This window comes from Bradyrhizobium sp. 6(2017) (assembly GCF_011058295.2).
GTDB classification, from domain to species: domain Bacteria; phylum Pseudomonadota; class Alphaproteobacteria; order Rhizobiales; family Xanthobacteraceae; genus Bradyrhizobium; species Bradyrhizobium septentrionale.
The window spans coordinates 3,880,843-3,938,513 of the sequence record NZ_CP049289.2; the positions used below are offsets into that span (position 1 = coordinate 3,880,843).

At 64.5% G+C, this 57,671-nt stretch carries 42 protein-coding genes and 3 pseudogenes (2 of these 45 only partly in view); 26 read left to right on the forward strand and 19 right to left on the reverse strand.

Translation table 11 applies throughout. The features are described 5' to 3' along the window. Window positions 1–925, forward strand: the 3' portion of a protein-coding gene (locus tag G6P99_RS18015; RefSeq protein ID WP_029080607.1) for an amidase. Its footprint begins 479 nt before the window's first position; 925 of the gene's 1,404 nt are visible here — the last part of the coding sequence; its start codon lies off the left edge, out of view; it ends in the stop codon at window positions 923–925. Between the two features lie 7 nt (window positions 926–932). On the opposite strand, the gene G6P99_RS18020 is transcribed toward G6P99_RS18015, so the two are convergent. The 3 genes from G6P99_RS18020 to G6P99_RS18030 are packed head-to-tail and all read right to left on the reverse strand — an operon-like array spanning window position 933 to window position 3,744. Continuing rightward, on the reverse strand, window positions 933–2,375 hold the full coding sequence (locus G6P99_RS18020; RefSeq protein WP_246709563.1) for an ABC transporter substrate-binding protein: 1,443 nt from the start codon (window positions 2,373–2,375) through the stop codon (window positions 933–935). After that, window positions 2,372–2,518 carry a hypothetical protein gene (locus tag G6P99_RS18025; RefSeq protein WP_246709566.1) on the reverse strand — a complete coding sequence of 49 codons (147 nt, stop codon included), beginning with the start codon at window positions 2,516–2,518 and terminating at the stop codon, window positions 2,372–2,374. Before G6P99_RS18025 ends, G6P99_RS18020 begins: the two co-directional genes overlap by 4 nt. A gap of 23 nt (window positions 2,519–2,541) precedes the next feature. Continuing rightward, complete coding sequence (locus G6P99_RS18030; RefSeq protein WP_165128858.1) at window positions 2,542–3,744, reverse strand: serine hydrolase domain-containing protein; 1,203 nt, start codon at window positions 3,742–3,744, stop codon at window positions 2,542–2,544. A 233-nt stretch (window positions 3,745–3,977) separates the two neighbouring features. Here G6P99_RS18030 and G6P99_RS18035 point away from each other — a divergent pair, with 233 nt between their 5' ends. The 11 genes from G6P99_RS18035 (at window position 3,978) to G6P99_RS18085 (ending at window position 17,499) form a co-directional block, all read left to right on the forward strand. Next, complete coding sequence (locus tag G6P99_RS18035; protein WP_029080606.1) at window positions 3,978–4,652, forward strand: helix-turn-helix transcriptional regulator; 675 nt, start codon at window positions 3,978–3,980, stop codon at window positions 4,650–4,652. A gap of 1,084 nt (window positions 4,653–5,736) precedes the next feature. After that, complete coding sequence (locus tag G6P99_RS18040; RefSeq protein WP_029080605.1) at window positions 5,737–7,314, forward strand: gamma-glutamyltransferase family protein; 1,578 nt, start codon at window positions 5,737–5,739, stop codon at window positions 7,312–7,314. Window positions 7,315–7,638: 324 nt separating this feature from the next. Next, window positions 7,639–9,306 (forward strand): amidohydrolase, encoded by a 1,668-nt coding sequence (locus G6P99_RS18045; RefSeq protein WP_165128860.1) that lies wholly within the window; start codon window positions 7,639–7,641, stop codon window positions 9,304–9,306. Beyond that, on the forward strand, window positions 9,306–10,394 hold the full coding sequence (locus G6P99_RS18050; RefSeq protein ID WP_165129418.1) for a CobW family GTP-binding protein: 1,089 nt from the start codon (window positions 9,306–9,308) through the stop codon (window positions 10,392–10,394). Before G6P99_RS18045 ends, G6P99_RS18050 begins: the two co-directional genes overlap by 1 nt. A gap of 92 nt (window positions 10,395–10,486) precedes the next feature. Next, window positions 10,487–11,800: an ABC transporter substrate-binding protein gene (locus G6P99_RS18055; RefSeq protein WP_035976736.1), complete on the forward strand. Its 1,314-nt coding sequence runs from the start codon at window positions 10,487–10,489 to the stop codon at window positions 11,798–11,800. A gap of 1 nt (window position 11,801) precedes the next feature. Then, window positions 11,802–12,533 (forward strand): ABC transporter ATP-binding protein, encoded by a 732-nt coding sequence (locus G6P99_RS18060; protein WP_165128862.1) that lies wholly within the window; start codon window positions 11,802–11,804, stop codon window positions 12,531–12,533. Continuing rightward, on the forward strand, window positions 12,520–13,218 hold the full coding sequence (locus G6P99_RS18065; RefSeq protein ID WP_029080600.1) for an ABC transporter ATP-binding protein: 699 nt from the start codon (window positions 12,520–12,522) through the stop codon (window positions 13,216–13,218). Before G6P99_RS18060 ends, G6P99_RS18065 begins: the two co-directional genes overlap by 14 nt. Before the next feature lie 14 nt (window positions 13,219–13,232). Continuing rightward, window positions 13,233–14,099 (forward strand): branched-chain amino acid ABC transporter permease, encoded by an 867-nt coding sequence (locus G6P99_RS18070; RefSeq protein ID WP_029080599.1) that lies wholly within the window; start codon window positions 13,233–13,235, stop codon window positions 14,097–14,099. 5 nt (window positions 14,100–14,104) lie between these two features. After that, window positions 14,105–15,124, forward strand: coding sequence for a branched-chain amino acid ABC transporter permease (locus tag G6P99_RS18075; RefSeq protein WP_035976751.1), 1,020 nt, complete (start codon window positions 14,105–14,107; stop codon window positions 15,122–15,124). Window positions 15,125–15,184: 60 nt separating this feature from the next. Next, complete coding sequence (locus G6P99_RS18080; RefSeq protein ID WP_051346186.1) at window positions 15,185–17,197, forward strand: hypothetical protein; 2,013 nt, start codon at window positions 15,185–15,187, stop codon at window positions 17,195–17,197. Then, a complete protein-coding gene (locus G6P99_RS18085; protein ID WP_029080597.1) occupies window positions 17,194–17,499 on the forward strand; it encodes a hypothetical protein in 306 nt (101 codons plus the stop codon). Before G6P99_RS18080 ends, G6P99_RS18085 begins: the two co-directional genes overlap by 4 nt. Window positions 17,500–17,894: 395 nt before the next feature. Here G6P99_RS18085 and G6P99_RS18090 read toward each other — a convergent pair whose 3' ends face one another. From G6P99_RS18090 to G6P99_RS18110, 5 genes are all read right to left on the reverse strand, one after another. Further along, window positions 17,895–18,734 (reverse strand): class I SAM-dependent methyltransferase, encoded by an 840-nt coding sequence (locus G6P99_RS18090; RefSeq protein WP_029080596.1) that lies wholly within the window; start codon window positions 18,732–18,734, stop codon window positions 17,895–17,897. 254 nt (window positions 18,735–18,988) lie between these two features. Beyond that, complete coding sequence (locus G6P99_RS18095; protein ID WP_029080595.1) at window positions 18,989–19,288, reverse strand: hypothetical protein; 300 nt, start codon at window positions 19,286–19,288, stop codon at window positions 18,989–18,991. Window positions 19,289–19,532: 244 nt separating this feature from the next. After that, entirely contained in the window at window positions 19,533–20,885 is a 1,353-nt protein-coding gene (locus G6P99_RS18100; RefSeq protein WP_165128864.1) for an aminotransferase class III-fold pyridoxal phosphate-dependent enzyme, read from the reverse strand. Window positions 20,886–21,005: 120 nt separating this feature from the next. Further along, window positions 21,006–21,671 (reverse strand): HAD family hydrolase, encoded by a 666-nt coding sequence (locus tag G6P99_RS18105; protein WP_165128866.1) that lies wholly within the window; start codon window positions 21,669–21,671, stop codon window positions 21,006–21,008. Then, a complete protein-coding gene (locus G6P99_RS18110) occupies window positions 21,668–22,930 on the reverse strand; it encodes a Tm-1-like ATP-binding domain-containing protein (protein WP_029080592.1) in 1,263 nt (420 codons plus the stop codon). The genes G6P99_RS18105 and G6P99_RS18110 overlap by 4 nt, the downstream gene beginning before the upstream one ends. Before the next feature lie 214 nt (window positions 22,931–23,144). Between G6P99_RS18110 and G6P99_RS18115 the strand changes: the two genes are divergently transcribed. The 5 genes from G6P99_RS18115 to G6P99_RS18135 all read left to right on the forward strand — a co-directional run bounded on the left by G6P99_RS18115 (window position 23,145) and on the right by G6P99_RS18135 (window position 27,990). Beyond that, window positions 23,145–24,629 carry an aldehyde dehydrogenase gene (locus G6P99_RS18115; RefSeq protein WP_084518434.1) on the forward strand — a complete coding sequence of 495 codons (1,485 nt, stop codon included), beginning with the start codon at window positions 23,145–23,147 and terminating at the stop codon, window positions 24,627–24,629. Further along, window positions 24,626–26,014, forward strand: coding sequence for a transaminase (locus tag G6P99_RS18120; RefSeq protein WP_165128868.1), 1,389 nt, complete (start codon window positions 24,626–24,628; stop codon window positions 26,012–26,014). The genes G6P99_RS18115 and G6P99_RS18120 overlap by 4 nt, the downstream gene beginning before the upstream one ends. Next, the gene (locus G6P99_RS18125; protein WP_029080589.1) at window positions 26,014–26,811 is read left to right on the forward strand and encodes an SDR family oxidoreductase; all 798 of its coding nucleotides are present in this window, start codon (window positions 26,014–26,016) and stop codon (window positions 26,809–26,811) included. Before G6P99_RS18120 ends, G6P99_RS18125 begins: the two co-directional genes overlap by 1 nt. 53 nt (window positions 26,812–26,864) lie before the next feature. Further along, window positions 26,865–27,635, forward strand: a complete 771-nt coding sequence (locus G6P99_RS18130) for an SDR family NAD(P)-dependent oxidoreductase (RefSeq protein ID WP_029080588.1) — start codon at window positions 26,865–26,867, stop codon at window positions 27,633–27,635. A gap of 94 nt (window positions 27,636–27,729) precedes the next feature. Next, window positions 27,730–27,990 carry a hypothetical protein gene (locus G6P99_RS18135; protein ID WP_029080587.1) on the forward strand — a complete coding sequence of 87 codons (261 nt, stop codon included), beginning with the start codon at window positions 27,730–27,732 and terminating at the stop codon, window positions 27,988–27,990. A 65-nt stretch (window positions 27,991–28,055) separates the two neighbouring features. Here the strand turns inward: G6P99_RS18135 and G6P99_RS18140 are convergent, their stop codons facing one another. Then, window positions 28,056–28,829: a hypothetical protein gene (locus G6P99_RS18140; RefSeq protein WP_245284650.1), complete on the reverse strand. Its 774-nt coding sequence runs from the start codon at window positions 28,827–28,829 to the stop codon at window positions 28,056–28,058. On the opposite strand from G6P99_RS18140, the gene G6P99_RS18145 reads away from it, so the two are divergent. Together G6P99_RS18145 and G6P99_RS18150 are read left to right on the forward strand one after the other, a co-directional pair. Then, complete coding sequence (locus tag G6P99_RS18145; protein ID WP_051346184.1) at window positions 28,810–29,382, forward strand: DUF3617 domain-containing protein; 573 nt, start codon at window positions 28,810–28,812, stop codon at window positions 29,380–29,382. The genes G6P99_RS18140 and G6P99_RS18145 overlap by 20 nt on opposite strands. Before the next feature lie 267 nt (window positions 29,383–29,649). Next, window positions 29,650–30,204, forward strand: coding sequence for a DUF3617 domain-containing protein (locus G6P99_RS18150; protein ID WP_029080585.1), 555 nt, complete (start codon window positions 29,650–29,652; stop codon window positions 30,202–30,204). A 42-nt stretch (window positions 30,205–30,246) separates the two neighbouring features. Here G6P99_RS18150 and G6P99_RS18155 read toward each other — a convergent pair whose 3' ends face one another. Next, window positions 30,247–30,690 carry a hypothetical protein gene (locus G6P99_RS18155; protein WP_246709568.1) on the reverse strand — a complete coding sequence of 148 codons (444 nt, stop codon included), beginning with the start codon at window positions 30,688–30,690 and terminating at the stop codon, window positions 30,247–30,249. Between the two features lie 236 nt (window positions 30,691–30,926). On the opposite strand from G6P99_RS18155, the gene G6P99_RS18160 reads away from it, so the two are divergent. Beyond that, on the forward strand, window positions 30,927–38,240 hold the full coding sequence (locus G6P99_RS18160; protein ID WP_165128870.1) for a DUF5801 repeats-in-toxin domain-containing protein: 7,314 nt from the start codon (window positions 30,927–30,929) through the stop codon (window positions 38,238–38,240). A gap of 109 nt (window positions 38,241–38,349) precedes the next feature. Here G6P99_RS18160 and G6P99_RS18165 read toward each other — a convergent pair whose 3' ends face one another. The 5 genes from G6P99_RS18165 to G6P99_RS18185 form a co-directional block, all read right to left on the reverse strand. Continuing rightward, the gene (locus tag G6P99_RS18165; protein WP_165128872.1) at window positions 38,350–39,363 is read right to left on the reverse strand and encodes a transglutaminase-like cysteine peptidase; all 1,014 of its coding nucleotides are present in this window, start codon (window positions 39,361–39,363) and stop codon (window positions 38,350–38,352) included. Between the two features lie 219 nt (window positions 39,364–39,582). Beyond that, complete coding sequence (locus G6P99_RS18170; protein WP_029080582.1) at window positions 39,583–40,833, reverse strand: HlyD family type I secretion periplasmic adaptor subunit; 1,251 nt, start codon at window positions 40,831–40,833, stop codon at window positions 39,583–39,585. Between the two features lie 12 nt (window positions 40,834–40,845). Continuing rightward, window positions 40,846–42,972: a type I secretion system permease/ATPase gene (locus tag G6P99_RS18175; RefSeq protein ID WP_414645595.1), complete on the reverse strand. Its 2,127-nt coding sequence runs from the start codon at window positions 42,970–42,972 to the stop codon at window positions 40,846–40,848. 293 nt (window positions 42,973–43,265) lie between these two features. Further along, window positions 43,266–44,978, reverse strand: a complete 1,713-nt coding sequence (locus tag G6P99_RS18180) for a TolC family outer membrane protein (protein ID WP_165128876.1) — start codon at window positions 44,976–44,978, stop codon at window positions 43,266–43,268. Between the two features lie 491 nt (window positions 44,979–45,469). Further along, window positions 45,470–46,006 (reverse strand): NYN domain-containing protein, encoded by a 537-nt coding sequence (locus G6P99_RS18185; RefSeq protein ID WP_165128878.1) that lies wholly within the window; start codon window positions 46,004–46,006, stop codon window positions 45,470–45,472. Window positions 46,007–46,847: 841 nt separating this feature from the next. Here G6P99_RS18185 and G6P99_RS18190 point away from each other — a divergent pair. From G6P99_RS18190 to G6P99_RS47680, 3 genes and pseudogenes are all read left to right on the forward strand, one after another. Further along, a complete protein-coding gene (locus G6P99_RS18190) occupies window positions 46,848–47,342 on the forward strand; it encodes a hypothetical protein (protein ID WP_165128880.1) in 495 nt (164 codons plus the stop codon). 670 nt (window positions 47,343–48,012) lie between these two features. Continuing rightward, a complete protein-coding gene (locus G6P99_RS18195; RefSeq protein WP_165128882.1) occupies window positions 48,013–48,249 on the forward strand; it encodes a hypothetical protein in 237 nt (78 codons plus the stop codon). An 89-nt stretch (window positions 48,250–48,338) separates the two neighbouring features. Next, a pseudogene (locus G6P99_RS47680) lies at window positions 48,339–48,794 on the forward strand (DUF4347 domain-containing protein); the annotation flags it as partial. A 44-nt stretch (window positions 48,795–48,838) separates the two neighbouring features. On the opposite strand, the gene G6P99_RS18205 reads toward G6P99_RS47680, so the two are convergent. Further along, on the reverse strand, window positions 48,839–49,156 hold the full coding sequence (locus G6P99_RS18205) for a hypothetical protein (RefSeq protein WP_334262064.1): 318 nt from the start codon (window positions 49,154–49,156) through the stop codon (window positions 48,839–48,841). A gap of 73 nt (window positions 49,157–49,229) precedes the next feature. Here G6P99_RS18205 and G6P99_RS47685 point away from each other — a divergent pair. Further along, window positions 49,230–49,343 (forward strand): annotated as a pseudogene (locus G6P99_RS47685) (calcium-binding protein); the annotation flags it as partial. A 323-nt stretch (window positions 49,344–49,666) separates the two neighbouring features. Here G6P99_RS47685 and G6P99_RS18210 read toward each other — a convergent pair. The 3 genes from G6P99_RS18210 to G6P99_RS18220 form a co-directional block, all read right to left on the reverse strand. Beyond that, window positions 49,667–49,789, reverse strand: coding sequence for a hypothetical protein (locus G6P99_RS18210; protein WP_334262065.1), 123 nt, complete (start codon window positions 49,787–49,789; stop codon window positions 49,667–49,669). Window positions 49,790–49,957: 168 nt separating this feature from the next. After that, window positions 49,958–50,122: a hypothetical protein gene (locus G6P99_RS18215; RefSeq protein WP_334262066.1), complete on the reverse strand. Its 165-nt coding sequence runs from the start codon at window positions 50,120–50,122 to the stop codon at window positions 49,958–49,960. Window positions 50,123–50,152: 30 nt separating this feature from the next. Further along, window positions 50,153–50,332, reverse strand: coding sequence for a hypothetical protein (locus tag G6P99_RS18220; protein WP_334262067.1), 180 nt, complete (start codon window positions 50,330–50,332; stop codon window positions 50,153–50,155). Between G6P99_RS18220 and G6P99_RS47690 the strand changes: the two are divergent. Further along, window positions 50,265–52,358 (forward strand): annotated as a pseudogene (locus G6P99_RS47690) (cadherin domain-containing protein); the annotation flags it as partial. The gene G6P99_RS18220 and the pseudogene G6P99_RS47690 overlap by 68 nt on opposite strands. 80 nt (window positions 52,359–52,438) lie before the next feature. Next, window positions 52,439–57,671, forward strand: partial view of a cadherin domain-containing protein gene (locus G6P99_RS18250; RefSeq protein WP_334262070.1) — the 5' portion only. Its footprint extends 3,458 nt past the window's final position; only the first 5,233 of its 8,691 coding nucleotides appear in the window; it begins with the start codon at window positions 52,439–52,441; its stop codon lies beyond the right edge, outside the window.

A 57,671-nucleotide genomic window follows, 5' to 3' on the forward strand; every position in this document is an offset into this window, starting at 1 on the left:
TGTCGCGACGTCGGCGGGCCTCTGCTACGGCTCGATCGGCAGCGATACCGGCGGCTCGATCAGGTTTCCGTCGGCAACCTGCGGCCTGACCGGGATCAAGCCGACCTGGGGCCGCGTCAGCCGGCACGGCATCTTCCCCTTGGCTGACTCGCTCGATCACGTCGGACCGATGTGCCGCAGCGCTGCGGATGCCGGGGCGATGCTCGGCGTCATCGCGGGGGCAGATGCGAACGATCCGACCGCCTTGCGGGCGCCGGTGCCGAACTATCTGGCCGGCGCAGGCGACGGCATCCGGGGCTTGAGGATCGGCGTCGATCGCAGGTACACCCAGGAAGGCATCGATCGGCAGGTCGTGGTCGCGTTGCTGGAAGCCGAGCGCACGCTCGCCGCTCTCGGTGCCGACATCCGTGAGGTGCATTTCCCGCCTTATCAGAGGCTCGTCAGCCAGTGGATCCCGATGTGCTCGGTGGAGACGGCTGAGGCGCATCTGGACACCTACCCGTCGCGCAAGTCGGAATACGGACCGGATCTTGCGCAAGTGATCGAGCAGGGCAGGTCGGTGAGTGGGGTCGATATTGCCGCGATCCATCACGAGCGGCTCAAATTCAGCGGCAGCCTCGCTGCGATGTTCGAGGACATCGATCTGCTGCTGATCCCAACGATGCCGGTGCCGATCCCGACGCTCACCAAGATGAGCGAATACGGCGCCGACCCGACCGTGCTGCTGAGCATTCTGCGCTTCACGGCCGTGTTCGACTTTTCGGGCAGCCCGACCATCACGCTGCCGATGGGCATGGCGTCGGACAAGATGCCGCTCAGCATGCAGCTGGTCGGCCCGCATCTCTCCGAAGATTTGCTGGTCCGCGCCGGTTGCGCGTTCCAGTCGGTGACGGATTGGCATACCCGGCGGCCGCCTATCGAATAGAGCCTCGTCAACCGGTCTTGTCGACGTTCCAGAACAACGGCACCGGCGCGCGGACGATGTCCTTCAGCGCCTTCCGCGTCGCAGCCGGCTGATTGTACTGACCGGTCGGCACGTGGGTGACCACCTCATAGGCGCGCGCCTGGATATTGTCGGCCAGCGCCTTCTGGTCCGGCGGCGCCGCGGTGCGGGCAAAGCCGTCGCGCAGCCGCTCGAGCTCGGCATCCTCGACCCAGCCGAAGAAGCCGCCGTTCTTGCCCTTGCCGTTGACGCAGGCATTGCCGATCGGATTGATCAGATCGGCGCTGGCCCAGGTCGAGTGGTAGAGCGACCAGCCGCCCTCAGCCGGCATCGACTGCTTGGCGCGCCGCGCCACCACCGAACCCCAGTCCATCGCGAGCAGGTTGACGTTCATACCGATCGCGCGCAGCGCTTCGGCGGTGACCGTGCCGAGCGCGGTGATGATCGGCGCATCGGTGGCGTGCAGGATCGTGATCGGCTCGCCCTTGTAGCCGCCTTGCTTCAGCAGCTCCTTCGCCTTGGCCGTATCGGCTTTGGTCGACCAGCCGACCGCGCTTTCGAACGGCGTGCCGGCGATGAAGATTGCGGGCGTGATCTTGTAATAGTCGGGATTGCCGATCTGGGTGTCGAGCCAGTCCTTCTGGTTCACGGCGTGCAGCACCGCCTGGCGGATCTCCGGCCGGTCGAACGGCGGCACCAGCCAGTTCATTCGGCACATGCCTGAAAAACCAAGCGTGTTGTAATCGGTCAGCTCGACATTCGCGGCGCGCGCCAGCATCGCATGATGGTCGTGTGGCGGAACTTCGAAGTAATCGATCTCGTCGTTCATCAGCGCGTTGGTCGCGATCTGGAAGTCCGGCACGCTGATCCATTCGTAGCGGCCGATCTTCACGACCTTGCCGCCGGTCCCGTCAGATGGCTCGTCGCGCGAAATGTAGTCGGGATTCTTCTCGTAGGCGGCCTTGACGCCAGGCTGGAATTCCGCCGTCACGAAGCGGAATGGCCCGGAGCCGAGATGATCCGTGATGGCCTGGTCGGCGGGCGTTGCGGCAATCCGCGCCGGCACGATGAAGGGCACGTTGGCGGTTGGCTTGCCGAGCGCCGCCAGTACGAAGCCGCAGGGCTCCTTCAGCACCATGCGGAATGTCCGCTCGTCGGCGGCCTTCAGTTCGGCGATGAATTCGAACAGCTTTTGGCCCATCGTGTCGCGCCTCGCCCAGCGCTGCAGTGAGGGGATCACGTCGGCCGACGTCACGGCGCTGCCGTCATGGAATTTGAGGCCGGGGCGCAGACGGAACGTGTAGGTCAGATTGTCTGCCGAGACCTCCCAGGCCTCGACCATCTGCGGCTGGATCTCGAATTTCGAGTTGGTCGAGAACAGCGTGTCGTAGATCATGTAGCCGTGGTTGCGCGCCGTCCACGCGGTCGTCATGATCGGATCGGTGGCGCGCAGGGCGCGTGCATCACCGCAGTAATGGTCTTCGAGCTGGCCCGCGCGATGCGCGGCATCGCAATGCCGAGGCTCGCGCCGGCGCCGATCTGCAAGAGGGTGCGCCGGTTGATCGATGGTCCCATGATGTCCCCCTGTCGCAAACCTGTCAGGCCTGGCCGCTGAGCCTGGCTGCGATCGCGCGGTAGCCGCGCATCCACATGTGATCGAGATCGAGATCCATCGGCAGCGGCTGCGAGGAGACGCGCGCGATCACGGTTTCATTGACCGGATCGATGTAGATCCACTGGCCGTGGATGCCGACTGCGGCAAACGGGGCTTCGCGCCGGTCGAGCGTGTACCACTTGTTGCGGTAGTTGCCGTTTGGAAACACCTTTGTCAGGTCGCCGCGCGACCACGCCTCGGCATTGCCGTTGTGCCTGATGTCGTCGATCCACCAGCTAGGCACGACCTGTCGGCCGTTACTGATGCCGTGATTGCGCATCATCTCGCCGAAGCGCGCAAGATCGCGCAGAGTCGCGCAGACGCCGCCGGCGACGCGCGCCGCGCCGCGGGAATCGACCGTGATGTAGGCGTCGTGCTCGGCGCCCATCGGCTGCCACAGATAGTGCGAAAGGATTTTCGCATAGGACAGGCCGCAGGCGCGCTCATAGACCCAGCCGAGCACGTCGGTGTTGGTCGAGACGTAGTGGAAGGTCTGGCCGTGCGGCGTGCCGTTCGGCCGCAGCGTGCGCAGATAGTCGCGCAGGTTGCTCGGCGGAATGGCCGGATCCGGCGGCTCCCAGCCGGTCGAGCGGCGGTAATTGATGACGTCGCCGTCGCGCGCCATGTAGTCCTCGTCGAAGCGGATGCCGACGCTCATGTCGAGCAGATGCCGCACCGTGCAGCCGTCGCCATAGACCGATCCCTCCATCTCCGGGATGTAGCGCGTCACCGGCGAGTCGGGGTCGAGCTTGCCGCGGTCGGCCAGGATGCCGCCAAGTGTGCCGGCGACCGACTTGCTGACCGAAAAGATCAAATGCGGGGTGTCGGGCGTCAGGCCGTGGGCATACCATTCGAAGGCGATCTCGCCGCGATGCGACACCACGATGCCGTCGGTGTGGCTCGCGCGCAGCGCCTGGCCGACGCCGACCGTCTCGCCGCGCGGGTTTGCGAAGCTGACGTCGTCGAGATGGCGCGGCGCAAAGGAGAGCGGCGCCAGTGCGGAGGCGCGCGCGATGTTCGCGGTCGGCAAGAGCTCGCGCACGTTGCGGAACGCCCATTCGCTGTAGGGATGCTGACGCCAATTGGCCAGCGTGACTTGTTCGTCGGCCGCCGCGGGGAAGGCGGCCATGATGCGACGTGAATTCATTCTTGATCCAGCAATGCCATTGGAAGTTTCACGAAAGTTCCGCATGCGCCGCGCCGCTCGCAATCAACCGGATGGTGGAGGTGGCCGCCGGGTTACCCCGGTGTAACCGTTTCAAGGATGTGCGTGGCGCGGGCTTGGCCCGCAAATTGCTTGACTAAGCCCTGCGTCTGTCCCAGCGTGCCGAGCACGCGACGCGCAGACGTCCGCCATCGGGAAACATCGGGAGGTAGGTCATGATCGCGCTTCTGGGCCGACCGGATCCGGCGACCACGCAGGCCATTCAGTTCGCGCGCGGCATTCTCGAGGGGTCCGCGACCGCCTTCTACGAGGTCGACGGCAACCTGACCCTCAACCGCTTCGTGCTCAGCAGCAACGTACCGCCGAGCTTTCACGACCGGTACCTTGCCGGCATGAACCGGCTCGATCCGCTGCATCCGCGTTCCGCGAGCAATCGGCCGATTGCGCGGCTGAGCACAGCCCTCGACCAATGCGCCACCCAGGAGGCGGCGACCTACCGCGCCTTCGCCGGCCAATGCGGCGTCGCCGACATGATCGAATTCTTCTTCCGCCGCAACGACCGGATCGTGGCCGGAATGAGCGTGCTCTGGGCGCCGGGCTGCGCCATTCCGGACGGCAGCATGCACATCGCGGAGAAGATCCACGACTATCTCGAGTTCAACCTGACCAGCCGGCTGTCGTCGAATGCCGACGAGCCGCCGCGCTACGGACTGACCTCGCGCGAGATGGAGGTCGTCGAGCTGTTGTGTTGCGGCCGGACCAACCGCGAGATCGGCGAGTGCCTGAGCATTGGTCTTGCGACGGTGAAGACGCACCTGATCCACATCTTCGAGAAGCTCGGCGTCGAGACGCGCTCGGCCGTCGTCGCGCTGATGTCGCGGCCGCACTGAGGCGGGCTGTGACGGTCGCGGTCGCGTTTCGAATTGGGCGCGGAGTCCGGCATGTTCAGTATGGCGGGATGAAATTCGCATCGAGCTGTTCCAGAGCAACGCTGCCTGTCGTTGACATTTGGTGGCGCCCCGTCCGCCGTCGTCCCGGCGCAGGCCGGGACCCATACGCCGCAGCGGGTGTTGTGAACGGGTCTCGTCGTTCGAGCGGTGCATAACGATCGGCATTTGTGGTTATGGGTCCCGGCCTGCGCCGGGACGACGCTGAGTTCGTGGCGCCGCTTGTGAGACAAACTTCCGCATTCTCGCGACATGATTTGTCCGAGCTTTGCTCTTCGTTCCGCCCTCTCTTGAAGAGGGCGCAGGGAAAGCCGGGTGCCGATCGCACCCATGGGCCCCGAGCAAAAGGTAGAAAGCTCGGGGGTAGGACCACAGGTGTAACCGGAGCAATCCGGCTTTCCCTGCGCGATGGCTTACGGCTTATTTCGTGCTCTCCCCGGCGAGACTTGGCTTGTTTGTCACCGCCTTCGCAAGACGCAATTGCGTCTTACAAGGGGACACCGGCCACTAGGGCGTCAGGACCACACGACTTCACCGTCCGCTTCGCGTGCTCTCGTCAGCTCCACGCTCGGCGTCCACCGCATCTCACACCGCGTTCGTGACGATCGCGAAGCGCCCCTCGATCGGGTGAGACGGGCAAATCTATACACCGCGTTGGGTCTGCCGATAAACCGAAATATTTTCGAATGCGGTGATTGACCGGTTTTGCTGAGTTGCCCGTCGTGTCGAATTGGCAACACCGGTTGCCATCATGAAGCGCGTCGTAGAATGGGTAGAGCGCAGCGAAACCCATCATCTCACCGCGCCGATAAAAGGGATGGACAAGTCGCTCCGCCCATTCGATCAGCTGACTTGTCCGTCGCAAGCGGCAAGCATGCAACGGCGGGTCGGCCTCGTCCGCGTCACCCGATCCACCGTACGGTTGATTGCTGCACCCGCCCGCGCAGGCCGAAAGTTTCCGAAGGACCGGTGTCGTTTTCGACAATGTTGGCGAGCGGCTGCCGCTCGTAGCGTCAGAGGATTCGACATGCGTGATTTCATGGCCATCGGTCGCTCGGTGGCGGTTGCCGAGCGTGGCATGGCCGCAACCTCGCACCCGCAGGCGACGCTTGCCGCGGTCGAGATGCTGAAGGCCGGCGGCAACGCCGTCGATGCCGCGGTCGCTGCGGTGGCAGTGCAGGGCGTGGTCGAGCCGCAGATGACCGGCATCGGCGGCGATTGCTTTGCGCTGTATTCGCCTGGGGATGGCGAGCCGATCGCGCTGAACGGCTCGGGCCGCACGCCTGCTGGTACCGATGCAGAGAAATTTGCCACGGGCGGTGCGCGCGACATTCCGCCGACCGCGCCGGAGGCGGTGACGATACCTGGCGCGATCGATGCATGGTGCCGGCTGGTCGCCGACCACGGCAGCAGGTCACTGGAAGAAATCTTCCGGCCGGCGATCACAGCCGCCGAGCAGGGCTTTTGCGTGACGCCGCGCGTCGCCGAGGACTGGCGCCGCTTCCGGGCCCGGATCGAGATCGACGCCAATGCGGCGGCGCAGTTTCTTCCCGGCGGTAGGGCACCGGAGGTTGGCGACATCCGTACGCAACCGGCGCTCGGCCTTACCCTGCGCCGGATCGCGCAACACGGACGCGACGCCTTCTACGCGTGCGAGGCCGCCGACGAGATGGCCGGCATCTTGCGCAGGCTCGGCGGGGCGCACAGCACTGCGGATTTTGTTGCACAGACCTCGGACTATGTGCGCCCGATCTCGGCGCGCTATCACGATCACGACGTGGTCGAGTGTCCGCCGAACGGGCAGGGGCTCGCGGCGCTGATGATCCTGCGGACGCTCGCGGGCTTCGACGTCACAGCACTGGCGCAGGCCGATTGCATCCATCTGCTCGCTGAAGCCACCAAGGCCGCCTACCGGGCGCGCGACGCCTTCTTCTGCGACCCCGCCGTCAGCAACGTCGATCCGGCTGCATTTCTTGCTGAAGATTACATCGGGGCGATCCGCAGCAAGATCGACATGCGCCATGCCTCGGCGCCGGCCACCTGGGATGACATCGAGCACCGCGACACCGTCTATGTCACGGTGGTCGACCGCGATCTCAACGCCATCTCGCTGATCAACTCGCTGTTCTATCCATTCGGCAGCGGCATCTACGCGCCGAAGTCGGGCGTCCTGCTGCACAACCGCGGCTGGAGCTTTCGCGCCAAACCCGGACACCTCAATTCGCTCGCGCCGCGCAAGCGGCCGATGCACACGATCATCCCCGGCCTGCTCCGCAAGGACGGCAAGACCGTGATGTCGTTCGGCGTGATGGGCGGGCATTACCAGGCGGCGGGCCATGCCAATCTGCTGTTGAACATTTTTGACATGAAGATGGACATCCAGGCGGCGGCCGAGGCGCCGCGCTCCTTTGCCTTCGACGGCGTGCTGTCGCTCGAGACAACGATATCGCCTGCGATCCGCGACGAGCTGCGCGCCCGCGGCCACGATGCGCGTTTCTCCGAGGAGCCGATCGGCGGCTGCCAGGCGATCCGCATCGACCATGCCAGGGGCGTTCTGTTCGGTGCCTCCGACCACCGCAAGGACGGGCTGGCGCTGGGCTATTGAGAGGCTGTGAGGCTTTTCACAGCCGTCATTGCGAGGAGCGATAGCGACGAAGCAATCCATTTCTCCGCTTGCGGAGCGATGGATTGCTTCGCTTCGCTCGCAATGACGTGGATGGAACGATGCGTCCCATGACCGTCATCCTGCGCCGGGCCGCGTGCCCGCATTGCGGCAGGCGACGGAGCATCCACCGGACGGTGGATTGTTCCAGACGCCGACATGCCGAACCTTTGGCCATCATGCCGGCGTCGTGCGCGGTTCAGCCCTCTGCACCGCGCGGCGAAAGGCTGATCGCTCCAGGCTTTCCCAACCGAGAAGTTGATCCGTATGAGCAGGACATTCGCCGACACGGTCTTCCGCAACGGCCGGATTTACACGTCGAACCGCCAGCAGCCTTGGGCGACGTGCGCGGCGGTCAGGGCTGGCCGGTTCATTGCCGTGGGCGAGGAACGCGATGTCGCGGCGCTGGTCGGCGAGGGGACCGCGACGGTCGATCTCCGCGGCCGGATGGCGATGCCGGGAATCATCGACATCCACAATCACATCATGATGGGCGGGCACGCCGATCTCTACGAGCTGCGCTTCTCCTCCGCCGACAGCATTCCAAGGATCGCCGAGACCTTGCACAAGGCGGCGTCGGCGGCGGCGCCGGGCGCCTGGATCGTCGGCGGCCAGTTCGGCAACAATCTGCTGAACGAGATGAACACCGCGGAGTCCTGCGCGCTGCTGGATGCGGCATGCCTCGGGCATCCCGTCGTGCTGCGTGACGACAGCTATCACAATCGCTGGGCGAGCTCCGCGGCGCTGCGGCTTGCCGGCGTGCAGGCCGATTCCCCCAACCCGACCGACGGCGAGATCGGCCGTGACCTCAAGAGCGGGACGCTCACCGGGATCATGATCGAGGCCGCCTCGGGCCTGGTGGAGCGGGCGCTCGCCGCCTCCGGGCACTACACCGCCGAGATGGACCGCGCGGCGGTGGCGCGCTCGATCGGGGTTCTCAACACCTATGGCGTCACCGCCTTCATCGACGCCGCCAGCATGCAGCCGATCATGGCGGCGCTGAAGGGGCTCGACGACCGCGGCGAGCTCACCGCCTGGGCGGTCTGCGCGATGCCGGTGGTCGAGCCGGGCTTCATGTTCGGCAAGGCCGGCGAGGAGCTGTTTGCGCTGCGCGAACAATATCGCGGCGCGCATGTGAAGCCGGACTACGTGAAGGTGTTCCTCGACGGCGTGCCCGGTGCCAAGACTGCCGCCTTCCACGAGCCTTATGTGGCCGATCCTGTACGCGGCTGCTGCTTCCGTGGATCGACCATGCTGACGGTGCCGGACCTGATCCGCTGGCTCGGGCGCTGCGAGAAGCTGGGGCTCGCCGCAAAGATCCACTGCGCTGGCGATGCCGCGGTGACGCAGGCGCTCGATGCCACCGACGTCGTGCGCAGCTTCAACGGGGCGACCCATCTGGTGCACCAGATCGCGCATGCGAGCTACATCGCGCCCGACGACATCCCGCGCTTCGCCGAGCTCGGCGTCGCCGCCGATCTGTCGCCGATCATCTGGTATCCGACTATCTTCCTCGAGGCGCACAAGGCCGCGATGGGCGAGGAGCGTGCGCAGCGCTTCTGGCCGAACAAGGATTTGAAGCAGGCCGGGGCGCTGATGGCCGGCGGCTCGGACTGGCCGGTGATCCCGATCCCCGATCCCTGGCAGGGCATCGAAGGCATGGTGACCCGGCAGAATCCGACTGGGGATTTTCCCGGCAAGTCGCTGTGGGCCGAGCAGGCGCTCGATCTCGCCACCGTGATCGACATCTACACCATCGACGCCGCGCGCGCGGCCGGGCTCGGCCAGTCGATCGGCTCGATCGAGGTGGGCAAATCCGCCGACCTGATCGTGCTCGACCAGATGATCTTCGACATCCCGCCGGACCAGCTCGCCGATACGCGGGTCGAGATGACCGTCTTCGAGGGCCGCAAGGTCTATGAGCGGGGTGCGTGATGATTGCTGTGGATCAAATCCCGGTCACGGTGCTGACCGGCTTCCTCGGCAGCGGCAAGACCACGGTGCTGAACCATTTGCTGCGCCAGCCGGAGCTCAATGGCGTCGTCGCCATCATCAACGAGTTCGGCGAGGTGGCGCTCGATCATCTGCTGGTCGAGAGCAGCGAGGATCGCCTGGCGCTGCTCGACAATGGCTGCATCTGCTGTTCGGTGCGCGAGGATCTGATCGAGACGCTGGCCGATCTCGCTGCCCGCCGCGCCGCCGGCACCATCCCGTCGTTCCACCGCGTGCTGGTCGAGACCACCGGGCTCGCCGATCCCGTGCCCGTGTTGCACACGCTGATGACGGCGCCAGATGTCATTGGCCACTACCGGATCGACGGGGTGGTCGCGACCATCGATGCGGTCAATGGCGCGCACACGCTCGGGTCGCACAGCGAGGCCGTCAGGCAGATCGCGGTTGCCGACCGGCTGCTGGTCACCAAGACCGATCTCGCTGCCGATGATGCGCTGGCGCGGCTCGATGCGCTGATCGCGGCGATCAACCCGGTAGCGGCGCGCCATTGCGTCCGGAACGGGATGGTCGATCCGGCAAGAGTCCTCGATGCCGGGCTGTTCGATCCGTCGGCCCGGTCGGCCGATGTCGTGCGCTGGTTCGATCTGGCCTCGCAGGCGGCGAACGCGCCGCGCGACCATGCCGATCACCTTTGCGACGGCGATGAATGCGGCCACCATAGCCACCACGCGCACGATGCAGGCGTGTCGTCCTACAGCCTTGTTATCGACGAGCCGATCCAGCGCGACGCGTTCGCGCGCTGGCTCGATTACGTCGCGGCGCTCAAAGGCGAGGACCTGCTGCGCTTCAAGGCGATCGTGCATGTCGCCGAACAGCCCGATGCGCCTGTTGTGGTGCATGGCGTGCAGCACGTCTTCCATCCGCCGATCACGCTTGCTGGCTGGCCATCAACGGACCGGCGCTCGCGGCTGGTCTTCATCGTGCACGGCATCCCGCGCCAGATCATCGAAAACACATTGTGCAAATTCGCATCCGTGAGCCGCGCGGCGATCCAGCGATCGGCGGCCTAGAGCATGATCCGGAAAAGTGTGAAGCGGTTTTCCGAAAAGATCATGCTCAAAGAAAGCCCGCTTGCTTCAGAGTTTGTTTCAGGGAGAGGGACATGACCGAGAATTCAAAGACGAACTCGTCCGGCCGGCTCAACCGGCGGACACTGTTGAAGGCGGCCGGCGCCACCGGACTTGCCTCCGCCATGAACGTGCCGCTGGTCAACATCGCGCGCGCCGCGAGCAATACGATCAAGATCGGGTGGGTCGGATGCCTGTCCGGCGTCCGCGCGCCATTTGCAGAGCCCGACACCTGGATCCACGAGCGGATCAAGGCGCGCGTCAAGGACGGCCTGAAGATCGGCGGCAAGACCTACCAGATCGAATTCGTGTTCAAGGACAACCAGTCCGATCCGAACCGCTCGTCGGTGGTCGCGAGCGAGCTGGTGCTGCGCGAAAAATGCGACCTCATCCTGGTCGAGGACGGCGACGCCCAGGCGCCGGTGCAGGAGCTGTCGGACGCCCGGTCGATCCCGTCGATCTCGACCATGGTGCCGTGGCAGGGCTGGATGTTCCCGCGCAAGTCGACGCCGGACAAGGGCTTCCCCTACAGCTTCCATTTCTTCTGGGGCGCTGACGACGTCGTCAAGAATTTCCTCGGCATGTGGCAATCGGTCGACACCAACAAGAAGGTCGGCACGCTCTATATCGACAATCCGGCCGGACAGGCGTTCTCCGATCCGAAGGTCGGATTGCCCGGCGGCATCGCGCAGGCCGGCTATCAGGAATTCTCTGCCGGCAAATTCCAGATCGCGACCGACGACTTCACCAATCAGGTCTCGGCGTTCAAGAACAACGGCGTCGATATCGTCTCCGGCTTCACCTACGGCAATCACTGGGTGACGCTGTGGAATCAGGCGGCCCAGGCCGGCTTCAAGCCGCAGATCTGCACGGTGGCGGCGGCATTTTTGTTCCCGAGCGCGGTGAATGCGCTCGGCGATCGCGGCGACGGCATGTCGACCGAAGTGTGGTGGACGCCGGCCTATCCGTTCAAGTCGTCGCTGACCGGGCAGAGCGCCGGCGATCTCGCCGCGGAGTGGGAGAAGACCACCGGCAAGCAATGGACCCAGCCGATCGGTTACGCCCACGCGCTCTGGGAGGTCGCGCTGGCGGCGCTGCAGAACAGCGATCCCAAGGACAAGAACTCGCTGCGCGATGCGATCGCCGGCCTCGACATGGAAACCGTGGTCGGCCGGGTGAAGTTCAAGGACAGCCCGATCAAGAGCGTCGCGGTGACGTCGCTGTCGGGCGGGCAATGGCGCAAGACCAAGGGCGGCAAGTCGAAATACGAGCTCCTGATCGTGCACAACGGCACGGCGCCGTTCATCCCGAAGCAGGCCGATCTCGCGCTGCTCTCCAAGCTGGCCTGAGATGGCACCGCTTCTGCGCGTCAACGGGCTCTGCAAGCGCTTTGGCGAGATCGTGGTCGCCGACGGCGTCAGCTTCGAGTTGGCGCGCGGCGAATGCCTCGGCGTGATCGGCCCGAACGGCGCCGGCAAGAGCTCGCTGCTGAACCTGATCGTCGGCCTGCTTGCGGCCGACGGCGGCTCAATCATGCTCGACGGCGCTGACATCACCGGCCTGCCGCCGCACCAGAGGGCGCGGATGGGGCTCGGGCGGGCGTTCCAGATCCCGCAGCCGTTTCCGCATCTGTCGGTCTATGAGAACGCGCTGGTGGCTGCGTCCTATGGCGCCGGCCTCACCGGCGACGCAGCCTGCGACTGGACGATGCAGGTGTTGCAGCGGACCGGGCTCGACGCCAAGGCGGACAAGCTTGCGGGCGCGCTGCCGCTGATCGACCGCAAGCGGCTGGAATTTGCCAAGGCGCTGGCCTCGAAGCCGAAGCTGATCCTGCTCGACGAGATCGCGGCCGGGCTGACCGAGCCCGAGGTCGAGCGTCTTGTCGCGATCATCCAGTCGGTCAAAACAGATCATGCCATGATCTGGATCGAGCACATTCCGCACGCGTTGCGCGCGGTCTCAGATCGCATCCTGGTGCTTGATTTCGGCCGCAAGGTGCTGGAGGGACCGCCGGCTGACGTCATGGACAGCGCGGTGGTGCGCGAGATCTACATGGGATTGAAGGCCGATGGCGTTGCTTGACGTGAACGGCCTGCAGATCTTCTACGGCGATCTCCAGGCTGTGTTCGACATGAATTTCACCGTCGCCGACGGCGAGGCGGTGGCGCTGGTCGGCGCCAACGGCGCGGGCAAATCGACGTTCCTGAAAGCGCTGGTCGGGCTCAACGAAGAGCGCAAGGGCACGGTGCATTTCGACGGCGCCGATATCTCGCAGATGCCGGCCGAGGACGTCTCGCGGCTCGGGCTCATCATGGTGCCCGAGGGCCGGCTGCTGTTCGACTCGCTGACCATCGAGGAGAACCTCCTGATGGGCACGGTGAACCGGCGCAAGGGCAGCTGGACCTTGCGGCGGGTGTTCGACCTGTTCCCGATCCTCGAGGAGCGGCGGCGGATGTTTCCCGACCAGCTCTCCGGCGGCCAGCAGCAGATGGCCGCGATCGGCCGCGCGCTGATGTCGAACCCGCGGCTGCTGTTGTGCGACGAGATTTCGCTCGGGCTCGCGCCTGTGATGGTCGAGCAGATCTATCGTTCCTTTGCCGACATTCGCCGCGAGGGCACCGCCGTGGTGCTGGTCGAGCAGGACGTCAATCGCGCGCTGGCGGCGTCGGAACGGATCTATTGCCTGTTGAAGGGGCGGGTGTCGCTGACCGGCCCGGCGCAGGGGTTGCAGCCTGAGCAGCTGACGCATGCCTATTTCGGCAACTAGAAGATTGATGCGACATGATCTGGGTTGAGACATTGATCAATGGAGCCCTGTTGGGCGGGCTCTACGCGCTGCTCGGGATCGGCCTCGCGCTGGTGTTCGGCGTCATGCGCGTCGTCAACATCGCGCATGGCGAGTTCATGGTGCTGAGCGCGTTCTGCGCCGTGCTGCTGGCCAATCTGTTTCCGCAGGTCTCGCCGCTGTTGATGCTGATCCCGGTGATCGCGCTGTCGTTCGGCGTCGGATGGCTCTACCAGGCCGTCATCGTCAACCGGGTCGTGACCTCGCCCGATCCGCTCTCGCCGTTGCTGCTGACGTTCGGCGTGTCGGTGATCCTGCGCAATGTGATGGTCGAAATGTTCGGCGCCGACGTGCGCAGCCTCCAGGTCGGCGAACTCTCCCGCGCCAGCCTCGAGATTGCGGGCCTCAATATCGGCATCATGCCGCTGCTGACGCTGGTGCTGGCCGCATTGCTGTTCATGGCGTTGCAGCTCGTGCTGCGCCATACCGAGTTCGGGCGGATCGTGCGCGCGACCGCCGACCGCCGCGACATCGTCCGGCTGTCCGGCGTGAGGCCCGACCGGGTCTATAATTATGTGATGGGGCTGTCGCTGGCGCTCGGCGCGATCGGCGGCGTGCTGCTCGCGGTGCGCTCGAGTTTCACGCCGTTCTCGGGCGCCGAGCGGCTGTTGATCGCGTTCGAGGTCGTGGTGCTCGGCGGGCTCGGCTCGTTCTGGGGCGCGCTGCTTGGCGGCATCGCGCTCGGCATGGCGCAATTGATCGGGTTGAAGATCGATCCGAATGCGGGGCTGCTATACGCGCATTTGCTGTTCTTTATCATGCTGCTGATCCGGCCGTCGGGCCTGGTGTCGAGCAGGGTGTGACGCCGATGCCGACACGGACCATTCTGCTGGCCAGCGCCGTCGTTCTGATCGCGGTGATCGTGGGTGCGCCCTTCGTGCTGAACGAGGGTTTTCTGCGGCTCGCGACCGAGTGCCTGCTGCTGCTGACCATGGCGCAGATGTGGAACCTGCTGGCGGGCTATGCCGGGCTGGTGTCGCTCGGCCACCAGGTGTTCATCGCCTTCGGCGCCTATGCGCTGTTCCTGACCTCAGGCTGGCTCGGGGTCACGCCGGTCTGGGTCCTGCCGGTGGCGCCGCTGGTGGCCGCCGCCGTCGCCGCGGTCATCGCGTTTCCGCTGTTCCGGCTGCGCGACGCCTATTTCTCGATCGCGATGTGGGTGTTCGCGGAGATCATCGGCGCCTTTACGATGAAATCGCAGGCGGTCGGCGGCACCTCGGGGCTGCCGCTCGCCACCAGCAAGCTGATCGATTTCGACTGGTTCGAGCCGACCATGTTCTGGCTCGCGGGCGGCCTGACGCTTCTGACCATCGCGGCGCTGTACAAATTGATGACCTCGAGCTTCGGGCTCGGGCTGATGAGCGTGCGCGACAATGATCTCGCCGCGATGAGCGTCGGCGTCGACGTACGCCACAACCGCTTCGTCGCCTTCGTGCTGTCGGCGGCGGGATGCGGGCTCGCCGGCGCGCTCAGCTTCATGGGCAACCTGTACATCGCGCCGCTTGCGGCGTTCGACGTCAACTGGTCGGTCTACATGATGTTCATCGTGATCATCGGCGGTATCGGAACCCTGGAAGGCCCGATCCTGGGCGTCATCATCTTCTTCGGCCTGCGCGAACTGATGACCGGGCCGCTCGGCCTGTCCGGTGGCTGGTATCTGGTTGGGCTCGGCATCATCGCCGTTGTTGTGATGATGGTGGCCCCGCGCGGCATCTGGCCGGTCCTGCGCGACCGCTTCGGCATGCGGTTGCTGGACGTGCACCGCACCTCGCCGCGCCCCGCCGGGGCCGCGATCGAGCAGGGGCCGTCGGAGCAGGTGGCCGGATAAGGCTTCACGCCGTCGCCGTTGCTTGTATTCTGACGGCTCCAGTTTTGAGGAGAGGGCGCAATGGCGCTGATATCGCGGGTTGGCGGATGGGCATTGGCCGGTCTGGTTGCGGTGACGCTGGCGGCGCCGCCGCCGTCGCGGGCCGAGCGCCGGATGTGGCCGCAGGTCGCGGCCATGCACCCGATGGACGGTCTTACAACGGACGAGATCCGCTCGATCTCCGACATCCTCCGCGGTGCCGGCAAGTTCGACGAGACCGCGCGGGTCGTCTCGATGACGATCGACGAGGATCCCAAGGACGAGGTGCGGGCGTGGCGGCCCGGACAGCCGTTCGCGCGCCGCGCCGTCGCGACGCTGCTGAGCGGGGGGCATCTCTATGAAGCGCACATCGATCTCGCCGCGCGGAGCCTGGCCGGCTGGGACGAGATCAGGGATCATGAGGCCGCGCTGACGATCGACGAGCTGATGTCGGCCGGCGATCTGCCCAAGCAGGATCCGCGCTGGATCGCCGCGATGGCCAAGCGCGGCATCACCGATTTCCGCAACGTGCTGTGCCTGCCGCTGACGGTCGGTCCGGTGACCGATCCCGCGATGAAAGGCCGCCGCCTGCTCAACGTTCCCTGCGTCGATACGTCGGGCGCCGCCAACAATCTCTGGGGCAAGCCGATCGAGAACCTGTTCGCCCAGGTCGATCTCAAGAGCAAGACCGTGCTGTCGGTGACCGATCTCGGCGTGGTGCCGCCACCGCCGCAGACGCCATCGCACACCTATGCCGAATCGGGAAAATACCGCAAACCGCCGAAGCCGATCGAAATCACCGCGCCCCAGGGCAGCAACGTGAAAGTCGAGAGCGGCCAGGTGCGCTGGGACAACTGGTCGTTCCATGTCCGGCTCGAGCCGCGCGTGGGCGCGGTGCTGTCGCTGATCCGCTACGACGACCACGGCACCTTGCGCGACATCGCGTACCAGATCTCGGCCAGCGAGATGTTCGTGCCTTACATGGATCCGGCCGAGACCTGGTCGTTCCGCGCCTATATGGATATCGGCGAATACGGTTTCGGCGTGCTCTCCAGCGAATTGCAGCCCGGTGCCGACTGCCCCGAAGGCGCGCATTTCCTCGACCTGACGATCTCGGACACCAAGGGCATGCCCGTGGTCTCCAAGGGCGCGGTCTGCATCTTCGAGCGCCCGACCGGCGATCCGATCTGGCGCCACAGCGAGTTGATCAACAACACCGCCGAGGTACGGCCGAACAACGAGCTGGTGGTGCGGATGGCGCCGGTGGTCGGGAACTACGATTATCTCGTGGATTATGTGTTCGACCGCGCCGGCAACATCGACGTGAGGCTCGGCGCCTACGGCATCGATGCGACCAAAGGCGTGGCGAGCCGGACGCTGAGCGACCCGACGGCCGCGCAGGATACCGCCTACGGAACGCTGGTTGACGAGCGCTTGCTTGCGGTCAATCACGATCATTACATGACGTTCCGGATCGACATGGATGTCGACGGCACCGGCAACCGCCTGGTGGAGGATCGCTTCAACGTCCGGCGGCTGGAGCAGGGCCAGCGCAAGAGCCTCTGGCAGGTCGAAACAAAACCGGTGGCGACCGAAGGCCCGATCACGATGCCGTTGAATGCGGCGCAGTTCAGGGTCGAGAGCACGGGCAAGACCAACAAACAGGGATATCGCACCAGCTATCAGCTGATGCCCGGGCATTCCGACGTCTCGCTGCTCGCCAAGGACGATCCGATCCAGCTGCGTGCAGGCTTCAGCGCCTACACGCTGTGGACCTCGGCCTATGCCAAGGACGAGCGCTACGCGGCGGGCATGTATCCCAACGGGAACGCCGAGGTCGATGGCCTGCCGAAATGGACGGCGGCGAAGCGGCCGATCGAGGATCGCGACCTCGTGCTGTGGTACACGGTCGGCTTCCGCCACGTGCCGCGCGCCGAGGATTGGCCCGTGATGCCCGGCCTGTGGCACGGCTTCCGGTTGCGTCCATTCAACTTCTTCGATCGCAATCCGGCGCTCGACGTGCCGCCGGCGGTCGAGGCCAAGGGAACGAAATGAGCGGGCGCGTGCATCGCATCGCTGCGGTTGCCGGCGCGCTGCTGGCGTTGCTGGCGGCACAACCGGCCGCACGCGGTGCGGCGGCCGAAAGCAGCGCTGACGATGCGTCCTTACTCTATCTGAGCAGCAGCGACTGGGAACAGCAATCCGCACCGCGCAAGGTCGCGCTCGCGGCCGACTTCATGCGGATCTTCTGCACCGACCAGAGGATGTCGGCGGCATCGCTGGCCGACTGCCTTGATCGCAACGCGGCGGATGGCGCGGTGTTCGAGCGCGCCATGGCCTGTGTCAGTGCGCGATGATACTTACCCGAAATCGGTCTGGGCTCGGGCTCTTCACCTCTCCCCAACAGGGAGGGGGATAGTGATAGCGCAAATTTAGGCCAGTTTTGACCAAGCCGCCATTGCGTGACAATTCGGATATTCGCAATTTAATCAGGTGCGCTTTCAAGGTGAAGTGGACAAGAGCTGGCAGGTGAAACCGGATGAATCGGTTGAAGATGGACCATCGCGTCCAACCTCAACGCTTGGTGTCTGCTGCTAGGGACAGACCGGACTTCCTCACGGCGTGGCCCAATCGACGCAAATGACACGGACCGGTTAGTAGTCGGTCGTAAGTCTCTCCAGGATCGACCCAACGAAATACCGTGCCAAGCGATTGGCGTAACGTTGCTCCATCGGAAATCGGATGGGACCTATTACTGCCGCGGCTTTGTCCCACTTCCAAGAATGGCAGGCATGGGGACCTGGAAGCGGTCCCCCTTTCGGAATAGCTGATCCATTCCTTCAGCGACGGCGGCGTTGATTGCCGAGAGAGCTGCGCTGTCTTGTGCAAGCAAAAGGGCCCTTATCCTTACTCCTCCCTGCAACACCAGATTGACCAATCCGGTCGCAGTTTTCAGCAGCAGCGTCTGAACCACAGTAGTTGCAGCGACATCGGAGAAGTCCGCTTGCGCAAGCGCGGCCTTCATATCCTCCGGATCGCCGAACTGGAAGAAATCGGGCCCGTGCGGCAGGGGAACGTCAACACGTCCGTGAACTTTCACCGTCCCCAAGAGAAGGCCGAAGCCATTGGCTGGTGAGGGTCGTTCCCAAACGCTGATCGCCACGCGGCCGCCGGGACGAAGAACTCGACGCATTTCCGCCAAAGCGCGGTCCGGTTCGGGCACATGGAGGATGCCGTAGCCGCAAACGACGGCATCGAATGCATTATCGGGATATGGCAGATCTTGCGCGTCCCCTTGGCGGCAATCCATCGACGGAACGTTCCGACGGGCAGCGGCAACCATGGCGTCCGAGAAGTCGACAGCGGATACCTTCGCGCCGCGCTCGGTGGCAGCCAGGGCCAAGACGCCGTGTCCCGTGCAGACATCGAGCACGTCACATCCGCCAATGACCCCAGCTGCATCGAGCGTGACATCAACCGACTGGGCGGTCAGCGGACCAAAGCCAGCTTCGTAACCCTCGGACACCGTGTTCCATCCGGTTCGCTCAAAGTCTCGAAAGGCGTCCGGCTGCTTCGATACCTGAATTGGCATATCCCGCCCCCCATCTTCGTGGCGAATGACCGTTCCTGGCCCATTTCGACGAAATCCGGCGCTCTGCATATGTCCGCTCATCGAGGGTGGCCGGAAGTGGCTGGCATACGCCCAGACCGACGCAAATGACCCTGAGTCGACATTGGTTGGCGAGGCGCGGAGTAACGCGGTGCAATCCATCTAATGGAAAGAAGGCCGCAGGCAATATGTCCGGCGGCCTCTGCGCTTAACGCGTTCGTTAGGCAGCGCCCCGACTAGAGATCGATGCCAACAGCGATGTTACGGCCCTGTAGTTCGGCAATCTTCATCCCCTCGGCCTGCACCTGCGCGAACTCCGGGTCCTTTGCCACGGCCTCCTGCACCTTGCCGTAAACTTCCCAACTGGAGTAGCGCGTCGTAACCAGTAACTCTCCCGCCCACGCGCCAGTGTGGAAACGGGACAGCCGAAGAAATTCAGCACCGTGTTTTTCGAAGATTTTCTTCGCCCGCCTAACAATCTGGGTCATCTCGTCAGGCTTGTCGGTTTTAAAACGAGTAAATTGCACGATCGGCATGGACTACCTCCATAGTAATGTAAAATGACCAAGAGGCATGTATCGAGCGACCTTTGGGGAGCAAACCTCAACGCAATCTCGATAAAGGTTTGTCTTCATCGATTGATTTTGGTTCAGGTTCGCAAGCGACAGCGACACTGCCGTATCTCGGAGGATGGGCTCGCATGCGACGGATTGAAGCTGCGGGTAATGGGTGCAGCCGTCCTTGCGGAAGCAATGCATCCCAATCGTATCACACGCGGTCTCAGCCGGCAGCCGAGAGGCCGGCGTCGATCCCTTCGGCGATCCGCCTCACGTCCGCTGTGGTGAGGATCAGGGGCGGCGACAGGATGAGGTTGTTGCCGGAGACGCGCAGCATCACGCCGGCCTCGTAGGCGCTGTCGGCGACCTTCGCCATTGTCTTCTTGTCCGCGGGCTTCTTGCTGTCGCTATCGGCCACCAGCTCGAGCGCGGCCATCAGGCCCTTGCCTCTGACGTCGCCGACCAGCGGATGTTTGGCCTTGAGCGCTGCAAGCGCCCGTGCAAGGTCCTCGCCGCGCGCGGCGGCATTCTCGTCGAGTCTGAGACGGCGGGTCTCGGCCAGTGCCGCAAGGCCCGCGGCGCAGCCGACCGGATGGCCCGAATAGGTGTAGCCATGGCCGATCGAGCCGAATGTAGTGGTGTCGGCCTCGAAGGTCTCCGCGATCTGCTCGCCGATCAAGGTCGCGCCGAGCGGGAAATAGCCTGAAGTGATCGCCTTGGCCATCGTCATCATGTCAGGCTTCACGCCCCACAGTCGCGAGCCCGACCACGCGCCGGTACGCCCGAAGCCGGTGACGACCTCGTCCGCGATCATCAGGATGCCGTGACGGTCGCAGATCTCGCGCGCCAGCTTCATGAAGCTGTCCGGCGGCACGATCACGCCGCCGGCGCCGAGCACCGGCTCCATGATGAAGGCGGCGATGGTGTCGGCGCCCTGGAATGCGATCTCCTCCTCCATCGCCGCCGCACAGAGCTGCGCGAGTTTGGCAGGATCGGTCTCGTTGAAGGGATTGCGGTAGGTCGACGGCGCGGGAATGTGGAACACGCCCGGCAGCAACGGCTCATAGTTGCGGCGGAAATTGGCATTGCCGTTGACGGAGGCGCCGCCGAAATGGGTGCCGTGATAGCCCTTCTTCAGTGCCAGGAACTTGGTGCGGTCGGCCTGGCCCTTGATCTTCCAGTACTGCCGCGCAAGCCGCAGCGCCGTCTCGACCGAGTCCGATCCACCCGAGGTGAAGAAGGCGCGGACCATGCCCTCCGGTTTGAACCATTCGGTGAGCTCGTAGGCGAGCTCGATCGCGGGACCGCTCGAGGTGCCGCGGAAGCCCGAATAATACGGCAGGGCGCTGAGTTGGTCTGATATCGCCTGCTTGATCGGATCGCAGCTGTAGCCGAGATTGACGTTCCACAGGCCGCCGACCGCATCGATCACGGTCTTGCCGTCGATATCGGTGACCTCGACGCCTTCGCCCTTCATCACGATCCGCGGCGGCTGCGTCCGCATCTCGGCGGGATGGGCCATCGGGTGCCAGATCGGCTTGGCGTTGTTCTCAACCAGGAAGTTTCTGTCGCGCATGATCGCTCTCTGTCCGGCTAGAGCCTTTTTCGTTCCGATGGAATCGGAACGGGGCTCCAGATTCTAGTCTTGACGCGTTTTCTTCACGCGAACCGGTACCCCACTTCGCTCGAAGACGCTTTACTCGAATTGCAGCCCGAAATGCCGCAGCGCCTCGCTGTAGGACGCGGCGGGGCTGCGCACGTCGAACAGCACGGTGCGCATGTTGCACGCGGCGGCGCCCGTGATGTTGCGGCGCTGGTCGTCGACGAAAACGCAATCTTCTGCCGCTAGCGCCAATTCGTCCAGCACGCTTTGGTAGGCGCGCGGGTCGGGTTTCAGGATCCCGGTATGGGTGGCGTCGACGATGGTGTCGAAGCGCTCGAGGATGGAAAGACGGCTGCGAAAATCCTCGCCGTAGAACAGGTCGAGCTCGTTCGAGAGGATGGCGAGCCGGAATCCGGCGCCGGCGGCGATGTCGATCGCACGCGCCGCCTCGGTGCGGATCACGGTGTCGGGATCGGCGCCGCGCGCACGTTTCACGAAGGTTTCCATGTCGCGCCAGTCTTCACCGAGCATGCGGCCGACCTCGCGGCTGCGGGTCAGCCAGTAGTCGCGTTCCGAAATCTCGCCATGCTGCATGGACGTCCAGAGCGGATCGCTGTCGGGCGCGAATGATCCGAGCCATTTCAGCGTGCAGGGTGCGAGCCCGAGCGCACGCTCGGTCAGGTCATGGGTCTCGAACAGGGTTTTTGAGATCACACCGCCGAAGTCGAGCACCAGCGCCTGGGCGAGCGGCCGGCTCATGCGGCAACCGTGGTGCGGCCGGGTGGGACAATGCCGGCCGCGACCCAGCGGTCGAAGATGCCGAGCACGGTTTCATTGAACGCCGCGCTGTTGATGTGGTCCTTGATCTCGTGCAGCTCGACCGGTGCCGCGACCGCCGAGCGCATCGCATCGACAAAGGCGGCGAGGGCATCCGGATCGTGCAAGGCTTCGCCTTCGCGGTCCCATTGCTGGATGCCGCCGGCCGGCAACACGAAGGCAACCGGTGCGCTGGCGCGGGACAGCTTTTCGGCAATCGCCTGTGCGATGCGGCGGCGATCGGCGGACCCCGACGTCGCCGACGCGAGCAGCCGGTTGTGGGCGTGGAACGGACGATCCGACAGTTCGTCCGGGACGCCAAGCCATGCCGGGAAATCCACCATGTCGATCGCCCCTGGTGCGACGATCTGCGGAATGCCGGCTCTGCCCGCGTTCTCCAGCCTGTCAGCCCCGGAATTGACCACCGAGCCGGTCAGCTGGTTGGCGACCTCCTGCAGACTGAGGTCCAGCACCGCGGCGAAGCCGCGCTGCGCGGCGATCGATTCCATGGCGCGGCCGCCCATGCCGGTGGTGTGGAACACGACCACCTCATAGCCGCGCCGTTCGAGCTGCGGCTTGAGCTCGACCATGTAGCGCAGGCAGCTCTTGCCAAGCGATGTGATCGCAACGACCGGCCGGTCCCGGCGCGGTCTGATCGCGCTTTTCGCCGCGCCGACGATCGCGCCGCAGGCTTGCGACAGCACGGCGGTGCAGGTGCCGTTGAGGCCGTAGAGGCCGCCGGCCCACAGGATCATCATGAGATCGGCGGCGACGCGCTCGGGCGGGATCAGATGCGAGAAGGCGACGGTCGAGACGATCAGTTTCGGCAGGCCGAGCGGCAGCGCCTGCGCGACGTCGAGCGCAAGGTCGGTTCCCATCGTGCCGCCGATTGCGATCACGCCGTCGATGGCGTCGCGGTCTGCGAGCTCGCGGGCCAGATTGGCGGCGCCGACCGCCATCAGGGACATCGCGGAGTTCTCGTCGCCGCTGGAGGCGATCGCCGCGATCGTGGTCTCTGCGGCGGCGGCCACCGCATGCTTGTTATGCGCCACCTGGTACGGCGGATCGCCGAGCACGCTGATGTCCATCATGATGGTTCGGCCACCGGCACGCGCGATGCACTCGCTCATGAACAGCAGTTCGTCGGCCTTGGTGTCTCCAGTACCGATCAGGAGAATGCGGGGCTGCGTAATCTCGGACATGACCTTCGGCTCGCCGGCAGGCGGTAGGGAGGGTGACAACCGGTTTGCATAGCGCAGGCGGAGCGCTCGGCCATCGTGCGATCACGCTATGGGGACGGCGCCTGCCGTGACATCCACCTATCGGTTGATTGCTGGCAAAGCCTTGATTTGGCGAGGATTGCGTCATGTGAGCAGGTCCGCCGAGGGGCCGCTCCGGTCACCACAAATGAGTAGCATGCAGCAAGCCCAGATCGATCGACTACGGTCGGCCGCCATTCCGGCCCAGCACCTCTTTATCGGCGGCCGGCCGATGCCGGCGCTCAGCGAGGCACGGCTCGATGTCGTGTCGCCGATCGATGGCCAGATGCTGACCACGATCGCCGATGGCGATCCAGCCGATATCGACCGCGCGGTGAAACGCGCCCGGGATGCGTTCGAGCAGGGAGCATGGTCGCGCGCGGCGCCGGCGCAACGCAAGAAAGTGCTGCTGCGCTTCGCCGATCTGATCGAGCAGCACGCGCTCGAGATCGCGGTGCTCGGCGTGCGCGACAACGGTACCGAGATCGGCATGGCCTACAAGGCCGAACCGCTGTCGGCGGCCGGCACCATCCGCTACTACGCCGAGGCGATCGACAAGGTCTATGGCGAGATCGCGCCGACCTCTGCTGACGTCCTCGGGCTGGTGCATCGCGAGCCGCTCGGCGTCGTCGGTGTGATCGTGCCGTGGAATTTCCCGCTGATGATCGGGGCGTGGAAGATCGGCCCGGCGCTCGCCGCCGGAAACTCGGTCGTGGTCAAGCCGCCGGAGCTTGCATCGCTCACGCTGTTGCGGCTTGCCGAGCTCGCGACGGAGGCGGGGTTGCCGGACGGCGTGCTGAACATCGTCACCGGCCGCGGCGCATCGGCCGGCGAGGCGCTCGCGCTGCATATGGATGTCGATGTGCTCGCCTTCACTGGCTCAGGGCCGGTCGGCCGCCGCCTGCTGGAATGCTCGGCGCGCTCGAACCTGAAGCGGGTCCATCTCGAGCTTGGTGGCAAGTCGCCCAACATTGTCTTTGCCGATGTGCCCGACATCAAGCATGCGGCCAAGGTCTCGGCGAACGGCATCTTCCGCAACTCGGGCCAGGTCTGCGTGGCCGGCTCGCGGCTGCTGGTGCAGTCCTCGATCTACGATCGTTTCATGGACGAGCTGCTCGCCGCCACCACGAAGCTCAGGGTCGGCAATCCCCTCGAACTGACCTCGGATATCGGTGCTGTCGCGAGCAAGGTGCAGTTGCGCAAGAACCTGGATGCCGTTGCCCGCGCGGAACAGCAGGGCGCGAAGCGGCTGATTGGCGGCGAGCAGATCCGCGCCGAGAGCGGCGGCAACTTCATGGCGCCTGCGATCCTTGCCGAGGTGACGCCGTCGATGGAGGTCTGGCGCGAGGAGGTGTTCGGTCCGGTGCTATCGGTCACGCGGTTCGACGGCGAGGACGATGCCATCACGCTCGCCAATGCGACGCCCTATGGGCTGGCGTCGGCGGTGTGGACCGGCGCGCTATCAACGGCGCATCGCATGGTGCGCGCCATCAAGGCCGGCGTCGTGCATGTCAACACCTATGGCGGCGCCGACATCACGGTGCCGCTCGGCGGCTTCAAGCAATCCGGCTTCGGACGTGACAAGTCGCTGCACGCGCTCGACGCCTATGCCGACCTCAAGACCGCCTGGATCGCGCTATGACAACTGCAACTACTGAGCGCAGCGGCGTTCTGAACCGATTGCTCGATGCCGAGCAGGAGCGCTTCCGGGCGCTGCATCCGCGATCGGCGGCGGCCTGGCAGCAAGGCAGGCAACACTATCTCTATGGTGGCCCGTCGCACTGGATGCGGCGCTGGGCCGGCGGTTTTCCTGTTTATGCCGACGAGGCGCAGGGCGCGCATGTCAGGGACATCGACGGCCGCGACTACGTCGATTTCTGCCTCGGCGACACCGGCGGCATGTGCGGGCACGCGCCGGAGGCGGTGACCGAGGCCGCGCTGGCTCAGCTCAAGCGTGGCGCAACCATGATGCTGCCGACCGAGGACAGCCTCTGGGTCGGAGAGGAGCTGTCGCGCCGCTTCGGTCCGAAATACTGGACATTGACGACGTCGGCGACCGACGCCAACCGTGCCGCGATCCGCATCGCCCGCATGATCACCGGCCGGCGCAAGGTGCTGGTGTTCTCCGGCTGCTACCATGGTGGCGTCGAAGAGGCGCATGTCGAGATCCGCAACGGCCGCGTCGGCTTGCGCAACATGATCCACCCCAACGGCATCGATCATGACGCCGTGAGCCGGGTCGTCGAGTTCAACGATGTCGCTGCGCTGGAGGCGGCGCTTGCGCAAGGCGATATCGCCTGCGTGCTGACCGAGCCGCTGATGACGAATTTCGGCATGATCCCGGTCGATCCTGGTTTTCACAGCGCATTGCGCGACCTGACCCGCCGCGCCGGCACCATCCTGATCATCGACGAGACGCACACGCTGTCCTGCGGACCGGGCGGCTATACCGAGAGCCACGGGCTCGAGCCCGACATCTTCGTCGCCGGCAAGGCGATCGCGGGGGGCATCCCCGCCGGCGTGTTCGGTCTTAGCCAGGACATCGCCGAACGCCTCTGGAAGATTGTCCCGCACGTCAATCCGCGCGAGCGGCAGTCCGCGCATCTTGGATTCGGCGGCACGCTCGCCGGCAACGCGCTGACGGTTGCGACCATGCGCGCGGTGCTGGAGAAGGTGCTGACGCCTGCGAATTACGAGCGGATGATCGGAACTGCGATCTGGCTTGCGCAGGAAGCCCGCGGGCTGATCGAGGCCGCCGGTCTGCTCTGGCACGTCACCCAGATCGGCGCGCGCGCCGAGATCATGTTCATGCCGCGGCCGCCGCGCAGCGGCGCCGACGTCATTGCAGGTCGGCAGCCCGATCTCGAGACCTTGCTGCATGCGTTCTACATGAACGAAGGCATTCTGGTCACGCCGTTCCACACCATGCTGCTGATGTGTCCGGCGACGTCGGCGCGGGATGTCGACAGGCACACGGCGGCCTTCGCGCGGTTCATCGATCTGCTGCGAGGCACGGGAGCAATCTGATGCAGGCGCTTCCCTTCAATCTCGACGGCCGGGTCGCCATCGTCACCGGTGGCGGCCGCGGGATCGGCGCCGCCATCGTGACGCGGCTCGCGCAGGCCGGTGCGACCGTGGTGATCGCCAACCGGACGATTGAGGTGGCCGAGGCGCTGGCGCGCGAGCTGGCGGCTGCTGGACGGGCGGCGCATTGCGTCCCGTTCGACAGGCTCGACCGGGTTAGCTTGCGCACAATGGTCGACGGCGTCGCGGCCCAGTATGGCCGGCTCGACATCGTCGTGCACAATGCCGGCGGCTGTCCGTGGGCCTCGCTTGAGGAGCTCGATGAAGCGAAGCTCGACGAGACGCTGGCGCTGAATCTGAACGCCAGCATCTGGCTCGCGCAGGCCGCGATTCCGCATATGCGCGCGATCGGATTCGGGCGCATCCTCGTCACATCGTCGGTGTCGGCGCGCGTCGCGATGGGCGGCGGTGCGCATTACTCGGCGGCGAAGGCCGGCGTCAACGCGTTCACCCGCGGTGCTGCGTTCGAGCTGGCGCGCGACGGCATCACGGTCAATGGCGTCGAGGCCGGCTTCATCGAAAAGCCGGGCCGCGGCACCATGAGCGCGCCGGAGAACAAGGCGAAGCTCGAACGCTTCATTCCGATGGGACACATGGGCAGTGCCGACGACATCGCGTGCGCGATGCTCTATCTCGCTTCCGCTGAGGCCAAATATGTCACCGGGCAGACCATCGTCGTCGACGGCGGCTCGACGCTGCCGGAGACCGGATTTGCCGTCGAGCGGCAGTGGGGACTCTAGATGAGCATGATCTTTTCGGAAAACCGGCTTCCACTTTCCCGGATCATGCTCTGATGCCGCGGCTGGAAGGAAAGACGGCGCTGGTGACCGGCGCGGCCACGGGGATCGGCCGGGCCACGGCGGCGCTGCTGGCGTTGAGCGGCGCGCGCGTCGTGTTGTTCGGCCTCGGCGACGCCGAGCTTAAGGCCGCTGCGGCCGAGTGCGGAGGGCAGGCGATCCATGGCGACGTCACCCGGCCGGACGACATTGCCAGGGCCGTCGCCGCCTGCGGCGCGTGGCTCGACATCGTCGTCAATGCCGCGGGCCTGATCGTGCCGGATCAGCCCGCAAGCGTCTCCGACGAGGTCTGGGCCAGGACGCTCGACGTCAACCTCACGGGGACCATGCGGGTCTGTCGCGCATCGCTGCCGCTGCTCCGGCAGCGCGGCGGAGCGATCGTCAACATCGCCTCCGTTGCCGCGTTCAATGCCAGCCCGGATAGCGCAAGTTACGCTGCCAGCAAGGCGGCTGTCGTCGCCTATACGCGCTCGCTGGCCTACGCGCACGGCGCCGACGGCATCCGCGCCAATGCCGTGGCGCCGGGCTGGGTGCGGACGCCGATGAGCGCCTATGAGATGCAGCTGCTTGCGGACCAGAACGGCACCACCGCCGATGCCGAGTTCCGCGGCGTCGAACGGCGCATCGCGCTGGGGCGGATGGCCGAGCCCGCCGAGATCGCCGCGTGCTGCCTGTTCCTCGCCTCCGACGAGGCGTCGTTCGTGACCGGGGCGGTGCTGGTCGCCGATGGCGGCGGCCGCTCGCCGACGCAGAACCGCGCAGTCTAGAACATCGCGCGGCTTGTCGCGGGCAGGCGGCACCTTGCTATGAATCGGCGGATTTGGCAGTCTCGCGCCGTCACGTCATTCGATCGAGGGCGTTATGCAAAAGTCATTTTCCGTGATCATTGCCGCAGCCGCTTCAATGGTCGTTCTGTCGTCGACGGCGGCGCGATCCGGCGACTATCCGTTTGGCGATCCGCCGTACCGGCTGGATTACGTGCAGGACCCTCAGATCGAATCGGGCTGCTGGAAATGGAATTGGCAGCTGTACCAGTGGCAGGATCGCTGCCCGGTCTACATCTATCCCAAGGCTTACATGTTCTCGCGATCGTCGCGCGCCGTGCTTCGCACCAAGGGGTGAGGATCAGCCTCGTTGCGCCGTGAGCTCCGCGTCACGCCATCAGGTGCCACGCGGAGCGCGTGCACTTATGAGTGCGCGATGGTGCAGGCCACCTGGTGGTGCTTGCCGAAGTTGAGCAGCGCGTTTTCCCGGAAGCCGTCCAGCCAGATGCCGCGACCGGCATAGCGATAACCGACCCCCATCGGCACGTGCCGCACATGGACGCCGCCACGGCCGGTGAGCAAGGAGGCCGTGACCACTTCACCCTCGACCGACACGGCGCGCGGGCACAGCGGATATTGATGGCCGTTCTCGCAGGTGAAGACGATCTCCGTGCAGCTGCCGACCGGTGCCTTCGTGATCAGGCCGAGGTCCGCGGCAGCCGCAGGCCCCGAATTGCCCGATAGCGCTGCACTCAAAGCCAAGATGCCTGCGACCGCGTAGCAAAACCGAATACGCATCAGTGCCCCCTCGTCCAGCGATAGGCTAAGTAAATTGAGAAGAATATCTGACGCCAAATGAGCAAAAAAACCCTCAGAGGTCAAACCGGTCCCGCGCTCGTCCAGCCCGTTCTTCGCTCGTCCGTGCGCTTTGCGGCCTGGTGTTGCGCCCGGAACGATGAGGGCAGGCTTGGCGCCGCGGGAGCGAGGCGTCAGGTGTTGCAGGCTTGCTGCAGTGAGTCTGAATTCGGCGAGGGAGCCATCGGACAGCGTTAACGTGCTTTTACTGGCCACAATTGGCTGCAAGTGATGTGACGTATTGAGCCGTGTTCCGGGGACTGCGTCGACGCGCTGACCGGACCGCATCACGAATGCATTCGGACGAACTTCGGGGGTGGGAATGAACTTCCGTGGTGGCATTGCACGTTCGCTCCTCATCGCAATGATCGTCTCGGTGCCGTCCCTGATGGCGCATGCACAGACGCCGTCGCCTCCACCGGCGAACGGCAGGGCAGCGGCGGCGCAGCCCGGCGAGGGCGATCAATCCTTTTCCGGCCCGAGCTTCCGCAGGGGCCTGTGGCGCTTCGTGCGGACGCTCGATGTCGCCAAGACCGCCAACAAGAACTTCAAGTATCGGGTGGTCAACGCGGAAACCACGCGCTGTGTCGACCCGACCCACGCCATGAAGGCGACCTTTGCGTCAGGACCGGTCGGAAGCTGCGTTTCGGACAAGCCGGAGAAGGTCGGCAATCAATACACCTTCGGGCACCGCTGCGATTACATGGGCACGGTCAGCACCGTCATTACCGTGCGTAGCGACGAGGCCTATACCGAGCTGAACGAGGTCAGCACCGGCGAGCACCCCAGGACCGACATGGTGGTCGCGACGAGGATTGGCGATTGCGACGATGCTAGCGCGGCCAAATCTGAGGCCAAGTCTGATAAGTCTGCCGCGGCGGCTTTGCAGCACTAGCTAGCAATCAGACGGCGGGTAGCGGCTGACGAGACGTCCATTTGTCCACAACCGCGTAGACGCGGCGATTCTTTTCGAGCCGAAGTTGCCTCGGCCTGAAAGCAACCCGGCATTCACCGTGTTTGGTGCAAGAGCGCGGGAGAGCTTTGAGCAAAGGCTAAGGATTTACGGGGTCTTAACACGAAATGCTCCTGGATGATGTGAGGTTGGGCGTGCTTCAAGTGAAGTCACGCGATCCGCATCGTGCGGCCGACAGGGACTCAACAAATGACATCGCGTGAGGGCTTCGGGCCGTCGAAGGTCTTCGCATGCACGCTTGGCGTCGTGACCGCGCTTTCCGTGTTCGTGCTTGCCTCCCCGAGCGCCGTGGCGGAGGAGGGATTCAGCGGGCCGACCTTCCGAAAAGGGATGTGGCGCTTCGTGCGGACGCTGGAGATCGCCACGTCCTCGAACGTCCGGCAAAAGCTGCTCGAGCGCGAGATGACGCGCTGTGTCGATCCAACCCAGGCGATGAAGGCGACCTTCTCATCTCCGTCGGTTGGAAATTGCCACTCGTCGCGGCCGGAGAAGATCAACAACAAATACGTCTTCTCCAACCGATGCGACTATCTGGGGCCGGTCAGCACCGTCATCACGGTTCTCAGCGACGAGGCCTATACCGAGGTCAACAAGACCAACGTTGGTCAGGCGCCGCGGACCGACCGGGTGGTTGCCCGCCGGATCAGCGATTGCCACGAGGACCGGGCGTCGCTTGGCCGGCCGGCCGCCGAGCCGGGCGAGCTGCCGCTGCAGCAGGATGGAGCCGAGGGCGAGCCGCTCTAAGGCGGTCAGCGCGAGCCGGGCATCAGATCGCCCGCTGCACCATCAGATCTTCTGTTGCCCGCCTGGCGCACTGACCTTGACGGTGATCTTCTGAATTTCGGTTCGGCCGCCCTGATACTTGACCTCGATGGTCAGGGCGTCATCGCCGAGGAATTCCGGCGGCGCCTTGTAGAAGGCGACATAGGCGGGCACCTCGAGCGCGAGGCAGGCCTTGTAGTTGGTGGCTTTCGCCTTCGCCGACTTCACCACGACTTTTCCGGCAGCCGGCGGAGTGACCAGGCGGATGGTCGGCAGCGGCCCCGACGTGCAATCAGGCAGCACGTTGAGATAGAGGCCAATCTGGGTGTCGCGGTTGGCCAGGGCCCGAACCTGGCGTTCGACCGTGGTCTCCTGCGGGACCGGTTGTGCGGGGGCTTGCGCGGCCGCCGCGCCGAAACAGCCCCAAATCAAGACAGCGGCACAAGTCTGAAGAAGAATCACCCGCATCGACCGCTCCAAATCGCCTGCAAGGACGAACAGGGCCGGGCAAATACTGCCTTTCGGCCAAGTCAAACCGGCTAAGCCGTTGTTCTTGCAGCTCCGGCATGTCGGATCTTTACCACACTCCAACGGAAAGCATTGATTAACCAAATACATTTCTTGACCGGGGGGAGGGTTAACAATAGCCTAAAACTCAATTTTTCTACAATTTTTCTACTAATCGCATTTTTGCGGGGTTGATAATGCAGGGTTCGTTTCAGGTCGCTCAGGCTACGGGCACCGGCAATTCCACCAATTCGGCTCCCATCCGCATTTACAAGCTGACGAAGCCACTGACCGATCAGGCGGTCGTCATCAATCTTGGATACGACCAGAAGGCGAAGGTCGATTTCACGTCGATCGCCAACGAAAAGATCACGCTGATCCATGTCGGCGAAAAGCTGATCATCCTGTTCGACAACCAGTCGACGGTCACGGTCGAGCCGTTCTTCGACTCCCGTGCCGATGGACAGGGCAACATCACGATCGAGACGGCACCCGGCCGCGACATCTCGGTCCAGGAATTTACGAGTCTGTTTCCGATCAGCACGGACACCTCCGTGTTGCCGGCTGCCGACAATGGCGGCAACTCGAACGGCAACGCGCAGGCGAGCGGTGCGGACTTCAGGCCGTTCGCGGTTGATCCGCTGGCTCCCCCGCCTCTCAATGTATTGGCGCCGCAGGAAGAGCTGCCGCTTTCGGCGCCCGGCGGGCAGCCGACCGGCACGCAGCAGGCCAGCTTCCAGCCTAACGAACCCACTGCGCCTCCCACCATTTCGCCTCCCACCATTTCCGGCGGTCTCGTACCGTCGCTGACCGTCGACGAGAGCTTCCTGACCGCGGCGACCAATCATGGCGTTGCCGGTTCGGGATTGGGCCCCGCAGGGGCAACGGTCGCGACTGTGCAGGTGTCGTTTGACGTCACGGCGGCCGCCGGCCAGCAGTCGCTGACCTATGCGCTGTCGGTCACGTCGTCGAACGAAGATTCCGGTCTGATCGATACCGCGACCGGTCAGCACGTCCTGCTGACGGTGAACGCGGCCGGCGTCGTGGAAGGGCGCACCGCGGTCGGTGGCGATCTTGTCCTCACGGTCTCGGTCGACGCAACCGGCCACGTGACGCTGACCGATCTGCGCGCGGTTCACGAGGGAACACCGGGCGACTTCAATGAAGGGATTACGCTGGCGTCGGGCCTGATCGCGCTGACCGCCACCGTGACTGACAACAACAACCAGACGGCAAGCGCGAGCGTCGATATCGGTTCGCATCTGACGATCCTGGACGATGGTCCGGTCAATCCGACGGTGGTTGTGTCTGGCGTCGAGCCGGTGCTGCTGACGTTCGATGGCGGCCTGGCCGGCGGCAACTTCACCGGCACCCAGGACTCGCACGACACCAACGCGTCTCCGACCGTTGCTTCGGTGAGTTTTGCCGGCGCGTTCACGTTCGGCCATCTGAACGAGGCCGGTGCCGACAGCGGCGCAACGACGATCACCTATGCGCTGCAGTTCCATGCCGGGTTCAGCGAAGGCGGCGCTTCCGGCCTGACGTCCGGCGGCCTGGCGATCCATCTGTACGAGAACGGCGGCATCATCACCGGCTCGACGGCGCTCACGGAAGGCGGAATCACGGCGGCCAACACGGTGTTCACGCTGAGCGTGGACGCTGCGGGCGATGTGACGCTGACGCAGACGCATGCGATCGACCATACGCAGACGGACACCTACAGCGGCTCCTACATCAACGACATCAAGCAGCTGGCCGCGAACCTGATCGATCTGAAGGCAAGTGCAGTCACTACCGACGGCGACGGCGATTCGTCCCCCACAGTCACGGCGCTGCTTGATCTGGGTGGCAATATCCAATTCGGCGACGACGGTCCGCGAGCCCCGACGGTGACGGTGACGCCGACGGACTCGGAGTCGATGTCATCGGGAGAACTGCTGACGTTCGACGGCGGCCTGGCCGGCGGCAACTTCACCGGCTTCCAGGACTGGCACGACACTAACCCGTCGGCGACGATCGCGACGGAGGACTTCTCCGGTGTGTTCACCGTCAGCAATACCAATCTGTACGGCGCCGACGGTGCCGGCGCGACCATCGTCAACTACACGCTGGGCTTCCACACCGGCTTTGCCGACGGCAGCGCCAGCGGGCTGACGCATGCCGGCAGCACGATCTTCCTGTACGATGTCGGCGGTGTGATCACGGGCTCGACCTCGGCGACGGCAGGCGGCATCAACGCCGGCAACACGGTGTTCACGCTGAGCGTCGGTCTGACCACCGGCATCGTGACGCTGACGCAGCTCGAGTCGATCGACCACTCGCAGACCGACACCTACAACGGCTCGTATATTTATGACGTCAAGCAGCTGGCTGCGAACCTGATCGACCTGACGGCGAGTGCGTTTACGACCGACAGCGACGGCGACAGGACGGTCCCGGTCTCGGCTTCGATTGACATCGGCCACCAGATCCAGTTCGGCGACGACGGCCCGCAGACCCCGACGGTGACGCTGGCCGCGTTCACCGCACCGGTGCTGCTGACGTTCGACGGCGGCCTTGCCGGCGGCAACTTCACCGGCACCCAGGACTCGCACGACGCCAATCCGTCGGCGACGGTCGCGACGGAGGACTTCTCCGGCGCCTTCACGATCGGCAATACCAATCTGTACGGCGCCGACGGTGCCGGTGCGACCACGATCAACTACACGCTGGGCTTCCACTCCGGCGTTGCCGACGGCGTCGACAGCGGGCTGACCCATGCCGGCACCGCGATCTTCCTGTACGATGTCGGCGGTGTGATCACCGGCTCGACGTCGGCGACGGCGGGCGGCATCAACGCCGGCAATACGGTGTTCACGCTGAGCGTCGGTCTGACGACCGGCATCGTGACGCTGACACAGCTCGAGTCGATCGATCACTCGCAGACCGACACCTACAACGGCTCATACATCAATGATGTGAAGCAGCTGGCTGCGAACCTCGTCGACCTGACGGCGAGCGCGTTCACGACCGACAGCGAAGGCGACAAGACCGTGACGGCCTCGGCCCTGGTCGACGTCGGCCACCAGATCCAGTTCGGCGACGATGGCCCACAGACCCCGACGGTGACGCTGGCCGCGTTCACAGCGCCGGCGCTGCTGACGTTCGACGGCGGCCTGGCCGGCGGCAACTTCACCGGTACCCAGGACTCGCACGACACCAATGCGTCGGCGACGGTCGCGACGGAGGACTTCTCCGGCGCGTTCACGATCGGCAACGGCAGTCTGTACGGTGCTGACGGTGCCGGGTCCACGACCATCAATTACACGCTCGGCCTGCACGCCGGCGTTGCCGACGGCGTCGCCAGCGGGCTGACCCATGCCGGCAGCGCGATCTTCCTGTACGATGTCGGCGGCGTGATCACCGGCTCGACGTCGGCGACGGCAGGCGGCATCAACGCCGGCAACACGGTGTTCACGCTGAGCGTCGGTCTGACCACCGGCGTCGTGACCCTGACGCAGCTCGAGTCGATCGATCATTCGCAGACCGATACCTACAACGGCTCGTACATCAACGATGTGAAGCAGCTGGCGGCGAACCTCGTCGACCTCACGGCGAGCGGATTCACCACAGACAGCGAGGGCGACAAGTCTGTCACGGCTTCCGCCACGATCGACGTCGGCCACCAGATCCAGTTCGGCGATGACGGTCCGCAGACCCCGACGGTCACGCTTGCCGCGTTCACCGCACCGGCGCTGCTGACGTTCGACGGCGGCCTGGCCGGCGGCAACTTCACCGGTACCCAGGACTCGCACGACACCAACCCGTCAAAGACGATCGCGACGGAGAACTTCTCTGGCGCGTTCACCATCAGCAATACCAACCTGTACGGTGCCGATGGCGCCGGTGCGACCACGATCAACTACGCGCTCGGCCTGCACGCCGGCGTTGCCAACGGCAGCGCCAGCGGTCTGACCCATGCCGGCAGCACGATCTTCCTGTACGATGTCGGCGGTGTGATCACCGGCTCGACGTCGGCGACGCAGGGGGGCATCAACGCCGGCAACACGGTGTTCACGCTGAGCGTCGGTCTGACCACCGGCATCGTGACGCTGACGCAACTCGAGTCGATCGATCATTCGCAGACCGACACCTACAGCGGCTCGTACATCAACGATGTGAAGCAGCTGGCGGCGAACCTGATCGACCTGAAGGCGAGTGCGGTCACGACGGATCATGAAGGCGACAAGACGGTCACGGCTTCGGCCTCGATCGACGTCGGCCACCAGATCCAGTTCGGTGATGACGGCCCGAAAGCGCCGACGGTGACGCTCTCGGGGTGTCCGGAGCCAGTGCTGCTGACGTTCGACGGCGGCCTGGCCGGCGGCAACTTCACCGGCATCCAGGACTCGCACGACACCAACCCGTCAAAGACGATCGCAACGGAGGACTTCTCCGGCGCGTTCACGATCGGCAATACCAATCTGTACGGTGCCGACGGCGCCGGCGCGACCACGATCAGCTTCACTCTGGGGCTGCACAGCGGCGTGGCCAATGGCAGCGCCAGCGGGCTTACCCATGCCGGCAGCACGATCTTCCTGTACGATGTCGGCGGTGTGATCACCGGCTCGACCTCGGCGACGGCAGGCGGCATCAACGCGGGCAACACGGTGTTCACGCTGAGCGTCGGTCTGACCACCGGCATCGTGACGCTGACGCAACTCGAATCGATTGATCATTCGCAGACCAACACCTACAGCGGCTCCTACATCAATGATGTGAAGCAACTGGCGGCGAACCTGATCGACCTGAAGGCGAGTGCGGTCACGACGGATCATGAAGGCGACAAGACGGTCACGGCGTCAGCCTCGATCGACGTCGGCCACCAGATCCAGTTTGGTGATGACGGCCCGAAGGCGCCGACGGTGACGCTCTCGGGGTGTCCGGAGCCAGTGCTGCTGACGTTCGACGGCGGTTTGGCCGGCGGCAACTTCACCGGTACCCAGGACTCGCACGACACCAACCCGTCAAAGACGATCGCAACGGAGAACTTCTCCGGCGCGTTCACCATCAGCAATACCAATCTGTACGGTGCCGATGGCGCCGGTGCGACCACGATCAACTACGCGCTTGGTTTGCACGCCGGCGTGGCCAATGGCAGCGCCAGCGGGCTGACCCATGCCGGCAGCACCATCTTTCTCTATTTCGACAGCGTGTCCGGCGTGGTGACCGGCTCGACTTCGGCAACGGTCGGCGGCATCAACGCCGGCAATACGGTGTTCACGCTGAGCGTCGGTCTGACCACCGGCATCGTGACGCTGACGCAGTTTGAGACAATTGATCACTCGCAGATCGACACCTACAGCGGCTCGTACATCAACGATGTGAAGCAGCTGGCGGCGAACCTGATCGATCTGACGGCGAGTGCGTTCACGACCGATCATGAAGGCGACAAGACGGTCACGGCCTCGGCCAAGATCGACATCGGCCACCAGATCGAGTTCGGCGACGACGGCCCGAAGGCGCCGACGGTAGCGGTGAGCGCAGCGACAGTCGGTGTCGACGAAACGCCCGGCGTTCAGACCACCGGCGGTGCAAGCGACGTCCTTGGCTCGGCCGCGATCACGTTCAACGGTGCGGCGAGCACGGTTGCCGGACTGTTTACGACCGTCGCGAGCAAGGGCAATGACACCGATGTGCCGGCGGCTTCGCTGGACAACGGTGCACTCAGCTTTGCCTCCACGGGTGTCAGCAGCATCCTGACGGTGGCCGGAGGCAGCTACGGTGCGGACGGTGCCGGAACGACGACCTACGGGCTGTCCGTGCTCAATGCCGCGTCTGGGCTGACCTTGACGGACGGCACCGCCATTACGCTGTCACTCGATGGCAGTGGCCGGATTATCGGCACGGTCGGCACCGACGTCGCCAACCCGAGCCTGACCGGCATGGTGGCGTTTGCCATCGCCATCGACCCGGCAACCGGTCGGCTCTACGTGGCGGAGTACCTCTCGCTCCACCAGAACGACGCCACCAACCCCAACGACATCGTCTCGCTGGCGGCTGGAAAGGTGGGTGCGACTGTCACGGTGACCGACTCGGATGGTGATCATGCGGTAGCAACCGCCGACATCAGCACGCACATCAGCTTCCTCGACGATGGCCCGGCCTGGGTGTCGGCAGAACACGGTGTGATTGCCAATCAGGCAGGCTTTAGCCTCGTTGGAGATCTGCAATACACGCTTGGCGCGGACGGCTTGGGGTCGCTCTATTTCGCGGGCGTATCCACCGATCCGCTGCATCCCACAGCCACGACGCTCCAGGCGGGCGGATTTGCGGTCTCGGAATATGTGGATGCAAGTGGCGTCCTCCACGGTGTTGCCAATGGGGCGGACGCCTTCACCGTATCGCTCGATCCGACGACATCGACTTACGTGTTCAACCTGTTCCATACCCTCGATTCATATACACAGCAGTCCATCAACACCTCTGGTGCCGTGCACGGTGCTGGTCCGGCTTCGTATGCCGTATTGTCAGACACCGGTGCCAATCCTGTAACTATATTGACGGGCTACCACACGACCGGAGCCTTCAACGTAGCGGCCTGGTTTGGTGAATCGCACGATACGCTAACGAATTTGTCCGGGCTGACGCAGGACACTATCAACGCAAGTTCGTCAGGCCTGGGCGTCCACAGCAACAACTTCAATCAAGGCGACTTCATGCGCTTTGATCTTGGGAGTGTCGGCGACAACAGCAATGCTGATACCTGGACGTATGGCCAGGCGCCCGGTGCATCGGCCGTGGGGACGGGAAATCAGATCTCATTCACAGTCAACGCCATCGGTGGTTCGACAATTATTGACTACATCGTGCACAGCGCCGATGGCACGGTGACCTCCCACGTCTATAATTCGGCTACCGACGGGACCACCATTACGGCCACCGGGCACGGGAATATCGACTATGTTGAGTTGTATGACGTTTCTGGCAAGTCGAAGATCCTGCTGGCTGGAATATCCGAACTCGTCAACGATGGCGCCACCGACCTACCCTTTACGGTAGGTGTCAAGGACGGTGACGGAGACGCCGCTACGGGGTCGTTCGCTGTCAACGTGAACGGCGGAACGACGCTTTTAGGGACCGCTGGTAATGATGTCATTGTCGCCGGATCAACCAGTGAAACGCTCACTGGTGCTGGCGGGAGCGACAAGTTCGTTCTCAATCTCAGTGCCCATGACATCATCAGTGATTTTAGCAGCAATGATTTGGTCCTTCTCGACGTGGCCGGCCTGAGCCTCCCGACGGGCGCTTCAAACGCCGTCATGGCCAGTCAGTTCACGTCATCGGCAGCTACCGGCGGGACCGAGAACAACACCAGCGCCTGGAACGAAAGCGGAAGCACGAACAAGTTCTTCTTCAACAATACGACACATGAGCTCTGGTACTCGGCAAATGGCACGGGCACCGACAAGGTGGATCTTGCTCACGTGAGCACCGGCGTTCCGGCGGCCGCGAACGTTCATATTTTCTAGGCCTGGCTTGCAGCAAAAGCGAAAATCCGTGGAGACCACTCCGCGGATTTTTTCTTTGGATTTCCTCTGGGATTTTTTCTTGACTGAACGCGCCCTTACTCGGACGCAATCACATCAGCACGGGCAGGAAGCCGGTGAGGGGGCTCGCCGCATCAAGCGGCTCCGCCCCCGTCCACTCGGCGTCTGCCGCATTGGCGGCCGCCGGCGCCGCGTCGACCTCACCTTCGAGCGGAAGCCGCTTGGCGTAGGGCGCCGCGAACAGCTGGACGCCACGGTCGTTGATCGCAAACATCGGCGTGAAGTTGCCGAGCTCGCCGTCGTCGATCAGTTCGGAGCGGCGGCTGTCGAGGATCAGCCAATGGCCATCCAGCCGCGCCGCCAGCACGGCATGGTCCTGGCGGATGGCGCGATCGCGGCCCAGCACCAAGCGCAGATCCTCGCTGGGGAAGCCGGCTTCGCCGAGCGCGATCAACTTTGCGATCGCGTAGTCCTCGCAATCGCCCTTGCCGGTTGCAAAGGTGGCAAGCGGGGCGGTCCAGCGGTCGGCCTCGCCGTGCTGGGCGAAGTCGCTGACATAGCGGATCACCTGGTTGACGGCGCGGTTGGCCTCATCCAGCCGGTCGCGGCCGGACTTGGACTTGATCGCGCCGATCAGGCGCAAGAATTGCGCGGCATGCGACGGGCAGCCGGCGGTGTTCTGGCGGCACTGCTCGAGGATGGTCCGCTCCCTGGCGAGATCGGATTCGAGGCCGCGCCATTTGCGCCAGAGGCTGTTCTCCGGTGCGCGGAAGGTGAACAGGCCGAACGGCTCGGTGCCTTCAGGTGGAAGCGGCTTCGCCGCGGGAATGGCGTCGGTCGCGGTATCCAGCGGGGTGAGCGAAGCGGTGCGGATCGCGTTCGGACCACGGCCGCGCTGCCGGTCGAGCTTGGCCAGAACGTCGCTGATGGTGAAGAAGGTGGCGGGCGGGCGGTTTGATGCTTCGGAAGCCGGCGCGAGTTCGTCGGCATTCTTGCCGGGCGTCGCGAGCTCGTCCGCAGCAAACGCTGATGGCGCCGCGCAAAGACCTATCGACAGTGCAGCCACGGCGATGACCGCCGACGCGGCAGACTTCAGCGACTTCATATGACGTCCCCACTATCGGGGACCGTCAACGTCTATGCGTCGATCTGCGTCCCCGCTGTTATCGGGACGTAGACTGGCGCGCGCGCCGCTTAAGCGGGGTTAAGTGGAGGGGGCCGGTGCCGGGAATGTCGGAAAGGCGGTCAATCCGGGGTTTGCCCGTTCATTCGAAATTGAACGAACGGAGGTCACGATCGGTTAACCACCGGGGCCGCAGGCCGATCAGCGTTCGCGCAGGGCCTCGTCACGCAGCAGGCGCGCGGGCTTCACGATGTAGTCCAGCACCGACTTCTCGCCGGTCAGCACCTCGACCGTGGCCACCATTCCCGGAATGATCGGATGCGGATTCTGCTCGGTGCCGAGATGGTTTTTGTCGGTGCGCACCATGACCCGATAGAAGGTCTCCGGACGTTCGGTCTTTTCCGCCTTGTCGTCGACGATGGTGTCGGCGCTGATGCGTTCAACCTTGCCCTTCAGCGATCCGTAGACCGAGGAATCATAGGCGCTGATCTTCACCACCGCGTCCTGGTTGGGGCGGATAAATGCGATGTCCTGAGGACGAATCCGCCCCTCGACCAGGAGCGTGTCGTCCAGCGGCACGATATCCATCAGATTGGCGCCCGGCTGCACGACGGCACCGACGGTGCTGACGTTCAGCTTGTTGACGATGCCGTGGACCGGCGCCTTCAGGTCGGTGCGGCGCACCCGGTCCTGGGCGGACTTGATGTTCTCGTCGAGCACGGCGAGATCGCCGCGCGATTTGGCCAGATCCTCGTCGGCCTGCGAGCGGAAGGACGCGGTGATGTTCGCGATCTTCGATTGCGCCTCGGCGAGCTGTCCCTTCATCTCGGTGGCCTGCCGGTCCAGCCGCAGCATCTCGATCTCGGGCACGACCTTCTGCTCATAGAGCTTGCGCGTCAGGCTCTGCTCGCGTTCCAGGAGCTTCAGGGAGCCGGAGAGGCGGGTAACCTGCTGATTGAGGACGTCGATGTCCTGCGCGACCTTCTGGGCCCGCATCTTGAACACGCTGGCCTCGGTCGCAACGGCGGCCGGAGCCACCGAGTCGACTTGATCCGGAAAGGTGATCTCGCTTCGCCCGCGCGCCTCGGTTTCGAGCCGAGCCACCCGCGCCGCCATCGCCGCGCGGCGCTCGCGGATTTCGCCGAACTCGGAAGCAAACTTCGTGTCGTCGATGCGCATCAGGGACTGGCCCTGCTGAACGATGTCGCCTTCCCGCACCAAGATATCGCCGACGATGCCACCTTCGAGCGATTGAACCACCTGCATCTGCCGCGACGGCACGACGCGCCCGCTGCCGCGCTTGACCTCGTCGAGCACGGCAAAGTGCGCCCAGGTCAGGAACGTCGCAAGCAGCGCGCAGGACGTCCACAGCAGCATGCGGGAGGTGCGGGGCGTGCGCAACAACGCCGCGGATCGGATATCATTTGCAAACGCAAAATCGGAAGACGCCATAATATTTGCTCGTTATGCAGATTTCGGCTGGATCGTATTTTCCGGCGACGGAGCCGCCGACGCGGGCCTTCCCTGCAGCAGGGCGAGCACCTTGTCGCGGGGGCCGTCGGCAACCAGATGGCCATTGTCAAACAGCAGCAGCCGATCGACCATGTTCAGCAATGACAAACGATGGGTCGAGATGATGATGGTCATGCGATCGTCCTGGAGTCCCTTGAGCCGTTCAAGGAATTCCTGTTCGCTGCGGATGTCGAAATGCGCGGTCGGCTCGTCGAGGAAGAGCACGCGAGGCTTGCGGATCAGGACGCGCGCGAGCCCGATGGCCTGCTTCTGGCCGCCGGACAGGCTGCGGCCACCTTCCGAGATCGGCATGTCATAGCCCATCGGATGGCCGGCGATGAAGCTCTCGACGCCGGAGAGCCGCGCGGCAAGCAGGACTTCCTCGTCGGTCGCTTCCGGTTTGCCGAGGGCGATGTTGTCGCGCAGCTTGCCGAAGAACAGGTCGGTATCCTGCATCGCAAAGCCGATGCCGGCGCGCAGGTCCGAAGGATCGTATTGCCGGGAGTCGACGCCGTCGACCAGGATACGGCCTTCCTTCGGCTCGTAAAATCCGAGCAGCAACCTGCCGACCGTGGTCTTGCCCGATCCCACCCGGCCGATGATGCCGACCCTTTCGCCGCCCTCGATCTTGAAGCTGATCTTTTCGAGCGCGTTGCCCGGCGCATTGGGGTAGGCGAACGACACGTTCTCGAAGGCGACCTTGCCGTCCTCGATCCGTCTCGCGACATAGGATCGGGTCGGCGAACGTTCCCGCTCGATCGACATGATGCGGTCGATCGCCTTGAGGGCCGATATCGTCTGCGTTCCCTTGGTGATCACGGAGGCGATCCCGGCGATCGGCGCCAGCACGCGGGCGGCGAGCATGTTCGCGGCGACCAGCGCGCCGACGCTGAGCTTGCCGTCGAGGATCAGGAAGATGCCGACGATGACGAGCAGCAGGCTGGTGATCTGCTGGGCGGTGCTCGCACTCGTCAGCGACAGCGACGACCAGAAGTGAACGTCCTCACCGGATCTGGCGGTTGCTGCGACCGAACGCTCCCACAGGGTCTGCATGCGGGCCTCGGCGCCGGTCGCGCGGACGGTTTCCAGACCCGACAGCGACTCGACGAGCACGCCGTGACGAGCGGCGGATTCGGCCTGCAGGCGCTTCATGGCGCGATCGAGCGGGCGTTGCAGCAGGAAGCCGATCAGCATGACGAGCGGGAGCATGAGCAGTGGGATCCATGCCAACGGCCCGGCAATGAGGAACAGCACCCCGACAAAGAGCACGGCAAACAGCAGGTCGGTCGCGGAAACCACGCTTCCGGACGTAAAGAATTCGCGCACCGAGTCAAAGTCCCGGAGCTGATTGGCTAGGATGCCGACGGAGGTCGGCCGTTGCGCCATCTTCACCGCCATCACATGCTCGAAGATGTTGGCGGCCAGCACGACGTCGATGGTCTTGCCGGTCACGTCGATCATGCGACTGCGGACCATGCGGAAGATGAAATCGAACAGGATACCGAGCCCCATGCCGATCGAGAGGGCGATCAGGGAGGGGATCGCGCCGTTGGGGATGACGCGGTCATAGACGCTCATCGTGAACAGCGGCGTCGCCAGCGCGAGGATGTTGGTCAGAAACGCGGCGATCGCGATGTGGCCGTAACTGGGCCAATGCGTCTTGACCACCGACCAGAACCAGTGGCTCCTCGGGATGTCGCCGGCGGCGACGGTGCGCGCATCGGCGTGCGCAGCACTTCTCACCAGGAACGCGTAGCCGGTGTAGTCGGCGGCGAGCGAGGCGAGTTCGACGATGCGCGGGCTGTTCGGCGTCTCAGGATCGACGATCTTGATGGTCTTGTTCGCCGTGTCCACGCCCAGAAGGATGAGCGCCGTTCCGTTCTTCATGATGAGGACAGCCGGCAAGACAAGCGCAGGAATTTCCGAAATGTCGCGCTTGACGGCCTCGGTCTCCAGGCCCGCGCGTCTGGCCGCACGGTCGTAGAGCGAGACGGACAGGCGTCCGTCCGTGATCGGCAGTCCGCCGAGCAGAGCTTCGCGGCTCACCGCGCGGCCGTGATAGGCCGCAAGATAGGTCAACGACGCGCTGAGGGGATCGTCGCCCAATGCACTCGGCCGACTTGTCGCGGCAGGCTTTGAAGTTGATTCATCCGGCGAGGGGCGGCCGGCGTCAGCCGCCGGGCTGGGAGTTCGCAATAACAATTCGAAACCTCGACAACCAAAATGGAAATGCAGAAATCGCATTCAAAGATTGTGTGCAGGCTACAACAAACGGCGAACGAAATCAGCGAAACTTGCTTTAAGTATTAATACGGAATCGGAAGGGCCCCGTTTGGGGCCCGTCCGGCAGTCCTGATTTCGGTTGGCGGCTTCTATCGAGCGGAGCTCGGGAAGGCCGACAGCAGCCAATGGGGCTTGGTCGAGGCATAGGAACTCGCCTTCGCCGAGACGGTCGGGTCCGCGTAAATGACGTTCGGGCCGTCGCTTGCGCTCTTCTGCTGCTGCATCCATTCCGAGGAACCGGGCACCGCCGCGGTTGCCGTCGAGCCGGTCCAGCGGTCGGCAAAACCAACATCCTTGCCGACCTCCTTGGGCTGGGCCGCTGCATAGGTCTTGCCGGGACGGGCTACGGGGGCCGGGACGCCGACATGCAGCGGTTCGGAGCCCGTTTGCGGCACGTTCACGCGCAGGGTGGGAAACGAGTAGCGGGGCAGGCCAATCGAAAGCATGTCCGTGGGGGCAGCATCGACCGGCGGGGGCGCCTTCAGATACTCGATCAGGGTCCCCATTGCCGCCAGCAGCTGATAGTCGGCGAACACGACGACGCTGCGGGCGGAGGTGAGCGAGACCGACGCGTTGAAGAACTGGTTCTGCGCGTTCAGCAGGTCGATCAGCGAGCGCTGGCCGAGTTCGTATTCCTTCTGGAAGGCCGCGATGGTCTTGCGGTCCGCTTCCAGCTGGCGCGCCAAGGCCGCGATGCGTGTGGCCGTAATCGTACGGGCATTCCACGCCTTGTCGATCGATTCATACGCGTCGCGCTGCAAGCGCGCGTGGCGCATGGTGGCTTCGGTAAAGCGCTCGGCCTTCTCCGACCTGTTCCAGGCATCCTGGCCGCCGCGGAAGATGTCCCACGACATCACCACCTTGCCACTGTAGTCCTCATGCGTAATGGCGGGAGTCCCGGTGGCCGCCACGTAGGGGTACGAGTTGTCGTAGTGGGTTGCCCGTCCCTCGAGATAAAACTTCGGGCCGAACGTTCCGTCCGTGGCCTTGAACGCATGCTTGGCGGCGTCGGCGTCGGACTGTGCCGCCGCAATCGTCGAATTGAACCGCAGGGTGGTCGCGAGCGCCTCGTCGCGGCTGTTCGGCAATCCCGCGAGAGGGGCGGGGAAGCGAACATTGATTGGCTCGAGGCCGACCGTCTTGCGGTACTTCGCCCTGGCGTCTTCCAGGCTGCGCTGGAATTCGGCGAGTGCCGCACGGGCGGCTTCGACGCGCTCCCGCGCTTGCTCCAGGTCGCCTTCGCCGGCGCGGCCGCCCGAGAAGCGGGAATTCACGTTTGCAAAGATCTTCTCGTGGTTGGCGACGTTTTGCTGGGCAAGGCTCACCAGCCGGATGTAGCGCACGACGTCCATGTAACCTTCGGCAGCGTCGAGGGCCAGCAGCTCGGTTCGTTCCTTGACGCGAGAGGCCGCCGCATTCACGCGCGCGGTCTGGCGCCAGACGTCATAGATCGACGAGAAGCCATCCCAAAGCAGCTGGCGCACCACCACCGATTCCTGGCTGCCATTGCGCCACGGTCCTGCACCCACAACCGGTGCCGACTGAATGTTCGGGCTGATGAAGTTCGGCGATTGGTCGAACTTTTCCGGTCCGTAGCTGGCGTCGATCCGCACCTGCGGCAGCAGCGTGCTCTGGGTTTGCCTCAGCTCGCTTTCCGTCGCCCGCCGGTTCGCCGAAGCCTCGCCAACGCCCGGGTTGGTCAGCATCGCCTGGCGCAATGCATCGTTAATGGAGAAAACCTCGGCACATGCTGGCGTTGCCGCCAGGCAAAGGCACGCGATGACCGTGTATGCCGACCGCATCAATTCCGCCCCCAACTTACAAAAATATTGCGTAGAATCCGCGAAGCGTAACGTACGGCGGTTCCGTAACCTATGACATTTCAGCCACACAATGGCCCTAACTAAGGCGGCTCTTCGGCCGCGGGTGGACCACAATCCCGAGATTTTGGTTAAAATTCAACCTTTTGGCTGTGGTCGCGGAGTTGCCCAGCAGCAACACCGGATATCCGGAACAGAAAGGTCAGTTAAGTTTGTCTTAGCGGCCGCCGGCCCGAGCTGCTGTTCGCGACAGACCGCCAGATGGGTTGCAACGAAGGGCGGCGCGTTGGAATTAAAGGCCGTCAAGCGGCTCGTTTACCCGGGTCGCGAGGATCGACGGAACTGTCCCCTCCGGGCCGCAAAGACATCTGCTGTTAGCTCGGCTCCCTTGCCTTTCGACGTTCCTCCCGCAACCGAGCGGGATTGGTCCTCGATCCGGTCTCGGTAGACGACGTCGGGAGGGGGCCGCGACTTCACTCCGGCGCAATCGGATGCGGCGGACGTTCGATCGATGCCCGGAGGCCCTCGAGTTCGACGAAGATATCAGCTTGCCTGCGAAGCTCGTCGGCGATCATGGGAGGTTTCGTTCGAATGCTGGAAACGACCGTGACACGCACGCCCTTCCGCCTGACGGCTTCGACAACGGCCCGCAAATCACCATCACCGGAGAACAGGAATGCGTGGTCGATGCGGTGCGCAATTTCCATTGCATCGATAGCGAGGTCGATGCCGATGCTGCGCTTCATGCGTCGCCGTCCATCGCCGTCGTCGTGCTGCTTGGCCGCCTTTCTTCGGACCGAATAGCCGTTGTAGTCGAGCCAATCCACCAGCGGCCGAAGGCTGCTGAATTCGTCATCGTCACGCACGACGGTGTAGAAATATGCACGGACGAGCTGCCCATGCTTGCTGAATTCCGCAAGCAGTCGCCTGAAATCAATCTCGAAACCGAGGTGCTTGACGGTGGTGTGAAGATTTGCGCCGTCGATGAAAAGTGCAATGCGATCGGTCATCTCAAATCCCCATGACGCCCGGAGCAGCTGCTGCTTCTTTTGGTTCTGGAAATGCCTCGGGTGCGGGCGCCCTGATTTAAATGACCGATCCTAGAGCAATGACTCGGTCGGGAAAAAGCTGAAATTTTCAACATGGCGGGTGTCATGTTGATGGTGCGCTTATTGATAAGATCGCAATCGACGCGACACGGCCGGCCGCAGCGACAAATGAAACGGTCGTCGTTGAAAGGACGCCAACGTCGCACCCGCGCTCGGACGAAGGCGCTCGGGCAGCGACGAAGAATTGTCAGCTATGGCGCTTCGTTTGTGGCGCTTCGTTGGCATCGGCCGCAATAACCGCGCGCGCAATTCCAATTCCAATCTTGATCCTGATATCCTTGGACCATCAATACAAATGAGTGCTTACGTCGTCGGGCGAGCGCCGCCGTCGACGCCAACCAATGGTGCAGCGCACCGCGGACCAGCCAGTGTGCATAAGGTGACGATTGCGTCAGATACAAGATTACATCTAAAATTGACCACGTGTAGCGGCGTCGTTTCGCGCCGGCGCGATATTTCGAGATACCACCTTTTTGCAGACACAAGTTTTCTCGCTCTCGGGGAGAGGACGGTTTTACGTTGCCCAATTGCACTAACAGTTTGTTTTGCTGGCGGTATGGCGGCGGCGTGTCTGCGCCGCCTCGATAAGTCGTTTCGTCCTCACAGCAGCAGCGAGCACCGACGGAGCGGCATGGCTCGACAGGCGGGGAGAGGAAGTAGGCTCGCAACGGCGGCCCGCCGTGACCACGCCAACCGGGCGCCTGATCGAGGATCGGGGCGGCGTGACCTGGGACGGGAAGGCATGGCCGAAGCGCGCGAGATGCCTCGTCGTAGTTTCGCTCTGCATCCTGCTGACCTGTTGCGGGGTAGCAAGACAGGCCATGGAGGAGGAGGCAGAGCCGGCAGCGATCAACCCAACGTCGGTCAGCCTCAACGGCACTCGCGGAATGCCGGCAGCGCCTTCCCGGATCAGATCGCACAGGCGGAGGCGAGGGCGTCCTGCGTGATCAAGGCGACCGAGCTCGCACGGCCGTTGCTTCCATTCCCCGAATTGCTCGATCGGGAGAATGCCCTGCGCAAGGCGTTGGCAGGGCAGGTTCAGGCAAGGACAATGTCCCTGCTCGAGCGAAACGTGCAGATCCAAAAACTTCATTCGCAGCTCCTCGATGAAGAGCGCAGCAGGCAATCGGCAGCGCCGGCCGACGCCGGCAAGCCGTCGCTGGCGGTCGCGCAGTGGCGACAATCGAACCCGGAGAGTTGCGGGCGGCTCGGAGGGGACTCCGCGGGCTGCTTTTGAGACGGGCGAAGTCTTTGAAGCGCTTCTTAGACCGAGCGTTCGGATCTGTATCGCCATCGTCGTACAGCGAGCCCGTGCCGGTCGGACATTGGGTGAGGCCCGTCATTCAATCCAGCGGCGCCGATCCCGCCTGGAAGTCCGGCGCTGCCTTCTGGCCGTTCTTCATCGATGGATGGTTCGGCAGAATGGCCGTAGTTTCACGGGCGCGCGTACGACCACCGTTCGTCGTGGCTTCCCCGTAAAGCCACGGATACCAGGTGTGACCCAGAGGAACCCCTTGTCGGATCGGCATTAATGTTAACGGAGGGGATCTCGTGCGGCCCTAGACGGCCGCGCAAATTTGCGGCAAATTGCATCTAGATTAGGTTTGGGATGCTTGCTCGCATTTTTTGCGGACACAGAGTGCAAGCCTTCCCACGACGAACGAATTTAAAGACAAGAATTTTTAATGCGTGCGGAGTTCAGAGCCGCACCGAAGCGGGCAGGGTAGTGCGTTCGAGGTCTTTCACAGCACGACGGACGAGCAAATAACATAAAAAAGCTTGGCAATTGCTTGTCGGTCGAAACGCTCGCAGATTTTTTTAAGCGAGCGTTTGGGTAGTTTGATGAATTGATTTTCGGCTGCAATCACACCTGCTCTGCGTCGGCAGAGTTTTTAGGAGTGTGTGTATTGCGTCGCGCTTATTTCAGTAGGAAGGCCGATACAGCGTCTTCGGCGTCAGCCCATCGTTCGATCGGGCCCTTACTTACCATCGCAAAAAATCAGGATGCGTCGATTGAGCCGGTCGCGCTGATCGACGCGCCGAAAATCGCCGAACGCGATCCGTTTCAACCGCTGTCGTTGCCTACAGCAATCCATCCAGACCGTCATTTTCAGAACCAGCCGATTGCAGGAGCAGAAGCATGACCACTCGTTCCGAAGTTGCTTCAACCCGTACCAACAATTCGGGTGCCAACGCACGGTTGCGGCTCAATTATTTCCGGTGTGAGGCGTTCATGGGTGTAAGCCACAAGCGCGAGATCGCCTTCATCGACCGCGGCATTGATGACCTCGAAACGCTACTTGCCGGCATCCGGCCGGATGTTGAGGTAATCCTGCTCTCTCATGATGAACCGGCTGTCCGTCAGATGGCGCGGGCGGTCGAAGGCAGGAGCGAACTGGAAGCAATCCACGTCATCGCCCACGGGCAGCCTGGAGCGATAGCTTTTTCGGCTGGGCTGCTCTCGCTTGACACCATGGATCGTGTCGCGCGTGATCTGGCGCATCTGGGCAGCGCCATCACGCAGGGCGGCGAACTACGGTTGTGGAGTTGCGCAGTCGCGCAGGGTGAGTACGGCGCGGCGTTCATCGACGCTGTCGCGGCCGCAACCGGCGCCAAGGTGGTGGCTTCGGCCCAGCGCGTCGGTGCCGCCGCACGCGGCGGCAGCTGGGATCTTTCGTCGCTCGACAACCCAGCTCTTGCAAAGCCGCCGATCACGGCCGCCGGGCAGGAGGCCTATGCGGGCGTGCTGGACACCAACAACACCACGATCTCCGGCAACAACAGCACCAACACGCTGACTGTGACCGGAAGCAACGACAGGGTCAGCGATGGCAACGGGACCAACTCGGTCACGGTCACCGGAAACAACAACACCGTCTCTGACGGCAACGGCACTAACACCGTTACGGTAAGCGGAAACAATAATACCGTTAGCGATGGCAACGGCACCAATACCATCACGGTCTCGGGCAACAACAACACCGTCAGCGACGGCAACGGCTCCAACACCATCATCGTCAGCGGCAGCAACGCGACGATCAGCGATGGCAATGGCGGCAACCTGATCTATGCGGCCAACACCACCGGCACCAACAGCATCAGCGACGGCAACGGCAGCAACGTCATTGTTGGTGGCAGCGGAACCGATACCATCAATGCGGGCAACGGCAGCAACATCATCTATGGTGGCGCCGGCAACGATACGATCAATGTCGGCAACGGCAGCGACGTCATCATGGCGGGGGCCGGCAGCGACACCGTCACCTCTGGCAACGGCAACGACCTGTTTATTTATGCGCTTTCGGACCATTACACGGTCACGGGCAGCGGCGCGAGCGCGACGCTGCATAGCATCGCCAACGACGTCGACACCTATGTTGCCGGCGGCGGCACCGATACCCTTCGCATCGTCGTAACTGCCGATGAATACGCGGTTATACAGTCCCAGCTTACCGCCTATGCCACCTGGCTCTCTACGCATAAGGGGAGCAGTGCGAGCTATTCGTTCAACTTCGCTGCCACAGGCGGCCTATCCGTCAACGGCTTTGAGGCGCTCCAGGTTCAGGTCGTCAACACCGGCACGGTCAACCTGGCGCTGAATGCGACTTCGAGCAGCGGGTCGCTGAACAGCCTCAATCTCTTCAGCAACACGGTCGGCACGAGCTCGACCAACTTCACCGACACGTTCAAAATCGTCGGCCTCGCTGCCGGTAACAGCGGCTCGGGCGGGACGACGGTGGACCCGTCGCTTAATGTCGCGCAGTACCTCGACGGCACCGCGACCCTGCCGACATCCTACACCGTGACCGGCGCGGACGGAACGCTGACCGTTAATGCGAATGGCACTTACAGCTACACGGTGACGTCCCACGTCTCTCTCACTGACACGTTCACGCTGACGACGCTCGACCAGAACGGCTTCGTTACCACGACGACGCTGACCTTTGGGGTGCCCAACCACGCGCCGGTCCTTTCCGGCGTTACCGCAACCGATCCGACCACGGTTGCCGAACTCACCGACGCATCCGCCCAGAACCTTGCGCCCATTCACGGCACGTTGACGGTGACCGATCTGGATGCCGGCAACACGTTGACCGCATCCGTGGTTGGCTCGCCGTCCGTCACGGTAAGCGGCGGTGGCACGGCACCCGCAGCGGTCGTGACCGCCTTGACCTCTGGCGCGCTGTCGCTCGGATCGGTGGTCGCCGACGGCGGTACCAAGACCATCGCCTGGACCTATGACGCCGCGGCGGCCAACCTCGACTTCCTGAAAGCGGGCCAGACCCTCACGGTGGACTACACCGTCAAGGTCAATGACGGCTTCGCCGACAGCGGCACGCAGCACATTATTATCACAATCACCGGCACCAACGACCAGACGGTGCTGACCTCCGTGAACAGCGCCTCGGTGTCGACGACGGTTGCAGAATCGGCCGGGAATTCCTCAGCGCAGGATATCGCCGCGATCGCCGGCAGTTTGGTCTTCAGCGACAAGGACGTCGGCGACAGCCTGACGGCGTCGGCGGGCTCGCCCACGATCGCGCTCAATGGCGGAGCGTTGCCGGCAGGGGTTGATGCGACCACGCTCAAGGCGGCGCTCGATCACCTGAGTTTCGGCAGTGGCGTGACCTCGAACGGCGGCGGCAGCCAGAACATCTCCTGGACCTGGGATCCGACCGCAGCCAACCTCGACTTCCTCAAGGCGGGCGACCAGCTCACTGTCACCTATGCGGTCAAGGTCGGCGATTCCGCGACCCAGAATCTGACCTTTACCATCACCGGCACCAACGACGCGCCATCGCAGCCTGTCGACGGCAACAATGCCGCCAACACGATTTCGGAGGGTGCCGCGGCCGGCACCAGCGTCGGCGTCACGGTTCACTCAACGGACGTAGATAGCCCGGCTGTGACCTATTCGCTGACCGGGGACACCTCGGGCGGTGGCTTCACCATCAATGCGGCCACCGGCGTCATCACCGTCGCCGATGCCAGCAAGCTCGACTACGAGTCCGCCGCAGGCCATGCCTACACCGTCACCGCGCAGGCTTCGGACGGCACGCTCTCGAGCTCGCAGACCTTCACGATCAACGTCACCGACGTGGCGCCCTCGACCCCGGTCGACAGCAACGCGGCAACCAACACCGTTGCCGAAGGTGCGGCCAACGGCTCAACCGTCGGCGTTACCGTGTCGTCGAGTGACGTCAACGGACCGGCTGTGACCTATAGCCTGACCGGGGACACCTCGGGCGGTGGCTTCACCATCAACGCGGCCACCGGTGTCATCACCGTCGCCGATGCCAGCAAGCTCGACTACGAGTCCGCCGCAGGCCATGCCTACACCGTCACCGCGCAGGCCTCGGACGGCACGCTTTCGAGCTCGCAGACCTTCACGATCAACGTCACCGACGTGGCGCCCTCGACCCCGGTCGACAGCAACGCGGCAACCAACACCGTTGCCGAAGGTGCGGCCAACGGCTCAGCCGTCGGCGTTACCGTGTCGTCGAGTGACGTCAACGGACCGGCTGTGACCTATTCGCTGACCGGGGACACCTCGGGCGGTGGCTTCACCATCAATGCGGCCACCGGCGTCATCACCGTCGCCGATGCCAGCAAGCTCGACTACGAGTCCGCCGCAGGCCACGCCTACACCGTCACCGCGCAGGCCTCGGACGGCACGCTTTCGAGCTCGCAGACCTTCACGATCAACGTCACCGACGTGGCGCCCTCGACCCCGGTCGACAGCAACGCGGCAACCAACACCGTTGCCGAAGGTGCGGCCAACGGCTCAGCCGTCGGCGTTACCGTGTCGTCGAGTGACGTCAACGGACCGGCTGTGACCTATTCGCTGACCGGGGACACCTCGGGCGGTGGCTTCACCATCAATGCGGCCACCGGCGTCATCACCGTCGCCGATGCCAGCAAGCTCGACTACGAGTCCGCCGCAGGCCACGCCTACACCGTCACCGCGCAGGCCTCGGACGGCACGCTTTCGAGCTCGCAGACCTTCACGATCAACGTCACCGACGTGGCGCCCTCGACCCCGGTCGACAGCAACGCGGCAACCAACACCGTTGCCGAAGGTGCGGCCAACGGCTCAGCCGTCGGCGTTACCGTGTCGTCGAGCGACGTCAACGGACCGGCTGTGACCTATTCGCTGACCGGGGACACCTCGGGCGGTGGCTTCACCATCAACGCGGCCACCGGTGTCATCACCGTCGCCGATGCCAGCAAGCTCGACTACGAGTCCGCCGCAGGCCACGCCTACACCGTCACCGCGCAGGCCTCGGACGGCACGCTTCGACCACCCAGACCTTCACCATTGCCGTCACCGACGTGGCGCCGACCCAGCCTGTCGACGGCAACAATGCCGCCAACACGGTTTCGGAAGGCGCCGCCAACGGCGACCTGGTCGGCATCACCGCGACCTCGAGCGACGTCAACGGCGGCACCGTCACGTTCTCGCTCAGCGACGACGCCGGCGGCCGCTTCGCCATCGACGCCTCGACCGGCGTCGTCACCGTGGCCAATGCCTCGCTGCTCGACTTCGAGACCACCACCAGCCACGACATCACCGTCAAGGCGGCCGACGCCAGCGGCGCCTTCACCACCCAGACCTTCACCATTGCCGTCACCGACGTGGCGCCGACCCAGCCTGTCGACGGCAACAATGCCGCCAACACGGTTTCGGAAGGCGCCGCCAACGGCGACCTGGTCGGCATCACCGCGACCTCGAGCGACGTCAACGGCGGCACCGTCACGTTCTCGCTCAGCGACGACGCCGGCGGCCGCTTCGCCATCGACGCCTCGACCGGCGTCGTCACCGTGGCCAATGCCTCGCTGCTCGACTTCGAGACCACCACCAGCCACGACATCACCGTCAAGGCGGCCGACGCCAGCGGCGCCTTCACCACCCAGACCTTCACCATTGCCGTCACCGACGTGGCGCCGACCCAGCCTGTCGACGGCAACAATGCCGCCAACACGGTTTCGGAAGGCGCCGCCAACGGCGACCTGGTCGGCATCACCGCGACCTCGAGCGACGTCAACGGCGGCACCGTCACGTTCTCGCTCAGCGACGACGCCGGCGGCCGCTTCGCCATCGACGCCTCGACCGGCGTCGTCACCGTGGCCAATGCCTCGCTGCTCGACTTCGAGACCACCACCAGCCACGACATCACCGTCAAGGCGGCCGACGCCAGCGGCGCCTTCACCACCCAGACCTTCACCATTGCCGTCACCGACGTGGCGCCGACCCAGCCTGTCGACGGCAACAATGCCGCCAACACGGTTTCGGAAGGCGCCGCCAACGGCGACCTGGTCGGCATCACCGCGACCTCGAGCGACGTCAACGGCGGCACCGTCACGTTCTCGCTCAGCGACGACGCCGGCGGCCGCTTCGCCATCGACGCCTCGACCGGCGTCGTCACCGTGGCCAATGCCTCGCTGCTCGACTTCGAGACCACCACCAGCCACGACATCACCGTCAAGGCGGCCGACGCCAGCGGCGCCTTCACCACCCAGACCTTCACCATTGCCGTCACCGACGTGGCGCCGACCCAGCCTGTCGACGGCAACAATGCCGCCAACACGGTTTCGGAAGGCGCCGCCAACGGCGACCTGGTCGGCATCACCGCGACCTCGAGCGACGTCAACGGCGGCACCGTCACGTTCTCGCTCAGCGACGACGCCGGCGGCCGCTTCGCCATCGACGCCTCGACCGGCGTCGTCACCGTGGCCAATGCCTCGCTGCTCGACTTCGAGACCACCACCAGCCACGACATCACCGTCAAGGCGGCCGACGCCAGCGGCGCCTTCACCACCCAGACCTTCACCATTGCCGTCACCGACGTGGCGCCGACCCAGCCTGTCGACGGCAACAATGCCGCCAACACGGTTTCGGAAGGCGCCGCCAACGGCGACCTGGTCGGCATCACCGCGACCTCGAGCGACGTCAACGGCGGCACCGTCACGTTCTCGCTCAGCGACGACGCCGGCGGCCGCTTCGCCATCGACGCCTCGACCGGCGTCGTCACCGTGGCCAATGCCTCGCTGCTCGACTTCGAGACCACCACCAGCCACGACATCACCGTCAAGGCGGCCGACGCCAGCGGCGCCTTCACCACCCAGACCTTCACCATTGCCGTCACCGACGTGGCGCCGACCCAGCCTGTCGACGGCAACAATGCCGCCAACACGGTTTCGGAAGGCGCCGCCAACGGCGACCTGGTCGGCATCACCGCGACCTCGAGCGACGTCAACGGCGGCACCGTCACGTTCTCGCTCAGCGACGACGCCGGCGGCCGCTTCGCCATCGACGCCTCGACCGGCGTCGTCACCGTGGCCAATGCCTCGCTGCTCGACTTCGAGACCACCACCAGCCACGACATCACCGTCAAGGCGGCCGACGCCAGCGGCGCCTTCACCACCCAGACCTTCACCATTGCCGTCACCGACGTGGCGCCGACCCAGCCTGTCGACGGCAACAATGCCGCCAACACGGTTTCGGAAGGCGCCGCCAACGGCGACCTGGTCGGCATCACCGCGACCTCGAGCGACGTCAACGGCGGCACCGTCACGTTCTCGCTCAGCGACGACGCCGGCGGCCGCTTCGCCATCGACGCCTCGACCGGCGTCGTCACCGTGGCCAATGCCTCGCTGCTCGACTTCGAGACCACCACCAGCCACGACATCACCGTCAAGGCGGCCGACGCCAGCGGCGCCTTCACCACCCAGACCTTCACCATTGCCGTCACCGACGTGGCGCCGACCCAGCCTGTCGACGGCAACAATGCCGCCAACACGGTTTCGGAAGGCGCCGCCAACGGCGACCTGGTCGGCATCACCGCGACCTCGAGCGACGTCAACGGCGGCACCGTCACGTTCTCGCTCAGCGACGACGCCGGCGGCCGCTTCGCCATCGACGCCTCGACCGGCGTCGTCACCGTGGCCAATGCCTCGCTGCTCGACTTCGAGACCACCACCAGCCACGACATCACCGTCAAGGCGGCCGACGCCAGCGGCGCCTTCACCACCCAGACCTTCACCATTGCCGTCACCGACGTGGCGCCGACCCAGCCTGTCGACGGCAACAATGCCGCCAACACGGTTTCGGAAGGCGCCGCCAACGGCGACCTGGTCGGCATCACCGCGACCTCGAGCGACGTCAACGGCGGCACCGTCACGTTCTCGCTCAGCGACGACGCCGGCGGCCGCTTCGCCATCGACGCCTCGACCGGCGTCGTCACCGTGGCCAATGCCTCGCTGCTCGACTTCGAGACCACCACCAGCCACGACATCACCGTCAAGGCGGCCGACGCCAGCGGCGCCTTCACCACCCAGACCTTCACCATTGCCGTCACCGACGTGGCGCCGACCCAGCCTGTCGACGGCAACAATGCCGCCAACACGGTTTCGGAAGGCGCCGCCAACGGCGACCTGGTCGGCATCACCGCGACCTCGAGCGACGTCAACGGCGGCACCGTCACGTTCTCGCTCAGCGACGACGCCGGCGGCCGCTTCGCCATCGACGCCTCGACCGGCGTCGTCACCGTGGCCAATGCCTCGCTGCTCGACTTCGAGACCACCACCAGCCACGACATCACCGTCAAGGCGGCCGACGCCAGCGGCGCCTTCACCACCCAGACCTTCACCATTGCCGTCACCGACGTGGCGCCGACCCAGCCTGTCGACGGCAACAATGCCGCCAACACGGTTTCGGAAGGCGCCGCCAACGGCGACCTGGTCGGCATCACCGCGACCTCGAGCGACGTCAACGGCGGCACCGTCACGTTCTCGCTCAGCGACGACGCCGGCGGCCGCTTCGCCATCGACGCCTCGACCGGCGTCGTCACCGTGGCCAATGCCTCGCTGCTCGACTTCGAGACCACCACCAGCCACGACATCACCGTCAAGGCGGCCGACGCCAGCGGCGCCTTCACCACCCAGACCTTCACCATTGCCGTCACCGACGTGGCGCCGACCCAGCCTGTCGACGGCAACAATGCCGCCAACACGGTTTCGGAAGGCGCCGCCAACGGCGACCTGGTCGGCATCACCGCGACCTCGAGCGACGTCAACGGCGGCACCGTCACGTTCTCGCTCAGCGACGACGCCGGCGGCCGCTTCGCCATCGACGCCTCGACCGGCGTCGTCACCGTGGCCAATGCCTCGCTGCTCGACTTCGAGTCCGCCGCAGGCCACGCCTACACCGTCACCGCGCAGGCTTCGGACGGCACGCTTTCGAGCTCGCAGACCTTCACGATCAACGTCACCGACGTGGCGCCCTCGACCCCGGTCGACAGCAACGCGGCAAGCAATACCGTTGCCGAAGGTGCGGCCAACGGCTCAACCGTCGGCGTTACCGTGTCGTCAAGCGACGTCAACGGACCGGCTGTGACCTATTCGCTGACCGGGGACACCTCGGGCGGTGGCTTCACCATCAACGCGGCCACCGGTGTCATCACCGTCGCCGATGCCAGCAAGCTCGACTACGAGTCCGCCGCAGGCCACGCCTACACCGTCACCGCGCAGGCTTCGGACGGCACGCTTTCGAGCTCGCAGACCTTCACCATTGGGGTCACCGACGTGGCGCCCTCGACCCCGGTCGACAGCAACGCGGCAACCAACACCGTTGCCGAAGGTGCGGCCAACGGCTCAACCGTCGGCGTTACCGTGTCGTCGAGCGACGTCAACGGACCGGCCGTGACCTATTCGCTGACCGGGGACACCTCGGGCGGTGGCTTCACCATCAATGCGGCCACCGGCGTCATCACCGTCGCCGATGCCAGCAAGCTCGACTACGAGTCCGCCGCAGGCCACGCCTACACCGTCACCGCGCAGGCTTCGGACGGCACGCTTTCGAGCTCGCAGACCTTCACCATTGGGGTCACCGACGTGGCGCCCTCGACCCCGGTCGACAGCAACGCGGCAACCAACACCGTTGCCGAAGGTGCGGCCAACGGCTCAACCGTCGGCGTTACCGTGTCGTCGAGTGACGTCAACGGACCGGCTGTGACCTATAGCCTGACCGGGGACACCTCGGGCGGTGGCTTCACCATCAACGCGGCCACCGGTGTCATCACCGTCGCCGATGCCAGCAAGCTCGACTACGAGTCCGCCGCAGGCCACGCCTACACCGTCACCGCGCAGGCTTCGGACGGCACGCTTTCGAGCTCGCAGACCTTCACCATTGGGGTCACCGACGTGGCGCCCTCGACCCCGGTCGACAGCAACGCGGCAACCAACACCGTTGCCGAAGGTGCGGCCAACGGCTCAACCGTCGGCGTTACCGTGTCGTCGAGCGACGTCAACGGACCGGCCGTGACCTATTCGCTGACCGGGGACACCTCGGGCGGTGGCTTCACCATCAATGCGGCCACCGGCGTCATCACCGTCGCCGATGCCAGCAAGCTCGACTACGAGTCCGCCGCAGGCCACGCCTACACCGTCACCGCGCAGGCTTCGGACGGCACGCTTTCGAGCTCGCAGACCTTCACCATTGGGGTCACCGACGTGGCGCCCTCGACCCCGGTCGACAGCAACGCGGCAACCAACACCGTTGCCGAAG

Bases quoted from the DNA above. Each gene is read 5' to 3' on its own strand.
- G6P99_RS18020 (WP_246709563.1), bottom strand. From the start codon at position 2,375: ATGACGACCGCGTGGACGGCGCGCAACCACGGCTACATGATCTACGAC.
- G6P99_RS18025 (WP_246709566.1), bottom strand. From the start codon at position 2,518: ATGGGACCATCGATCAACCGGCGCACCCTCTTGCAGATCGGCGCCGGC.
- G6P99_RS18030 (WP_165128858.1), bottom strand. From the start codon at position 3,744: ATGAATTCACGTCGCATCATGGCCGCCTTCCCCGCGGCGGCCGACGAA.
- G6P99_RS18035 (WP_029080606.1), top strand. From the start codon at position 3,978: ATGATCGCGCTTCTGGGCCGACCGGATCCGGCGACCACGCAGGCCATT.
- G6P99_RS18040 (WP_029080605.1), top strand. From the start codon at position 5,737: ATGCGTGATTTCATGGCCATCGGTCGCTCGGTGGCGGTTGCCGAGCGT.
- G6P99_RS18045 (WP_165128860.1), top strand. From the start codon at position 7,639: ATGAGCAGGACATTCGCCGACACGGTCTTCCGCAACGGCCGGATTTAC.
- G6P99_RS18050 (WP_165129418.1), top strand. From the start codon at position 9,306: ATGATTGCTGTGGATCAAATCCCGGTCACGGTGCTGACCGGCTTCCTC.
- G6P99_RS18055 (WP_035976736.1), top strand. From the start codon at position 10,487: ATGACCGAGAATTCAAAGACGAACTCGTCCGGCCGGCTCAACCGGCGG.
- G6P99_RS18060 (WP_165128862.1), top strand. From the start codon at position 11,802: ATGGCACCGCTTCTGCGCGTCAACGGGCTCTGCAAGCGCTTTGGCGAG.
- G6P99_RS18065 (WP_029080600.1), top strand. From the start codon at position 12,520: ATGGCGTTGCTTGACGTGAACGGCCTGCAGATCTTCTACGGCGATCTC.
- G6P99_RS18070 (WP_029080599.1), top strand. From the start codon at position 13,233: ATGATCTGGGTTGAGACATTGATCAATGGAGCCCTGTTGGGCGGGCTC.
- G6P99_RS18075 (WP_035976751.1), top strand. From the start codon at position 14,105: ATGCCGACACGGACCATTCTGCTGGCCAGCGCCGTCGTTCTGATCGCG.
- G6P99_RS18080 (WP_051346186.1), top strand. From the start codon at position 15,185: ATGGCGCTGATATCGCGGGTTGGCGGATGGGCATTGGCCGGTCTGGTT.
- G6P99_RS18085 (WP_029080597.1), top strand. From the start codon at position 17,194: ATGAGCGGGCGCGTGCATCGCATCGCTGCGGTTGCCGGCGCGCTGCTG.
- G6P99_RS18090 (WP_029080596.1), bottom strand. From the start codon at position 18,734: ATGCCAATTCAGGTATCGAAGCAGCCGGACGCCTTTCGAGACTTTGAG.
- G6P99_RS18095 (WP_029080595.1), bottom strand. From the start codon at position 19,288: ATGCCGATCGTGCAATTTACTCGTTTTAAAACCGACAAGCCTGACGAG.
- G6P99_RS18100 (WP_165128864.1), bottom strand. From the start codon at position 20,885: ATGCGCGACAGAAACTTCCTGGTTGAGAACAACGCCAAGCCGATCTGG.
- G6P99_RS18105 (WP_165128866.1), bottom strand. From the start codon at position 21,671: ATGAGCCGGCCGCTCGCCCAGGCGCTGGTGCTCGACTTCGGCGGTGTG.
- G6P99_RS18110 (WP_029080592.1), bottom strand. From the start codon at position 22,930: ATGTCCGAGATTACGCAGCCCCGCATTCTCCTGATCGGTACTGGAGAC.
- G6P99_RS18115 (WP_084518434.1), top strand. From the start codon at position 23,145: ATGCAGCAAGCCCAGATCGATCGACTACGGTCGGCCGCCATTCCGGCC.
- G6P99_RS18120 (WP_165128868.1), top strand. From the start codon at position 24,626: ATGACAACTGCAACTACTGAGCGCAGCGGCGTTCTGAACCGATTGCTC.
- G6P99_RS18125 (WP_029080589.1), top strand. From the start codon at position 26,014: ATGCAGGCGCTTCCCTTCAATCTCGACGGCCGGGTCGCCATCGTCACC.
- G6P99_RS18130 (WP_029080588.1), top strand. From the start codon at position 26,865: ATGCCGCGGCTGGAAGGAAAGACGGCGCTGGTGACCGGCGCGGCCACG.
- G6P99_RS18135 (WP_029080587.1), top strand. From the start codon at position 27,730: ATGCAAAAGTCATTTTCCGTGATCATTGCCGCAGCCGCTTCAATGGTC.
- G6P99_RS18145 (WP_051346184.1), top strand. From the start codon at position 28,810: ATGAACTTCCGTGGTGGCATTGCACGTTCGCTCCTCATCGCAATGATC.
- G6P99_RS18140 (WP_245284650.1), bottom strand. From the start codon at position 28,829: ATGCCACCACGGAAGTTCATTCCCACCCCCGAAGTTCGTCCGAATGCA.
- G6P99_RS18150 (WP_029080585.1), top strand. From the start codon at position 29,650: ATGACATCGCGTGAGGGCTTCGGGCCGTCGAAGGTCTTCGCATGCACG.
- G6P99_RS18155 (WP_246709568.1), bottom strand. From the start codon at position 30,690: ATGCGGGTGATTCTTCTTCAGACTTGTGCCGCTGTCTTGATTTGGGGC.
- G6P99_RS18160 (WP_165128870.1), top strand. From the start codon at position 30,927: ATGCAGGGTTCGTTTCAGGTCGCTCAGGCTACGGGCACCGGCAATTCC.
- G6P99_RS18165 (WP_165128872.1), bottom strand. From the start codon at position 39,363: ATGAAGTCGCTGAAGTCTGCCGCGTCGGCGGTCATCGCCGTGGCTGCA.
- G6P99_RS18170 (WP_029080582.1), bottom strand. From the start codon at position 40,833: ATGGCGTCTTCCGATTTTGCGTTTGCAAATGATATCCGATCCGCGGCG.
- G6P99_RS18180 (WP_165128876.1), bottom strand. From the start codon at position 44,978: ATGCGGTCGGCATACACGGTCATCGCGTGCCTTTGCCTGGCGGCAACG.
- G6P99_RS18185 (WP_165128878.1), bottom strand. From the start codon at position 46,006: ATGACCGATCGCATTGCACTTTTCATCGACGGCGCAAATCTTCACACC.
- G6P99_RS18190 (WP_165128880.1), top strand. From the start codon at position 46,848: ATGGCCGAAGCGCGCGAGATGCCTCGTCGTAGTTTCGCTCTGCATCCT.
- G6P99_RS18220 (WP_334262067.1), bottom strand. From the start codon at position 50,332: ATGGTCTTGGTACCGCCGTCGGCGACCACCGATCCGAGCGACAGCGCG.